Origin of the sequence: Streptomyces sp. NPDC048441 (assembly GCF_043200235.1) — a bacterium.
In the GTDB taxonomy this organism is placed as follows: domain Bacteria; phylum Actinomycetota; class Actinomycetes; order Streptomycetales; family Streptomycetaceae; genus Streptomyces.
In genome coordinates this window covers 1-55512 of record NZ_JBICXM010000007.1, presented here as the reverse complement: position 1 = coordinate 55512, position 55512 = coordinate 1, and the positions used below count along the sequence as shown (strand labels likewise).

The following is a 55512-nucleotide window of genomic DNA, read 5'->3' as shown; positions in this document are numbered from 1 at the left end:
CCATCGCGGCGGTCAGCAGCGTCGGGCTGGTGTCGGCGGTGATGAGGACGACGCCGACCGCCGGGAAGCGCAGGACGAGGTCCCGGATCAGGTCGAGGGCGGGGACGGGGCCGATGCGTTCATGGATGAGGACGACCTCGGGCAGCTCGTCCAGTGACTCGGCGGCGAGCCTCGCCAGGGTGTCGAGCAGCACGGTCGAGTCTGCGACCGGCAGCGCGGGCTCCGCGTCCGGCACCTGCCCGATCAGCGTCGAGAGCGCGCGGGCGGCGTCCATGTCCCCTACGGCGGGGAGGATGCGGGTCGTCATACCTGGCACCGCCGGGTAATCGGGTGGGTGGATGGGAGACATCCGCCGCGAAGCGGCGGTTCAGAGGTGCAGCACATCCGCAGGCCCCCTACTTGTCCTCGTCGAGTGTGTACGTCCGGTCGCCCCGCGGGATCGAACTCTCGCCGCCCTGCCCGACCAGGGCCAGCCGCACATGCGTGGCGAACGACTCCGCGTACGCCACGCGTTGCGCGTCGGCCGTGTCCAGGGCGAACGTGATCGGCACCGCTTCCGTCTCCGTACGGCGGCTGCGTGCTCGGTCGTCCTGGTCGGGGTCGAGTGCTGTCAGCTTGCCCACGTCGATCACCTTCGCGGACTCGACGATGACCTTCGACTGGTCCTTGGCGTTGTCGGTCTCGGCCTTGAAGGTGGCGTAGATGTTGACCGTGGAGCCCGGGGTGATCTTGCCCGCGACGCCCGTCGCCGCGTCGATCATGATGGCGATCTCCTGCTGGCCCGGATCGAGTTCGGGACGCTTGACGATCATGTCCGTCTGGAGGAGCGAGCCCTTCCGCAGCTGCGTCACCGCGATCTTGCCGCGCACCTGGCGGAGATCGGTGACCGCGTTGTCCGAGAGCCACCGCTCCGGCATCTCGACCTTCTCGAACTGGTCCGCGCTCAGTTCCTTGTAGGGGGCGACGTCCCCCTTGAGTTTGTACGCCGCGACCTCAGGACCCACCTTCGAGTTCACGTCCCGGATCACCGAGAGGACGCCCGCGAACGCGCCGAACGCGGCCAGGACCGAAAGGACCAGCAGGATGACGCCGCGGCGCTGGCGTGAGTTCATGGACCGGGCTACCTCGATCGGGTGCGGATGGCTACGGACAGTGAGCGGTGTGGTGCGCGGTCGACGGTCGTTCATTCGGTTGCGTATGCAGTGCACGGCAGGCAGGGCAGGCAGGGAGGCAGGAAGTGACAGACCCGGCCTTATGTGCCGCCCCGCGGCAGCGCGCGTACCGCACGCACCGCGGGTGCGGGTGAGGGCGGCGGGCGTTCAGGCGGCGGCTGCAACGGCGCGGCGCAGAAGCCGCAGCGGTCGCCGATGAGTTCGAGGCCGCACCAGTGGCAGTCGTCCCGTCTGACGGACGCCACCAGTTGGTAGAGCACGGAGATGTCGGGGATCGCCGCGGCGAACTCGACGAGCTTGCCCGTCGCCCACCAGCGTGCGGACTCCCCCGGAAGCCGCGCCTCCGTCACCTCCTGGGACCGCCACGCGGGAGCGAGTGTTCCGGTGACCCAGTCGGACGCCAGTTGCCCCGTGGCGTACAGCATCCTCGTACTGAATCCGGGGCCGGAGAGCGACGCGTCCCCCGCCACCTTGATCAGCTCCGGGCGCGGCGTGGCGAGGACGGCGAACTGGGCGCCCGGCACCCATGACTTGGCGTGGGACTGGAGCGTGACCGGGACCCGGTCGAGCTTCGCCACCGAGCCGAGCAGCGCGCCCGCGTAGATGTAGTGGGAGAGGAGCCGGGCCGCCGATGCGAGCACTCCGGGGCTGAAGTCGCAGATGGAGAGCTGGCGGAGCTGGAGGGCGAGTACGGCGAGGCCCAGTGGCGGCAGGTCGGGGCGCAGGATCGCGATGCGGTCGCTCTCCAGGACGGAGCGGACCGCGTGCAGGCGGTGCACGACGGCGGGCGGCGCGGATGCGGGGCAGAGGGCGATCACATAGCCGTGGTGCTCGACGAGCATGTGCATCTCGGTGAGCGACTGGTCCAGGGAGTACGTCCGCGGTGACTGGACGGCGCTCTGCAGGACGGCCGCCGACGGAGTGTGCCGGTCGGGCGAGGGCAGCACCAGGTCGGGCCCGGTGACGGCTATGGCGGTCGGCATACGTACACCCCCGGTCTCTGTGCACTTCGGCGCGCTTCGGCCCGGTCTCCGTACACTTCCGCACTTCTGCCTCAGCACCATATCCAGGTCAGCGCCACCTCAACACCCAACTTCCCACTGTTCACATTGAGGTTGGCCGGTCTCACGGGGTCACGGTGGCGTCAGAGGTCTTGACAACTCAATTGGTCTGGACCAGCTTGTACGACCACTGGACCAGGTCGCACGACCCATCGAGAGCGCTCTCCGATTGCCCCCCCATGCCCCAACTCCCCCCACCGGAGGCAGAAGTGGACCACGCACGCGGCAGGACACGCAGGAAGGCAGGGTCCGTCATCGGTCTGGCAACGGCACTCGCCCTCGCACTCACCGGCCTGCTCACCGGCGGCGCCGACCACGCCGACGCCGAGACCCGCGCGGTGCCCGAGCACGCGGTGACCGGCTACTGGCAGAACTTCAACAACGGCGCCACCGTCCAGAAGCTGAGCGACGTACAGGACGAATACGACATCATCGCGGTCTCGTTCGCGGACGCGACCAGCACACCGGGCGAGCTCGCCTTCAATCTCGACTCGGCCGGGCTCGGCGGCTACACCGTCGACCAGTTCAAGGCCGACATCAAGGCCAAGCAGGCAGCCGGAAAGTCCGTGATCCTCTCGGTCGGCGGGGAGAAGGGCGCGGTGTCCGTCAGCGACGGCGCATCCGCGACCGCGTTCGCCGACTCGGCGTACAAACTCATGCAGGAGTACGGCTTCGACGGCGTCGACATCGACCTGGAGAACGGGCTCAACGCGACCTATATGTCGCAGGCACTGAAGTCCCTTTCCGGCAAGGCCGGTTCGGGATTCGTGCTGACCATGGCGCCGCAGACGATCGACATGCAGTCGACGTCGACCGAGTACTTCAAGACGGCGCTCGCCGTGAAGGACATCCTCACGATCGTCAACATGCAGTACTACAACAGCGGTTCGATGCTGGGCTGCGACGGCAAGGTCTACAGCCAGGGCTCGGTCGACTTCCTCACCGCGCTCGCCTGCATCCAGCTGGAGGGCGGCCTCGCCCCGTCACAGGTCGGCATAGGCGTCCCGGCGTCGGCCAAGGCGGCGGGCAGCGGCTATGTCTCGCCGTCCGTCGTGAACCAGGCCCTCGACTGCCTGGCGAAGGGCACGAGCTGCGGTTCGTTCAAGCCGTCCAAGACGTACCCGGACATCCGTGGGGCCATGACCTGGTCGACGAACTGGGACGCGGCGGACGGCAGTTCCTGGTCCAAGGCGGTCGGCCCGCACGTCCACGGTCTGCCGTAACCGGCGGACACCCCTCACACCCGCAGCGCCGCCGCTCCCCCGGCGGCGCTGCGGCATGCACGGACGAGCAGACAGAGGCGCAGCTAGAAGAAGCTGCCCCAGTCCTGGTCCGTGATCTGCTTGATGCACAGGACCAGGAACAGCAGGCCCGCGATCGCCAACATGCTGTTGCTGAGCCAGCCGTTGCGCCACTCGCCCGGTGTACGCGAGGAGTTGAGGAGCCAGACCAGGGTGAGCGCGAGGAACGGCATGAACGCCGCGCCGAGTACGCCGTAGAGGATGATCAGGCGGAACGGCTGCCCCTGGAAGAGCAGGATCATCGGCGGGAAGGTCAGCCACAGCAGGTACGCGCGGAACGGCACCGACTTCTCGCGGGCTCCGGACGCCACCTCCTCGCCGGTCAGGACCTTCTCGCCGGCGCCCGCCCGCTGCTTGCGGTAGCGCTCCACGAAGTCGGCGAACATCAGGCTCACGCCGTGCCAGACGCCGATCAGCGAGGTGAAGGACGTGGCGAAGAAACCGATCAGGAACAGCTTGGCGGTGGCGTCGCCGTACTCCTTCTCCAGGATGCCGGAGAGCTGGACGAGGCCTGTGTCGCCGCTGGCGATCGCGACGTTCGCGGAGTGCAGGAGTTCGGCGCCGACGAAGAGCATCGCGACGACGAAGATGCCGGTGGTGATGTACGCGACGCGGTTGTCGAGCCGCATCACCTTCATCCAGCCCGCGTTGGTCCAGCCCTTGGCGTTGACCCAGTAGCCGTACGCGGCAAGGGTGATGGTGCCGCCGACGCCGCCGATCAGGCCGAGCGTGTTGAGGATGGAGTCCTTCTCGTCGGGCAGTACCGGCAGCAGACCCGCGAAGGCGTCGCCGAGGTGCGGCGTGACGCGGATGGCGAGATAGACGGTGACGACGAACATGATGCCGACGAGCACCGTCATGACCTTCTCGAAGACGGCGTACTTGTTGAACCAGACGAAGACAAGGCCGACGATGCCGGTGAGGATGCCCCACCACTTGAGCTCCATGACGTCCGGGAAGAGCGCCTGGAGCGGGAGTCCCGAGGACGACATGGCCGCGGCCCCGTAGACGTACCCCCAGATCACCACGTAGACGACGAAGAACCACGTCGTCCAGCGGCCGAGGCTCGCCCAGCCGTCGAAGAGGGTTCGGCCGGTCGCCAGGTGCCAGCGCCCGGCCGCCTCGGCGAGCGAGATCTTCACGACGCAGCCTATGACGGCCGCCCAGAGCAGGGTGTAGCCGAAGTTGCTGCCCGCGATGAGGGTCGCGACGAGGTCGCCCGCGCCGACGCCCGTCGCAGCGACGACGATGCCGGGGCCGATGTATTTCCAGCTGGACTTGCGCGGCTGGGGAGCCGCATCTCCCGTGGCAGTGCCACTGCCTGTCGTTTCAGCCATGCCGATCAAGAAACCGCATGGCGGCGCGCGGCACAAGGGGTTGGCCGAAGACAGCGTTGACCGGAACATGCCAGGCCTCCACGATGGGCCCGCGCGATCCGCACGACCCGCACGACCCAGCACGACCCGCACAACCCAGCACGACCCGCACAACCCAGCACGACCCGCACAACCCAGCACGACCCGCGCGACCCAGCGCAACCCGCACAGCACGCGTCGCAGTGAACCACCCCCCACCCCTCAGGAGACTTCATGCGACTTCGCATACGCGGCAGAAGATCCGCCTCCCTCGCGGTCCTTCTCGCCCTCGCCGTGGCGGCGCCCATCACCGCCAACGCCTCACCGGATTCCGCCGACCGGACCTCACGGAGCACGGCGGCGGACGACAACGAAACGCGCCAGTACGAGATCCCCCTGAGCGACGACCGCGCCGCACGTACCGCGCTCGCACGCACCGGCGTCGCCATCGACGAGGTCGACGCCCGCGCGGTGGTCGTCTCGGCCGACGGTCGCGAGGCGGCGAAACTCCGGGAAGCGGGCTACGAGCTCAAGGCCCTGGCCGCACCCCCGAAACGTACGAACGGCCTGCCGGTGGAGGCCAAGGACTTCCCGCCCGCCGACTCCAAGTACCACAACTACGCGGAGATGAACGCGGAGATCAATCAGCGCATCGCCGCTCACCCGGACATCATGACCAAGAAAGTCATCGGCAAGTCCTACCAGGGCCGCGACATCATCGCCGTCAAGATCAGCGACAACGCCGCCACGGACGAGGCCGAGCCCGAGGTCCTCTTCACCCACCACCAGCACGCGCGCGAGCACCTCACGGTGGAGATGGCGCTGTACCTGCTGCGCGAGTTCGGCGACGACTACGCCACGGACCCGCGCGTGAAGAAGCTCGTCGACAGCCGCGAGATCTGGATCGTCCCCGACGTGAACCCGGACGGCGGCGAGTACGACATCGCGACCGGCTCCTACCGCAGCTGGCGCAAGAACCGTCAGCCCAACACCGGCTCGTCGAACGTCGGCACCGACCTGAACCGCAACTGGAACTACAAGTGGGGCTGCTGCGGCGGCTCATCGGGCTCCACAGGATCGGAGACCTACCGGGGCAAGGCCGGGGAATCCGCCCCCGAGGTGAAGGTCGTCGCCGACTTCGTACGCAGCCGGATCGTCGGCGGCAAACAGCAGATCAAGGCGGGCATCGACTTCCACACGTACAGCGAACTGGTCATGTGGCCCTACGGCTACACCTACAACGACACGGGCCCAGGCCTGACCCAGGACGATCGCGACGCGCACGCGGCGGTCGGCGAGAAGATGGCCGCGAGCAACGGCTACACCCCCGAGCAGTCCAGTGAGCTCTACATAACCGACGGCACGATCGACGACTGGCTCTGGGGCAACCAGAAGATCTTCAGCTACACCTTCGAGATGTACCCGTCGTCGGGCGGCGGCGGCTTCTATCCGCCCGACGAGGTGATCGAGCGCGAGACGGACCGGAACAGGGACGCGGTGCTCCAGCTCCTGGAGAACGCGGACTGCATGTACCGGTCGATCGGGAAGGAGCAGCAGTACTGCGCGAGTTGAGCGCGGTGAGCGGGGGCCGCCGCCACCGGCGGCCCCCGCAGCCGATCCACGCGGTGCGTGTGGCCAGGGTTGTCGGGGTTGCCGGGTTGCCGTCCAACCGAGCGAACGCTTTAATGAATGAACGGGCATTTATTAATGGATGGGAGCCGTGGTGGCGGGACGTCCCCGAGGGGTCGCGGATGCGGTGATCTTGCGTGCGGCGGCCGATGTGATCGGCCGGGTGGGTCCTGTGGGGCTCACCCTGGCTCTCGTGGCGCGTGAGGTGGGATTGGTACCCGGCACGCTCGTGCAGCGGTTCGGGTCCAAGCGCGGGCTGCTTCTGGCACTCGCCGAGCAGTCCGCGAAAAACGCCGACACGCTGTCCGGGCGAGTACGGGAAGAGCACGAATCGCCACTTGAGGCCCTCGCGGCGCTGATCGTGGAGCCGATGGCTTCGATGGCCACGCCCGAGACCTTCGCCAACCATCTGGCGTTCTTGTGCATAGATCTCACGGATCCGCAGTTCCGCCACCATGCATTGACCATCCATCAGGCCCAGGGCCGAGCCGTCGAGGCACTGCTCGCAGAGTCCCTGATCGCGGGTGAGCTCCGCACTGGGACGGACATTGCCGCCCTGGCCAGGTCCGTGCAGGCGATCATCTCCGGTGCGGGCCTGATATGGGCCCTCGACCGCCAAGGCACCCTCGTACAGCGGCTCCGGCAAGAGCTCGACAGCGTGTTGTCCCCTCACTTCCCGCCTCACCGCGGCGACGACCTGGAGGAATCATGACGAACGACGCACGGCCGTTAGCCGGGAAGGTGGCCCTGGTCGCCGGTGGCACCCGAGGCGGCGGGCGGGGCATTGCCGTCGAGCTCGGGGCCACCGGCGCGACGGTGTACGTCACCGGCCGCAGCAGCACCGCCGGGCGCTCCGACCTGGACCGCCCGGAAACCATCGAGGAGACCGCTGAGAAGATCACCGCCGCCGGCGGCCTCGGCATCCCCGTCCGCACCGACCACAGCCGCCCGGACGAAGTCCGTGTCCTGGTCGACCGGATCGCGGCTGAACAGGACGGGCGGCTCGACATCCTGGTCAACTCCGTATGGGGTGGAGATCCGCTGACCGACTGGGAGCATCCGCTGTGGGAGCAGGACCTTGATACCGGCCTTCGGCTGATACGGCAGGCGGTGGAGACCCATGTGATCACCAGCCGGTTCGCGCTTCCGCTGATGGTCGCCCGCGGCAGCGGTCTGGTCGTGGAGGTAACCGACGGCAACACCGCCCGCTATCGAGGCTCCTTCTTCTACGACCTCGCCAAGTCGGCGGTGATCCGTCTCGCCGTCGGCCAGGCCGCCGAGCTGAAGGCGCACGGCATCGCAGCCGTGGCGATCACGCCCGGCTTCCTGCGCTCGGAGGCCATGCTGGAGGGCTTCGGCGTCACCGAGGCCAACTGGCGGGACGGCGCGGCCAAGGACCCGAACTTCGCCAGCTCCGAAACGCCGGCCTACCTGGGACGGGCGGTCGCCGCGCTGGCCGCCGACCCCGAGATCATGACCAAGACCGGGCAGGCATTGGCCACCTGGGGCCTGTACAAGGAGTACGGGTTCACCGACGCCGACGGCACACAACCGGACTGGCCAGCCCATTGGGCCGATGCCCTGGAAGAGGAGTACGGGCCGCTCGGAGACCCGCTGTGACACCACGGGGTCACGCGTCCGGGCCCCGTGCCGCGTAACGGCACAGGGCCCGGACGAGAAGGCCGGAATCCTCGGACTTCAGCCCGAGGAGCAGGTCAAACGAACAGACTCACCACGGCAGCCACCGCGAACCCGGCCACCGACAGCACCGACTCAAGCACCGTCCACGTCTTCAACGTGTCCCGCTCCGAGATCCCGAAGTACTTCGCGACCATCCAGAAGCCGCCGTCATTGACGTGCGAGGCGAAGATCGAGCCCGCCGAGATGGCCATGATGACCAGGGCGACGAAGGCCTGGGAGTGGTCGCCCTCGGCGAGCAGCGGGGCCACGATGCCCGCCGTCGTCACGATCGCCACCGTCGCCGAACCCTGGGCGACACGCAGGACCAGGGAGAGCAGGTAGGCGAGGACGATGATGGGCAGGCCCACGTCCTGGAACGTGTCGGAGAGGGCCTTGGCCACGCCGCTCGCCTTGAGGACCGCGCCGAAGATGCCGCCCGCGCCGACCACGAGCAGGATGTTGCCGACCGGCTTGAGGGATGAAGTCGACACCGTCTCAAGGGACTTGCGCGACCAGCCGCGGCGGATACCGAGCAGGTAGTACGCCATGAGCAGGGCGATCGTCAGGGCCACGAACGGGCTGCCGAAGAACTCGATGACGCTGCGGAGCGATTGGGGTATCCCCTGCTCGGAGCCTGTCGAAGAGCTTGGGGAAGGGTCGAAGGCGATCGACGAGAAGGTCGCGAGGAGGATCAGGAACAGCGGCGTACCGATGATCGCGAAGACGATGCCGAGCGGCACCGGCTTCTCACGGGGCTCCACGCCCGCCGCACGCTGCTCGGCCACGACCGCGGCCTTCGCCTCGTCGGCGGCCTCGACCATGTCCTGCGGTACGGGTACGAAGATGCGCTTGCCGATCCACGCCGCGTAGCCCCAGGCCGCGATGACGGCCGGGATGCCGCAGACGATGCCCATCAGGATGACCCAGCCGAGGTCCACGTGCAGCAGCCCTGCCGCGGCCACCGGGCCGGGGTGCGGGGGCAGGAACGCGTGGGTCATCGACAGGCCCGCGAGCAGGGGCAGGCAGTAGATCAGGATCGACTTGCCGCTGCGCTTGGCGGCGGCGTACACGATCGGCGCGAGGACGAAGATGCCGACGTCGAAGAAGACCGGGATGCCGAAGATCAGGCCGGTGAGGCCCATCGCCAGTGGGGCGCGCTTCTCACCGAAGAGGCCGAGCAGGCGGGACGCCAACACCTCTGCGCCGCCCGACACTTCGAGTATCGCGCCGAGCATCGTACCGAGGCCGATGATGATCGCCACATGGCCGAGGATGCCGCCCATGCCGGACTCGATGACGGAGACCGCGTCGGACTTCTGGACCGTGCCGAAGAGTTCGGTGACGGAGAGACCGGCCGAGAGGCCGACGACTATGGAGACCGCGAGCAGCGCCACGAAGGGCTGGAGCCTGATCTTGATGATCAGGAAGAGGAGGAGCACGATGCCGAGCGCGGCGACGGTCAGCAGGCCTGCCGTGCCGTCGATCAGGGTGAGGATTCCGCCCGTGTGGGGTGGCTCCTCGGCGGGGGCGGCGGCCGCGAGCGCGGCGAAGGGGGACGGAGACGGGGACATCTTTGACCTCGTAAGTGCATGGGGCTTTCAGGGCAGGGAGGATCGCGGCGCGGCGCCCGAAGGGGGGAGATGGACGCCGCGCCGTGACGACGTACGGCTTGCGGGAGGTTGTTCAGTTCAGCGGGTGCGCTGCGTCAGCTCAGGACGGCGAGCGCGTCGATCTCGATGAGCAGGCCCGCCGGGAGGCCGACGTAGACCGTGGTGCGGGCCGAGGCGGGGGCCTTGAGGCCCTGCTCCTCGAAGTACGCGTTGTAGATCTCGTTCATCTCGGCGAAGTGGTCGACGTCCGTGAGGTAGACGCGCATCATCATCACGTCGTCCCAGGTCGCGCCGCCCTCTTCGAGGATGGCCTTGACGTTGGCGAACGTCTGGAGGGTCTGCTCGCGCAGGGTCGGGCCCGCGGGGGTGGGGGCCTTGCCCTCCTGTGCCGGAAGGAAGCCGACCTGACCGGCGACCTGAAGGATGTTGCCCTTCTTCACGCCGTGGGAGAACTTCGCGGGCGGGGTGGTGTGCGTGGCCGGGGTGAGGCCGGTCTTCTCGGTGGTCATGGCGTGCTCAGGCTTCCTTGAGGGGTGACTTGCCGGAGTACTCCCGGCTGATGGCGTCCGCCGTACGGCGCACCAGCGGGAGCAGCGTGAGGAGTTCCTCGGCGGTGACGACGACATTCGGCGCGGAGACCGACATGGCGGCGACGACCCGTCCGTCCGCACCGCGGATGGGGGCCCCGGCGCAGTTGATGGACTCCTCGTGACCACCGAGGTCGGTGGCCCAGCCCTGTTCGCGTACGGCGCTGAGCTCCTTGAGGAACGCGGCGGCGTTGGGTGTCGAACGGGACGTGTACGTGGGGTAGTCGAGCTTCTCCGCGATGGCGCGGCGCTCGGCTTCGGGAAGGTCGGAGAGCAGCAGCTTGGCGACGGCGGCGACCGTGATCGCCACCGGCTTCCCGATGCGCGAGTACATCCGCACCGGGTAGCGGCTCTCGACCTTGTCGATGTAGAGGACTTCCTGCTCCTCGTAGACCGCGAGATGGACCGTGTGCCCGCACTTCTCGTTGAGCGCGAGGAGGTGGGGGTGCGCGATCTCGCGTACGTCGAGGTTCTCGACGGCCTCCTGGGCGAGCGCGAAGAGGCGGGCGCCGAGGCGGTAGCGCTGGTCGGACTGGCGGTAGACCAGGCCGTGTTCGTGGAGCGTGCGCAGGAGCCGCAGGGCGGTGGACTTGTGCACTTCGAGGCGCTCGGCGACCTGACCGAGGTCGGCGGGGCCTTCGGCGAGCAGCGGCAGGATGGACAGGGCGCGGTCGACGGTCTGGCTCATGACGTAAGTACCTCCTGCGCGGCCTCGTCCCCTGCTGCTGTCCAGCCGGGGACGAGGTGCAGTCTCCCCCAGGCGGACGCGTCGAGGGCTGCGAGGCGGTCGGCGTGGCCCCGGGAAGGGGGCGTGGCGAGGTCGCCGGGGACGGTGAGGGCGGCGGCGGCCATGAGGTGGCCGTGGCGTAGGCGCTGCCCCACGGGGAGCCCCCGCAGGGTCGCGGACAGGAACCCGGCGGCGAAGGCGTCACCGGCGCCGACAGCCGCGACGACGTCGACGCGGGGTGCGGGCTCCTCGTACCGCGTGCCCCTGCTGCCGTAGGCGACGGCGCTGTCCGCACCCCGCTTGACGACGAGGAGCTGCGGCTCGGGCAGGGCGGCGCGGATCGCGTCGGGGCCGCCGGTGATGCCCCAGGCTTCGGCGGCCTCGTCCTCGCCGACGAAGACGAGGTCGGCGCCGCGGGCGAGGTCGAGGAGGACGGCCGGGCCTTCGCCCGTCGCTCCGCTCCAGAGACCGGGGCGGTGGTTGACGTCGAACGACACAAGGGGGCGGCCGGGGCGGGGTGCGGTCAGCTCGCGCAGGAGCGCGAGGCAGTCCGCGGAGAGGGCGGCGGTGATGCCGGAAAGGTGCAGGATGCGGCCGGCGTCCAGGGCCTCTCGGTCCACGCTGCGCGGCGCCATCGCGGAGGCGGCGGAGCCCGCGCGGTAGTAGAGGACCTCGTGGGCGTCGGTGTCGCGGTCGTCGGCGGTGCGGAAGTAGATGCCGGTGGGGCGGTGCGGGTCGCGTCCGACGGCCGTCGTGTCCACTCCGTAGCGGGCGATCGCCTCCACGAGGTGGTCCCCGAAGCCGTCGGCGCCGACGCGGCTGACCCAGCGGGTGCGGTGCCCGGCCGCCGCGAGGGCGCAGGCGACGTTGGACTCGGCGCCGCCGATTCCGCGATCGAAGGAGGGCACGTCGGCGAGGCGCCCGGCGCGGGAGGGCAGGAACGTGACCATGGACTCGCCGAGCGCCACGACGTCCACTGCGGCCGGCGCGGTCTGCACGGCTGGCGCGGCCTGCACGGCATCCGCTGCCTGCACGCCCTGCACGGCCTCTGCGGTCACGATCTTTCCTGCCCCTCAACCGACTGTCCGGATCCGTTGACCCGGCGTTGGCTCGGATGTTAGACAGCAGTAAGCGACATACGCAATGACCGTTGCATACTCTGCAACGCACCTTTTCGAGGAGGCGCTCATGGCCGCCGACGACGCCGTCGACACCGCCGCCGACCGACTTGCCCGGGAGCTCGACCAGCTCACCGAAGAGCGGGTCGACCACCGTTTCAAGGGCCTGCCGCCGGACGCGGAGGGCCTGACGGTCGGCGAGCTCGCGGCCCAGCGCCGGAACCTCTTCACGGACGGTTTCACCACCCCCGTCCTCGCGCTCTCCGCCGAGCGCCTGGAGCACAACCTCGCGCTGATGGAGACGTACTCCGAGCGGCACGGCCTCGCCTTCGCCCCGCACGGCAAGACGTCCATGGCACCCCAGCTCTTCGCGCGCCAGCTGGAGCGCGGCGCCTGGGGCATCACGCTCGCGGTGCCGCACCAGGTGCGGGTGGCGCGGGCCTACGGCATCGAGCGGATCTTCCTCGCCAATGAACTGGTGGACGCGGCGGCGCTGCGGTGGCTCGCGGCCGAGCTGGACTCCGATCCCGCCTTCCGCTTCATCTGCTACGTCGATTCCGTACCCGGTGTCGCCCTGATGGACGCGGCTCTGCGCGGGGCGGGCGCGACGCGTCCTGTCGATGTCGTGGTGGAGCTCGGCGCGGGCGAGGGGGCGCGCACCGGGGTACGTACGGAAGACGAGTGCGTCGAGATCGCGAACGCGGTCGCCGCGGCGGACACGCTGCGACTCGTGGGGGTCGCCGGGTACGAGGGCGAGGTGCCGGACGCGACGCCGGAGCGCGTGCGTGCCTGGCTCGGGCGGCTGACCGCGCTCGCTGTCGAGTTCGACAAGGCGAACCGGTTCGCGGACCTGGACGAGATCGTCGTCAGCGCGGGCGGCAGCGCGTGGTTCGACGCGGTGGCGGACGTCTTCGCGGAGATCCCCGAACTCTCCGTCCCCGTACTGAAGTTGCTGCGTTCGGGTGCGTACGTCTCGCACGACGACGGTCACTATCGTCACCTCACGCCGTTCAACCGCGTCCCGGAGGAGGGTGCGCTGCACCCCGCCTTCCGCCTCTGGACGCAGGTGGTTTCCCGGCCCACGTCGGAACAGGCGTTCACGAACGCGGGCAAGCGGGACGCGGCGTACGACATCGACCTTCCGGAAGCGCAGGTCGTCCACCGGGACGGGGTGGACCGGCCCGCCACCGGGGTCACGGTCACCGGGCTCTCCGACCAGCACGGGTGGGTCCGGACGACCCCGGAGGCGGATCTCGCCGTCGGCGACTGGATCGGCCTCGGCCTCTCGCACCCGTGCACCTCCTTCGACAAGTGGCAGCTGATTCCTCTGGTCGAGGCGGACGGCACGGTCACGGATTACATCCGCACCTATTTCTGACCGGCCAGACCAAAGCCGCCGCTTCGCGGCGAATCTCTCCCACCCACCCGCCCGATTGCCCCGCGGTGAAGGGGGGGGAGGGAGGGACCGAGGCGGACTACCCCACAAGTGACGGTCACCGACGGCGGCTCGCCCCTACGGGCGCCACCCCACAAGTGACGGTCGCCGACGGCGGCTCGCCCCCCACACACACAAGGGCCACCCGCACCCGGCGACGAAAGCCGCACGGGTGGTGCGGGTGGGAACAACATCCCGGCCGGAGGCCGGGTGCACCACACATAACGCGCAGCCAAGCGAAGAGAGAGGCACCCCCATGGACTTGGTGATCCGAGACGCACGCGTCATAGACGGCACCGGAGGTGCCTCTTACCGAGCCGACATCGGCGTACACGAAGGGCGGATCACCGAGATCCGCAAGGAGGGCGAAGGCCCCCGGCTGGCCGGGGCCAAGACAGTGGACGCCCAAGGCCTAGCGCTAGCGCCCGGTTTCATCGACATGCATGCCCACAGCGACCTCGCCCTCCTCCGCGACCCGGACCACAGCGCGAAGGCCGCGCAAGGCGTGACCCTGGAGGTCATCGGCCAGGACGGGCTCAGCTACGCCCCCGTCGACGACCGCACCCTCGCCCAGGTCCGCCAGGCCATCACCGGCTGGAACGGCGACGGCAGTGACATCGACTTCGACTGGCGCACGGTCGGCGAGTACCTGGACCGCCTCGACCGCTCCCACGGCGGCCAGGGCATCGCCGTGAACGCCGCCTACCTCGTCCCCCAGGGCACCGTCCGCATGTACGCGCTCGGCTGGGACGACCGCCCCGCGACCCCCGCCGAGGTCGACCGCATGAAGCAGCTCGTCGCCGAAGGCATGGAGCAGGGCGCGGTCGGCATGTCATCGGGCCTCACCTACACCCCCGGCATGTACGCCGACGACTCCGAACTCACCGAGCTCTGCAAGGTGGTGGCCCAGTACAACGGCTACTACTGCCCCCACCACCGCAGTTACGGCGCCGGCGCCCTCCAGGCGTACGAGGAGATGGTGGACCTCACGCGCACCGCGAACTGTCCGCTCCACCTCGCGCACGCCACCATGAATTTCGGCGTGAACAAGGGCAAGGCGCCCGACCTCCTGGCGCTCCTCGACGACGCGCTCGCCCGCGGCGCGGACATCACCCTCGACACGTACCCCTACACCCCCGGCTGCACGACCCTCGTCGCCATGCTGCCCAGTTGGGCGAGCGAGGGCGGCCCCGACGCGATTCTCACCCGGCTCCAGGACGACGAGACCGCCGAGAAGATCCGCCACCACATGGAGGTCATCGGCGCCGACGGCTGTCACGGCGTACCGATGGAGTGGGACTGGATCGAGATCTCCGGCGTCTCGGACCCCGCTCTCGCCTCCTTCGTGGGCAAAACCGTCGCCGAGTCGGCCCGGCAGCGCGGCGAAGAGCCTTGGGTCACCGCCCGCCGCCTCCTCATCGACGACAAGCTGGGGTCCACGATCCTCCAGCACGTCGGCCACGAGGAGAACGTCCAGGCGATCATGCGCCACCCCGTGCACACGGGCGGCAGCGACGGAATCCTCCAGGGCTTGAAGCCGCACCCGCGCGCGTACGGCACGTTCCCGCAGTACCTCGGCCGTTACGCACGGGACCTCGGCGTCCTCACCCTCGAAGAGTGCGTCGCCCACCTCACCGGGCGCCCGGCGGCCCGCCTCCGCCTCCCCGACCGGGGCATCGTCCGCGAGGGCTACCGCGCCGACCTGGTCCTCTTCGACCCGGAGACGGTCGCGGCGGGCTCGACCTTCGACACCCCCCGCACCCTTCCCACCGGCATCCCGCACGTCCTGATCGACGGCAAGTTCGTGATGGAGGACGGACGGCGCACGGACGTCCTGGCGGGGCGGTCGGTGCGCCGGGCTCGCTAGGTGGCGGGGGCTCGCTAGGTGGCGGGGCCTCGGCAGCTGCCGCAGGCGCCCGCTACCTCCGGGCGGCGGCCGGTCGCGGCAGCTTGCAGCCCTTCCGGCCGAGGTCGATCTTGCTGTTGTCTCCGACGCACGGCACGATCCCGTACGTCTCCTGGGCGTAGTTGATGCCCTTGCGGACCGTCACCTTGCCGTTCCGGTCCACCTCACAGGGGTTGTTGAGGGTGCAGCGCTCGCCGTCCTCGTTCCCCGTGTTGTTGACGGCGGTGACCTTGCCGGTCGTGTGGTCGATCACCGGTGAGCCCGAAGTGCCGCCGATCGTCTGGCACTCGGGGGTGTAGCGGACCGAGTCCTTCCAGGTCCACTCGCCCTCCTTGAGGCGGTACACGAACCCGTCGATCTTGCAGGTGTACGTCTTCTTCCAGTACCCGGAGACGACCGTGATGTCCCGCCCCTTGACCGGATGGGCGTCATCGATCTCCAGCGCCTTGATGCCGTACTTCTTCTGGATCGCGCCGTAGCTGGTGGTGAGTTGGTACAGCGAGATGTCGGTGTCGGTCATCGTCGCGTACGAGACCTTGCTCGCCTTGAGCGTCGCCTTCGCGGCACCGGCCGCGTCGAGGAGCTTGAAGGTGCGGGTGGACGGCTGGTCGACGATGACTTCGCCCGCTGTCGGGAAACCGGTCTCCAGACAGTGGCCGTTGGAGAGGACGAGCGCGGGATCGTCCGCCTTCGACTGCGGCATACGGACGACGGAGCCCGAGCAGTTGCTGAGCGCGACGGTGCCCGCGAAGTCGACGCTCTTCTTCGCGACCGCCTTGTCCGCCTTGTCTGCCTTGTCTGCGGCTTGCGCCGCCGGTGCGCTGTCCGGTGCCGCGATCGCCGGTGCGGAGCCGAACCCTACGAGGGTGAGGGCGAGTAACCCGCCCGCGAGAGCCTTCTTCATCTGTGGAGCCCCCCTTGTAGCTGTGCGTAGCTGTGCCCTGTGTGGTTGTCATGGGCATTCTTCGGGGGCCCACGGATAAGGGACAAGGGGCGAGAACCCTTGCATTTCGCCGGGTTCGCATGACACGGCGGGGGCGACCCCCAGAGGGCCGCCCCCGCCGCGGTCGCAAGGCTTACGGCTTCGGCAGCTCGCAGCCCTCGCGGCTCAGGTCGATCTTGCTGCCCGCCCCGACACACGGCACGATTCCGTACGTCTCCTGGGCGTAGTTGATGCCCTTGCGGACCGTCACCTTGCCGTTCTCATCGACCTCGCACGGGTTGTTGTCCGTGCACTCCTGGCCGTCCTCGTTACCGGTGTTGTTGACGGCGACGACCTTGCCGGTCTCGTCATCGATCACCGGTGAGCCTGAAGTGCCGCCGATCGTCTGGCAGTCGGAGGTGTAGCGGACCGAGTCCTTCCAGGTCCAGTTCCCCTCCTTGAGGCGGTACGCGAAGCCGTCGATGCTGCACTTGTACAGCTTCTTCCAGTAGCCGGAGGCGACGGTGATGGCCCGCCCCTTCTCGGGGTGCGCCGCGTTCAGCTCAAGGGCCTTGATGCCGAACTTGCTCTCGATCTCGCTGTAGGTGCTGGTGAGTTCGTAGAGCGATACGTCGGTGTCCGTCATCGTCCCGTAGGCGACCTTGCTCGCCTTGACCGTTCCGGCGTCGCCACCGCTGGCGTCCAGGAGTGTGAAGCTCCGCGACGACGGCTTGTCGATGACGACCTCACCGGGCCCCGGGAAGCCGCTCTCCAGGCAGTGGCCGTTGGACATCACGAGCGCGGGGTCTTCGGGCTTCGAGTCCGGCACGCGGACGACGGAGCCGGAGCAGTTGCTCAGCGCCACCGTCCCGGCGAAGTCAACTGCCTTGTGCTTCCCGGACTTTGCGGGCTTCTGCGTGGTCTGCTGCGTTTGCTGCGTCTGCTTCGCGGGCGCCTGGGCGCCCGTACTCACAGCCGTCGCGGGAGCCGCCGTCGCGCCGAGAAGCGCTGCGGCGAATATCGCGCCGACGAGAGGCTTGTTCATGTGGGGGGTCCCCTCTGGTGACTATGTGACCGAAGTTGCTTCGGTTTTGTCATGCGCATTGTTGAGGTAGTCGGCCGCGAGGACAAGACCACAAACGGACACAACTGACCGCTGACAGGACACCCTCCGGGCATTCCCCAGAACTCCAGGGACATTTCCGGGACATTCCCGACTCAGCAGCGCGTCGACGTGCCCGTCTGGTTGGTGAGGTTGTCGTTGGACATCCAGCCCGATGTGTTCGTGCCCTCCACCCGGACGTAAGTCCAGTTGTTCCCATACGCGTTGACGATCGAGCAGTGGTACCAGAGCTTCGTGCCGTTCTTGGCCAGCTTGACGGCCGAGCAGGTCTGATAGGGCCCGCTCACGATGTAGTAGCTCCCCGACATGTAGCCGTACGTCCCCGGGTTCGGATCCGAGTGGGCTCTGCCCTGAAAGACATAAGATTGAAGTGCTCTCCCTCGTGAACGGGGGAGATTCCTGTCTACCTTGCGGTGGCGGGCTTGACGCCACGGGGACGCCTGACGACTGCCCTTCCGGCAGCCGGGATGAGCGCGTGGCCCATCCGGTACAGGTGCAAGACGTTGCGGCCTGCGTTGTGGTCGGCGTTGCCGGACCAGCCGCAGTGGGGGTTCTTGCACACGAACGTGGCCTGGTCCTGACGGCTGCCCGGTGTGGTGAACCCACAGGCCGAGCAGCGTTGGGAGGTGCCGGGGGCGGGGACCTTGTGCAGGGTGCCGCCATGACGGGCGGTCTTGTACGTCAGCATCGTCACGGTGCGGCCCCATGCCTCTTGGCTGATGGAGCGGTTCAGGCCGGACTTCTGGGCGACGTTCTTCCCTGGTTTCTCGATGGTGCCCTTGGCGGACTTGACCATGTTCGTGATGGTGAGTGCTTCGACCACGACGGTGCCGTACTGCTGGGCGATGGTGGTGGTGGTCTTGTGCTGCCAGTCAACGGCGCGGCGCGTGGCTCTTGCGCGCAGCTGCTTGATCTGGTCGTAGGTGTGCTGCAAGCGGCGGGAGGCCTTCTCGCCGTGCTTGCGGTGCTGCTTACGCTGGGCGGCACGCCGCTCCAGGCCCAGCAGTTTGGCCTTCTCGTGTGGGTTCAGCCACTTGTCCCGGTCGGCCTTCCCATCGGGGAGACGGGGCGGCCGGCCGTGGTTGTGGTGGTTGCCGTCGGAGAGGGCCAGGGGCAGGTTCACCCCGGCATCGATGCCGACCTCCGGGCCGGTGTGTGGCTCCGGCGTGGCCTCAAGGGTCTGGACGCGGAAGGCGATGTGCCAGCCGAGTGCGTCCTTGACCAGCCGCGCCCCAGTGATCCGGTTGCTGGTGTCGGCCCGCTTGCCGACGGGCAGGTTCTTGGTCCAGCGGAAGCGGACACGTCCGATCTTGGGAATGTTGGCCATGCCCCAACGGCGGTGCACACGGGTGATGTTCAGGTCCCGGCCCTGCGGGATGTCCACCGACATCACCGTGCGGCAGCGGGCCTTGAAGTTCGGTGCGTGGGCGCGGCCGTCCCAGCAGTTCTTCCACGCCTGGAAGTACGTCTTGAGCACGGCCTGCGCGGCCTGAGCGGGCAGTGCGCGAAGCCAGTCGATCTCCTTGCGGGCCTGACGGATCGCCACGTCGGCCGCGGCCAGGTTCCGCTTCTCCTTGGGGAGCATCGTCCACCAGTCGTGCAGACAGTTCCACACAGTGCGGGCCGCGTGCGCCTGGTCGTCCATGAGCCGGATCTGCGCGGGCGTCAGCGCCAGTCGGGCGCGATGCCCGAAGTGCCGCTTCTCCTGAACACGTTCCGTACTCACGCGGTCACCATATCTTTTGGTTCATGTCACCACGATGGAATCCAAATCCCGATGTCCGCACTGGCCGTCACGTTGTGCACAACCTCCCCCGCGAACAGGCGAGTACTACGCAAGATCAACGGTAGGGGTACGAACACTCAGTGCGAGGCCTATGGCCAAGGGTTGGGGCGGGCTGTGCGCCGGGCGCCCCGGTCCCGCGGCGCAGACCCCCGCGCAGACCCCCGCGGCCGGACGTGGCCCGACGTGGCGGAAAACACGAGGCGGGTCCCGTTACGCGCCCGTAAGCTCGCGGACATGCAGGTCATCCAGTCGACGAAGCTCGCCAACGTCTGTTACGAGATCCGGGGCCCGGTGCTCGAGGAGGCGATGAGGCTGGAGGCAGCGGGACACCGCATCCTCAAGCTCAACACCGGCAATCCCGCCGCCTTCGGGTTCGAGTGCCCGCCCGAGATCCTTGAGGACATCCTCCGCAACGTCGGCGACGCGCACGGCTACGGAGACGCGAAGGGGCTGCTCGCCGCCCGCCGCGCGGTGGTCATGCACAACCAGACCCTCGGCATCGAGACCGACGTCGAGCACGTCTTCATCGGCAACGGAGTCTCCGAGCTCATCGTCATGGCCATGCAGGGCCTGCTCGACGACGGCGACGAGGTCCTCGTACCGGCGCCGGACTATCCCCTCTGGACGGCGGCGGTCTCGCTCTCCGGCGGCACGGCCGTGCACTACCGCTGCGACGAGCAGGCGGACTGGATGCCGGACCTCGCCGACATCGAGCGCAAGGTGACCGACCGCACCAAGGCGCTCGTGATCATCAACCCGAACAACCCGACCGGCGCCGTGTACAGCGAGGAGATGCTGCGCGGGCTCACCGACATCGCCCGGCGCCACAATCTCCTGGTCTGCTCGGACGAGATCTACGACAAGATCCTCTACGACGACGCGGTCCACACCCCGACCGCCTCCGTCGCCCCCGACCTCCTCACCCTCACCTTCAACGGCATGTCGAAGGCGTACCGGGTGGCCGGATACCGCGTCGGCTGGGTGGCGATCTCAGGCCCGAAGGCGCACGCGTCCTCGTACATCGAGGGTCTGACGATCCTCGCCAACATGCGCCTGTGCGCGAACATGCCCGGCCAGCACGGCGTGGTCGCCGCGCTCAGCGGGCGGCAGACGATCAACGATCTCGTCCTGCCGGGCGGCCGGCTCGTGGAGCAGCGCGACACGGCGTACGACCTCCTCACGCAGATCCCCGGCGTGAGCTGCGTGAAGCCGAAGGGGTCGCTCTACCTCTTCCCGCGGCTCGACCCGAAGGTCTTCAAGATCAAGGACGATCGCCAGATGGTGCTCGACCTGCTGCGCGCCGAGAAGATCATGGTCGTCCACGGCACCGGCTTCAACTGGCCGGAGCCCGATCACTTCCGGGTCGTCACACTGCCCACGGCGACGGACCTGACCGAGGCCGTGACCCGGATCGGGAACTTCCTGGACGGCTACAGCCAGCACTAGGACCTCTCGACGTCCAGGAGCAGCTCGGCTCAACTTTAGACAGAATCTAATGTAGGATGGCTTTCAAGCTACCCGCCAGGAGGCCATCCCATGTACGAGCCGATCCGCACCAAGTCGGTCCATGCCATGGCCGACCCCGGCGACTTCCCGCACCGCTCGCGCGGTGAGGAGCTGGACATCCAGCTCGCCGCACACCTGGCCGCACTGCTCGCCGTCACGGACGAGCTGCGCGCCCTCGCGCCCGCCACCGACCTCGACGCCGCCGCGGAGCAGCTGGCGTCCGAAGTGGCCCGGCTGCGCGGCGGCCTTCCGCCCGTCCGCTCGGCCGTGGTCACCGCGATCCTCCCCCACAGCTCAACACGTGGGAGGTACCCCCAGCCGCACCTCACCGCCCTCCACCAGCGCGCCCACGCCCTCGCGGGCCGCGCCCTGGTGGTGGCCGCATCCCGCGCGGACACGGCGGCGGCGATCCTCGCGGCTCAGCGCATGGACGCGCACGAAGGCGCGGACCGGCTGGTCAGCACCCACTGAGCTGCCGCGAGGGCTGCTCGCTCGGCTGCGGGTGCGTCGTGGCTGGGCGCGCAGTTCCCCGCGCCCCTTCGGGGCGCGGCCCATGAACGGCCCCGGTCCGAACGCCTCGAGGCCTTCGGACCGGGAGCCACCTACCCGTTCACACCGCTCAACCCGTTCATGCCGCTGAGCACGCGGAAGGGCCCCGCACGCCATTGTGCGGGGCCCTTCCGGCGTACGCGGGATCTGTCCCAGCCGTCTAGCCGAGACGCTGCACCAGGGCGCGGTACTCGTCCCACAGTTCCTTGGGCGTGTGGTCGCCGAAGGTGTTCAGGTGCTCGGGGACCAGCGAGGCCTCGTCGCGCCAGACCTCCTTGTCGACCGTGAGCAGGAACTCCAGGTCGTCCTTGGCCAGGTCGAGGCCCTCGGTGTCCAGCGAGTCGACCGTCGGCAGGATACCGATGGGGGTCTCGACGCCCTCGGCCTTGCCGTCGAGGCGCTCCACGATCCACTTCAGGACGCGGCTGTTCTCACCGAAGCCGGGCCATACGAACTTGCCGTCCGCGTTCTTGCGGAACCAGTTCACGTAGTAGATCTTCGGGAGCTTCGACTGGTCGGGCTTGTCCGCGCCGACCTTGACCCAGTGGGCCATGTAGTCGCCCATGTTGTAGCCGCAGAAGGGCAGCATCGCGAACGGGTCGCGGCGCAGCTCGCCGACCTTGCCCTCGGCGGCAGCGGTCTTTTCGCTCGCCACGTTCGCCCCGAGGAAGACGCCGTGCTGCCAGTTGAAGGACTCGGTCACCAGCGGCACGGCCGAGGCACGACGGCCGCCGAAGAGGATCGCCGAGATCGGCACGCCCTTGGGGTCCTCCCACTCGGGCGCGATGATCGGGCACTGCGATGCGGGCGTGGTGAAGCGGGCGTTCGGGTGGGCCGCCGGACGGTATCCATTTGCTTCGCGGGCGGACTCGGGGGTCCAGTCGTTGCCCTTCCAGTCGGTGAGGTGGGCCGGAGTCTCCTCCGTCATGCCCTCCCACCAGACGTCGCCGTCGTCCGTCAGCGCGACGTTCGTGAAGACCGAGTTGCCCCACAGGGTCTTCATGGCGTTGGCGTTGGTGTGCTCGCCGGTGCCGGGCGCGACGCCGAAGAAGCCGGCCTCGGGGTTGATCGCGTACAGCTGGCCGTCCTCGCCGAAGCGCATCCAGGCGATGTCGTCACCGATGGTCTCGACCGTCCAGCCGCGGACCGTCGGCTCCAGCATGGCGAGGTTGGTCTTGCCACAGGCGGAGGGGAAGGCGGCAGCGACGTACTTCGACTCACCCTGCGGGGGCGTGAGCTTGAGGATGAGCATGTGCTCGGCCAGCCAGCCCTCGTCGCGGGCCATGACGGAGGCGATGCGCAGGGCGTAGCACTTCTTGCCGAGCAGGGCGTTGCCGCCGTAGCCCGAGCCGTACGACCAGATCTCGCGGTCCTCGGGGAAGTGCGAGATGTACTTCGTGGAGTTGCAGGGCCACGGCACGTCGGCCTCGCCCGCCTCCAGCGGCGCGCCGAGCGTGTGGACGGCCTTCACGAAGAAGCCGTCCTCGCCGAGCTCGTCCAGGACGGCCTGGCCCATGCGGGTCATGGTGCGCATGGAGACCGCGACGTACGCGGAGTCGGTGATCTCGACGCCGATCGCGGAGAGCGGCGAGCCGACCGGGCCCATGCAGAAGGGCACGACGTACATGGTGCGCCCGCGCATGGAGCCGCGGAAGACACCGCCCTTGCCGTCGGAGCCGGAGCCGGAACCCTGGAAGATCTCCCGCATCTCGGCGGGGGCTTTCCAGTGGTTGGTCGGGCCCGCGTCCTCTTCCTTCTCGGAACAGATGAAGGTGCGGTCCTCGACACGCGCGACGTCGGTCGGGTCGGAGGCCGCGTAGTACGAATTCGGGCGCTTGATCGGGTCGAGCTTCTTGAAGGTGCCCTTGGCCACGAGCTCCTCGCACAGGCGCTCGTACTCGGCCTCGGATCCGTCGCACCAGACCACGCTGTCCGGCTGCGTCAGTTCGACGATCTCGCTCACCCAGGACACGAGGTCCTGGTGATTGGTGGGAACGGTGCCCAGGGACTCGGAGAGAAGGGACTCAGAGAGAAGGGGAGCCGCGATGTCGCGCGCCACGATTGCTCCTATACGAGGGGTTTATAGGTTTGTTGCCCCGTGGGGGCTGCGACCCGGACGCTTCACGTGTTCCCTCTGGCGCTCATCCGGTGCCGACCGCACTCATTTGATCATCCGACGTATCCGCGCATATGTCCAGAGGGCCTCACACCTGAGCGGCGTGAGCATCGCCACTCGCAGACGTCGGCTTCCGTACGCGAATCCGTCACTTGTACGCTCAGGTATCACCGTGAGCATCGCCACTTATGGACAGGTGCCACGCCAGGACTGATACCTAACTTACGGTTGCGTAGGTACGATGCCGATATGACCGTCCCCGCCCCTGACGCGATCACGAACACCCCGGCCACAAGCCCCGATTCGTCCGCGCTCGCCGCCGCTCTGCCACTCGACGAAGTGAAGCCGAAGATGCGGGGCTGGCTGCACGCGGGCATGTTCCCGGCGGTGCTCGTCTCCGGCCTGGTGCTCACCGCGCTCACGGAATCCACCCGCGGCCGGATCGCCGTCGGCATCTACGTCCTGAGTGCCTGCCTGCTCTTCGGAGTGAGCGCGATCTACCACCGGGGCACGTGGGGCCCGCGCGCGGACGGCGTGCTGCGCAGGCTCGACCACGCCAACATCTTCCTGATCATCGCGGGCACGTACACCCCGCTGACGATGCTGCTGCTGCCCGACTCCAAGGGGCAGTGGCTGCTCTGGGGCGTATGGGGCGCGGCGGTGGCAGGCATCCTCTTCCGGGTCTTCTGGGTCGGCGCCCCGCGCTGGCTCTACACCCCTTGCTACATCGCGATGGGCTGGGCGGCGGTCTTCTTCCTGCCCGACTTCCTGCGTGCGGGCGGCATCGCCGTCCTGGTCCTTGTGATCGTGGGCGGACTGCTCTACAGCGCGGGCGGCGTGATCTACGGAATCAAGCGCCCCAACCCGTCCCCGCGCTTCTTCGGCTTCCACGAGGTCTTCCACTCGCTGACGCTGGCCGCGTTCGCGGTGCATTACGTGGGGATCTCGCTGGTGGCGTACCAGCACGGGTAGCCCTCCACCCCTCCCTCCTCTCTCCTTATGGCCGCGGCTTTCGAGCCGCGGCCATTTGCGTACGCGGACAGACTCAGGATCATCGAGGCACCCGTACGCGGCTGGGGCGACCCCCTGGTCCTGGGCATGTTCGGCGGCGCGGCCGTGCTGATCGCCGCGCTCGTCCTGCGGGAACGGAACATGCCGCGCCCGATGCTCGACATGTCGCTGCTCCGCAACCGCGGCTTCGTCCTGAACATGCTCGCGGCGACGCTCGTCCTGTTCGTCCTGTCGGGGCTGATGTTCGTGCTCCCGCAGTATCTACAGGCGGTCCTCGGCTATGACGCCTTCGGCACCGGTGTGCGGATGCTGCCGATGATGGGCGGTCTCCTTGTCGCCGCGAAGGGCGCGGAGCCTGTTGTGCGCCGCTTCGGACCGCGCGCGGTGATCAGCGGCGGGCTCGTCGTCCTCGCCTTCGCGGCGATCCTCGGCAGCCGTACGACGATCGACTCCGGCTACGGCTTCACCGCCCTGTGGCTCTCCATCGCCGGGCTCGGCTTCGGTTTCGCCGTCGTACCGTCCATGGACTCGGCCCTCGGGGCGCTCCCCGTCGACCGCGCGGGATCGGGCACAGGGCTCCTGATGACGGTGCGGCAGGTGGGCAGCGCCATCGGGATCGCGCTGCTCGGCTCACTCCTCGCCGGGGTGTACGTCGACCGCCTCGACACCGCGGCCCTTCCGGCCGGGGCCGCGGACGCGGCGGGCGATTCGGTGGTGGCCGCCCACGCGGTCGCCGCCCGGCTCGGGTCCTCGCGGCTCACCGACTCCGCCGACGCGGCGTACATCGACGGCATGGTGACGGTCCTGCTGGTGAGCGGTATCGCGGCCCTTGTCACGGCGCTCCTTGTCGCGCTGCTGCTGCCGAAGGCGGAGGATGCCCGACAATGAGAGCCATGACGGCCGCACATACGACCCAGCTGGGACAGCTCGGGCTTCGCGAACGGAAGAAGCTCAAGACCCGCATCGCGATCCGTGAGGCCACCTACCGGCTGATCGAGGAACAGGGGTACGACGCGACGACGGTCGAGCAGATCGCGGAGGCGGCCGAAGTCTCCCCGTCCACGGTCTTCCGCTACTTCCCGACCAAGGAGGACATCGTCCTCACGGACGAGTACGACCCGCTGCTCGAGGCCGAGCTGCGGGCGCGCCCCGCGGACGAGCCGATCGTGGAGTCCCTGCGGCACGTACTGCGCAAGGCGGTGGGCCTCACCTTCACCGAGGAGCCGGAGGTGTCACGCCTCCGTACCCGCCTGATGGTGGAGGTCCCCGCCGTGCGCTCCCGGATGCTGGAGAGCATGTCGGTCACCGGCAGGATGCTCTGCCGAGTCATCGCGGAACGCACCGGCCGCGACGCGGGGGATCTTGAGGTCAGGGTGTTCTCGATGGGCCTGATCGGCGCGCTCACGGAGGCGACGGCGTACTGGGCGGAGCATGGTCATGAGGATGACTTGGGAGGGTTGGTGGACCGCACGATGGATGCGTTGGCGGCGGGCTTCGGGACCTGAGAAATCACCGGCTTCGCCGAGTTCGTCGTCGTTCGTCGTCGTTCGTCGTCGTTCGTCCTCAACCGCCGGACGGGCTGAGAGGCGGAGCCCCTCAGCCCGACAACTTCGCCGCCAACTCCCCCGCATCAGTAGTAGGCGCATCACACACGAACCGTCGGCAGACATAAGCCGCAGGCAGCCCCTCCACAAGCCCCCTCCCCGCGAGCAGCGGAAGCTCATCGCCCCCCGCAGCGCCTACCGCGACCACAGCCCCGGGCGCGGCCCCCAGCAGCGCGGTGCGATGCAACTCCCCGCCCACCGGGCCGACGACGGCCACCTCGCGAGGACCGTCCAGCGCCGCCTCCGCAACAGCGAGCCCATGCCCGATGAAGCGAGGCACCCGAGGCCCGAGCCCCTTCACCACCCCCAACGCCCTCTCCGCCGCGAGGCGATGCGGCTCAGCACCGGTCTGTGCCGCGTACGAAAGCAGCGCCCCCGCAGCCGCCGTCCACCCGGACGGCACCGCGTTGTCCGTAGGATCTTGCGGCCGCCGGATCAACCGCTCCGCGTCCGCCGCCGTGTCGTACAGGGACCCGGACTCCTCATCCACGAACTGACCGAGCACATGATCGAGCAGGAACCCGGCGAACTCGAGCCACACGCCCTCCCCCGTCACGGAGGCCAGCGCGAGGAAGCCCTCGGCTACATCGGCGTAGTCCTCCAACACGCCCGCGTTCGAGCCGACTTGACCGTCCTTGGACGTACGGGAGAGCCGCGCACGGTCGTCCATGTGCACCCGTACGAGAAGGTCCCCGGCGCACACCGCCGCCGCCACCAGATCGGGCCGGTCGAAGTACGCTCCCACCTCCGCGAGTGCGGCGATGGCGAGGCCGTTCCAGGCGGCGACGATCTTGTCGTCACGGCCGGGCGCGGGCCGCTCCCCGCGCGCCGCGAGCAACCGCTCCCGGATCGACGCAAGGCGAGAGGCGTCCGCCACCGCATCCCCGCCATCCGGCCCGCCCTCCGGGAGTTGAAGAACCGAAGCCCCCTCCTCGAACGTCCCCTCCTCCGTCACCCCGAAGCACGCGGCGGCGACCGCCGCATCCGCCTCGCCGAGGACGTCCCGCAGCTGCTCCGGCGTCCATACGTAGTACGCGCCCTCGACATGCGCGCCACTCACCGCGTCCTCGCTGTCCGCGTCGAGCGCCGAAGCGAACCCGCCCTCGTTCGTGCGCAGCTCCCGCACCAGGAAGTCCGCCGTCTCCAGGGCGACGCGCCGCGCGAGGTCCGAACCCGTGGCCCGCCACAGGTGGGCGTAGACCCGGCAAAGGAGCGCATTGTCGTACAGCATCTTCTCGAAGTGGGGCACCACCCACTCCCGGTCCACGGAGTAGCGCGCGAAACCGCCCGCCAGCTGGTCGTAGATGCCGCCGCGTGCCATCCGCTCGCAGGTGCCCGCCGCCATCTGGAGTGCGCCCTCCGAACCGGTGCGGGCGTAGTGCCGGAGGAGGAACTCGACGACCATGGACGGCGGGAACTTGGGCGCGCCGCCGAAGCCGCCGTGCGTCTCGTCGTAGTCCCGCGTCAGACCGAGCAGCGCCTGCGCGAGCTCGTCCTCGCCCGGCAGTTCGTCGGCGCCGAACGCCAGCTGGCGCTCCGCGAGGTCCCGCACGATCTTCCCCGCGACCTCGGCGACCTCGTCGCGCCGGTCCCCCCAGGCACGCCGGACCCCGTCGGCCACCTGCTGGAAGGAGGGCATCCCGTGCCGCGGCTCGGGCGGGAAGTACGTACCGAAGTAGAAGGGCTCGGCGTCGGGCGTCAGGAAGACCGTCATGGGCCAGCCGCCCTGTCCCGTCGCCGCCTGTACGGCCTCCATGTAGACGGCGTCGATGTCGGGCCGCTCCTCGCGGTCGACCTTGACGTTGACGAAGTGCTCGTTCAGGAAGGCGGCCGTGCCCGCGTCCTCGAAGGACTCGTGCGCCATGACGTGGCACCAGTGGCAGCTGCTGTACCCCACGCTGAGCAGCACAGGGACGCCTCGTTCCCGCGCCTGCGCGAAGGCCTCCGCCGACCAGGGCCACCAGTCGACGGGGTTGTCGGCGTGCTGAAGAAGGTAGGGGGACGTCTCATGGGCCAGTCGGTTCGGCATACCCCCCATCCTCGCTCACCCGGCCCGCCGATCCGGGGACTGTCCCACGTGATCCGGGGACTGTCCCACGTGATCCGCGGACTCCCTCGCGCCGGAGCGCCGTACGCAGGACACTTGTGACCGCAGGCCACTATTGCTTTCGGATGCTTTCGGAGGGGGACCCATATGCGGGACAGCCATCGGGCCGAAGCCGAGGGGCTGTTGGTGCGGGCGGTGGAGGAAGAGGTGCGCCGTTCCGGCGGGCGGATCGACGGGGGCGTCCTGCTCTCGCGGGCCCGGGGGGCGCTCGACGCCATGGGGCAGACCGCCGACGAGGAGTACGCCGCCTATACGCGGGCCGTGGACGAAGCGGCTGCCGGGCAGATCTCCTTCGGGCAGCGGTATGCCAAGGAGGGGGCGGGAACTCCCCTTCTGGTGGCTGTCGTTGCCGCAGTGGGGGCCTGCGTGGCCGACCTCTCGCTGGGGACCGGGGCCTCGACCGCCGTCGGTGCCGGTGCCGCCGTCGCCGTCGTCGGCGCGGCCACCACGGTCGTGAAGGTCACCGCATCCCATCTGCCCGCGGCCAGCCGCCGCGCCGGCGCCCTCAACCAGCCGGGCGGGCCCGAGCAGCTGCGCCTGGAGTGGCTGACAGCCCTTGAGGTGCGGGGCATCCGGCCCTTCATCGACCAGCAGCGGGTGCTTCAGGCCTCCGCGGGCACCTCGGCCGCGAAGAAGGCGGCGCCCCGACTGCGGGGCACGGACAAGAGCGCGGCGGCCCGCAGGCGTACGGTCCTGGAGCAGTCCTTCACTCAACTTCCCGAGCTGGAAGGGGCGTTCGTCGGCCGCCGCCCCGAGCTCGCCCGCGTCGCCCAGTGGGTGCACGCCGCGCGGGCCAGCACCGAGACCCGGCCCACCGTGGTCGTACTGCACGGCGCGCCGGGCTCCGGGCGCTCCTCGCTCGCCGTCCGTGCCGCGCACGATCTGCGGGACCAGTTCCGGGGCGCCTGCGTGGTGGACCTGCGGGGCGAGAGCTCCAAGACGCTGTCCACGCGGGACGCGCTCCTGCATCTGCTGAATCGATTGGGCGCCCCGCGCGAGCAGCTCCTGTTCCGGGAGCGTTCCTCGCAGGAGCAGCAGGTGAAGCGGCTCAGCGAGCTCTACCACCAGTATCTGACCGGCCTCGCGGTGACCGTCGTACTCGATGACGCGAGCGACCCGGAGCAGGTGTGCACCCTCGTGCCCGAGCGCTCCGACAGCCTCGTCATCGTCACCGCCCGCAAGCCCCTCGAACTCCCCGCCGACCTCCCCGCCTGGGTGCACCAGCTGCCGGTGGAGCCGCTGGACGCGGCGGGCGCCGAGGAGCTCCTGAGGGAGGCCGCGGAAGACTCCTCCGGGCCGTACGACGCCGAATCCGACGACGCCGTAAGGGAGTTGTGCGGCGGCCTGCCGCTCGCCCTGCGCGTCGCCGGGTCCTCGATCGGCGCACGCACACCGCGTCAGCTCGCCGCCGATCTCGCCGCCTACGGCCCTGTGGAGCCCGTCGAGCGCGTCCTGTGGCTGCGCTACACCGACCAGGCGGAGTCCGCGCGCCGCCTCCTGCGCAGGCTCGCCCTCGCCGGGCGCGCCTCCCTGGGCGCGGCAGCCGCCGCGGCGCTGCTCGGCGCCGACGAACAGGAAGCGGCCCGGCAGCTCTCCGCGCTCTCCCGCGCCGGCCTCATCGACCATGTGCGCGGCAGCCGCTACCGCCTGCACGATCTCGTACGTTCCTTCGCGCTCGCCCGCCTCATCGACGAGGAGGAGCCCACCGAACGCACGGCCGCGCAGGAACGGTTGATCGTCAGCTACGGCGAGCTCGCCAGTTCGGTGATCCGCCTGGTCGACGGCAAGATGTCGACGCGCGCGGGCCAGTTCGACGGGCACGGCTTCTCCTCGCTCGACGCGGCCCTGCGCTGGCTCGACGACGAGTCGAGCTTCATCACGGCGGCCCTGCGGCACGCGGAGGGCGTGAACCAGGAGGCGGTGCTCAGCCTCCTGGGCGCGCTGTGCGACTACTGCCTGCTGCGCGGCGATCTCTACCGCCTGGGCGAGATCAGCGAGCTGACGCAGGCCGTCGACCAGGGTCTGCTCACCCGGAACGTGCAGTGGCGCACAGGCATCGCGTCCCGGCAGCTCGGCGAGCTCGACCAGGCGCGGACGACCCTTTCGTCGGTCGTGGACCTGTACTTCGAGGCGCACCAGGACGCGGGCGCCGCCCTCGCCCTGTGCTCGCTCGGCATCACCCTGCACCACCAGGGCAATCTGACGGAGGCCGCGGCCCGCTTCGGTGAGGCACTCGACCTACAGAGCGCCGATGAGCTCGCGGGCGACCGCGCGTGGACGATGCACGCCCTCGCCGCGGTCGAGCGCGACCGCGCCCGGCTCGCCGAAGCTCTCCAGCTCTTGGAGTCCTCTCTCACCCTGCACCGCGAGAACGACTCCCTGCACGGCGAGGCGTGGGCGCACTTCCAGCTCGGCCAGCTGTGCCTGCGCATGGGCGACGTACCGCGCGCGGAGGAGCAACTGCGCGCCGCGCTCGACCTGTACGGGCGCACACGCGACGGACGCGGCGAGGCCTGGGCCCTTACGCAGCTGGCGCGGGCCCGCCTGGTGGACGGCGACGGGTCGGCCGCGGTGGACGGGCTCCGGCAGGCGGTCTCGCGGCACCGCGACAACGAGGACGCGCGCGGCGAGGCGTGGAGCGTCTACTACCTGGGCCAGGCCCTGGAGGAGGCGGGCAGTCTCGACCAGGCGGTGCGCGAGCTCGAGCGCTCGCGGACGATGTTCTCGCGGATGCGGGACGTGTACGGCCTGGCCTGCGCGCGGCACCATTCGGCGCGCGTGACCCGCGACCAGCGCGCCGCCCAGACGGGGTCGCTGCGCAACTCCGGCTTCGCCCGCCAGCTCCTGGTGGACGCCCGCGCCGACTTCCAGCGCATCGGCGTCGCGCACGGCGAGGCCTGGACGTGCCTGGAGCTCGCGGTCGTCGACGCGGGGAACACCCGCGCCCAGCAGGCGCTCGCCCTGTGCGACGAGGCCGCCGCGCTCTTCGCCTCGTACGGGGACCGCCGTGGCGAGGACTGGGCGCGCTTCCTGCGCTGCACCCTGCTGCCGTACGCGTCACCCGGCGGCTGGGAGATCGGCACCGCCGTCGCCCAGGAGGAGCTCAGCCAGCTGGCCCGCGCCCATCACCCGACGCGCGACGGCAAGCTGGCCGACTACATGGAGGCGTACGGCCTCCACCTGGAGCGCGGCGCCGACCTGGAGTCCGGCTGGCAGGCCTGGCGCCTGGGCATGGTGCCGAACCGTCACTCCCGAGAGGTGATGGGAGTGACGGTGGCGACAGCGGGCTAGCCCTTGCGGGGCCCGGCCCCGGAGGGCTTGCCCTCACCGGAGCCGGCCTCCGCGGGTTCCTTGAAGTCGACCTTCCGCATGTGCTTGCTCATCGACTTCATAAGCCCCCAGACGGCGAGAGCCATCACCGCGAAGACGATGAAGCCGAGAACACCCGGGGTCACCTTGTCATCGTCGACCTCTTTGGCGAGAGGGACGAGATGCGTCATTGCCAGATGTACGTTCACGCTAGGCATTGTCGCGGATGCCCGCAAAGAGGTCGTCCTCGGGGAGGGATGTATCGACGAGCGACTTCGCGAGCTCGTACTCCTCCGTGGGCCAGACCTCCTTCTGGAGCTCCATCGGCACCCGGAACCAGCCGCCCTCGGGGTCGATCTGCGTGGCGTGCGCGATCAGCGCCCTGTCCCGGACCTCGTAGAAGTCGGCGCAGGGAACATGCGTGGTCAGCGTGCGCTCGACCCGCTCGAACTCGTCCCACCGCTTGAGCCAGTCCTCGTACGGCGACTCCATGCCCCTGTCGAGCATCGCGTGGTGCAGGGCCTCGGTGCGCGGCCGGTTGAAGCCCTGGTTGTAGTAGAGCTTCTGCGGCTGGTGGACGGGCCCGAACTCGCTCTCCGGGTACTTCTCGCCGTCCGCGGCTCCGTCGAAGGCCACCATGGAGATCTTGTGGGTCATGATGTGGTCGGGGTGCGGATACCCGCCGTTCTCGTCGTACGTCGTGATGACCTGCGGACGGAAGGAGCGGATCTGCCGGACCAGCTCCCCGGCGGCCTTGTCGACGTCCTCGAGGGCGAAGCAGCCATCGGGCAGCGGCGGCAGCGGGTCGCCCTCGGGCAGACCCGAGTCGACGAAGCCGAGCCAGTCCTGCTTGACGCCGAGGATCTCGCGCGCCTCGTCCATCTCCTTCTTGCGCACCTCGTGGATGTGCTCCTGGATGTAGGTGTCCCCCTGGAGCTTGGGGTTGAGGATGTCTCCGCGCTCCCCACCCGTGCAGGTCACGACGTGCACGTCCACCCCCTCGGACACGTACTTGGCCATGGTGGCCGCGCCCTTCGACGACTCGTCGTCGGGGTGGGCGTGGACGGCCATCAGTCGCAGCTGCTCAGTCAAGACTCGATCCTCAGTGATCTGGCGCCCTCGGTCATCCGGCGCAATGTGCGGCTTCTATAGTGACGGAACCGGGGGACGGAAAATTCCGGCAGTCCCATTTCCTGGAGGACGATCATGACGGCCGTGAGCGACAAGCTCCCCGAGGGTCGATACGGCCACTCACGCCCGGCCGATGAGCGCTCGGCCGACGAGCGCGCCGACCGCAAGCTCAAGATCGTGGGCGCGGTCCTCGGTGCGGTCCTCCTGGTGATCGTCGGCTGGTTCGGCTACGACTACGTCTCCGGTACGAAGGTCAGCGGCGAAGTGATCAAGTTCGACGTCGTGTCGGACAGCGCGGTCGAGGTGCACCTCGAGGTGCGCAAGGACGCGGACGCGAACGGCTACTGCACCCTGCGCTCGCAGGCCGAGGACGGTGCCGAGGTGGGCCGCGCGGACTTCCGCTTCGACCAGGACACGGGCCGGATCGACAAGGTCGTGACGCTGCGCACGAAGGCGCGTGGCACGAGCGCCGAGCTGCTCGGCTGCCACAACGACTGACGCAACGGCTGGCACAGGCGTCACGTCAGGTGGTCGACGCCCCGGTCGCACCGGCCCTCACCTGCGTTGACGTATCTCTGATGGCTTATGTCCTCCCCCTCGCGCGCCGAAATTGTTAGGCTCGTGGTTTCGCCCACCCGTAAGGGAACATCCTTCTGGGTAGGGCGATGCTTTGTATTCCCAGTACCTACGAGGAGCACCTGTGACCCAGACCAGCGACAACGTCACCTGGCTGACCCAGGAGGCGTACAGCCAGCTCAAGGCCGAGCTGGAGTACCTGTCTGGTCCCGCGCGCACCGAGATCGCTACGAAGATCGCGGCTGCACGCGAGGAGGGCGACCTGCGCGAAAACGGCGGGTACCACGCGGCCAAGGAGGAGCAGGGCAAGCAGGAGCTCCGCGTCCGCCAGCTGACCCAGCTCCTGGAGCAGGCGAAGGTCGGTGAGGCACCGGCCGCGGACGGCGTGGTCGCGCCCGGCATGGTCGTGACGATTGCTTTTGACGGCGACGAGGACGACACCGTGACGTTCCTGCTCGCCTCGCGCGAGTACGCGAGCGCCGATATCGAGACGTATTCGCCGCAGTCCCCGCTGGGCAGCGGCGTGAACGGCAAGAAGATCGGCGAGGACGCGCAGTACGAGCTGCCGAACGGCAAGCTCGCCGCGGTGAAGATCCTTGAGGCGAAGCCCTACCAGGCCTGAGGCCCGCATCGGCGATACAGAAGGCCCCCCGCGCGAGCCGTGCGGGGGGCCTTTCGCGCGCCTGGCCCAGAGGGCCGGGACGCGGCGAGGAGACGTGATCAGCTACTTGCCCGGCGGTACTTGCGGACCGCGAGCGTGCGGAACGCCACGATGATGAGCACAGACCAAATCAGCGAAGCCCAGACGGGGTGCTCCATCGGCCAAGCTCCGGTGACTGACTTCGGGACACCCTCGATCGTGTTTCCGAACAGCTCTCGCGCTGCCGCGACCGTGGCACTGAAGGGGTTCCACTCGGCGACGTACTGAAGGAACCTCGGCATCCCGTTGACCGGAACGAAGGCGTTCGAGATGAACGTCAGCGGAAACAGCCAGATCAGCCCTCCCGAGGTCGCCGCCTCGGGGGTCCGCACGGACAGGCCGATCAGTGCGCCGATCCAGGTGAACGCGTAGCCGAGCAGCAGGAGCAGGCCGAAGCCCGCAAGGACCTTGCCCATGTTCTCGTGTGTGCGCCAGCCGACGATCAGTGCCACCACCGCAAGCACAGCCAAGGTCACGGCCGTCTGCACCAGATCCGCGAGGGTACGACCGGTCAGAACGGCGCCACGCGCCATCGGCAGCGACCGGAAGCGGTCGATCAGGCCCTTGTGCATGTCGTCGGCGATGCCCGCACCGGCGCCCGCCGTGGCGAACGTGACGGTCTGCGCGAAGATGCCCGCCATCAGGAATTCCTTGTAGGCACTCGCGCTGCCGGCGGGCGCACCTGGAATGTTGATGGAACCACCGAAGACGTACGTGAACAGCACCACGAACATCACCGGCTGGATGACCCCGAAAAGGATCATCTCGGGAATCCTGGTCATGCGAATCAGGTTCCTGCGGGCGACGACCAGGGAGTCCCTGACGGACTGGCCGATGCCGCCCGCGGGCCTGGGGCCCGCCGTGGGCTTGGTCACGATGCCGGTCGCGGTGCTCACTTGTCGGCCTCCTTCTCGGGCTTGCCCTCGGCGTCCGCCGTCTCGCCGTTCCTCTCGTCCTTCACCTCGGCGACATGGCCCGTCAGCGAGATGAACACGTCGTCCAGGGTCGGGCGGCGCAGGCCGATGTCGTCGATCTCGATCCCGCGGGCGTCCAGCTCGCGGATGACCTCGGCGAGCAGCTTGGCGCCGCCGGTGACCGGGACCGTGAGCTTGCGGGTGTGGTTCTCGACGGCGACCTCGCCCTTGCCGAAGCCGCGCAGGACCTCCGTGGCCGAGGTGATGTGCTCGCGCTCGTGCACCACGACCTCGACGCGCTCGCCGCCCGTCTGCGCCTTGAGCTGGTCGGAGGTGCCGCGGGCGATGACCCGGCCGTGGTCGATGACGCAGATGTCGTGCGCCAGGTGGTCGGCCTCTTCGAGGTACTGGGTGGTGAGCAGCAGGGTCGTGCCGCCGGACACGAGCTCCTGGATGACCTCCCAGAGCTGCTGCCGGTTGCGGGGGTCGAGGCCCGTCGTCGGCTCGTCCATGAACATCACCGGGGGCGACACGACGAGCGCGGCCGCGAGGTCGAGGCGGCGGCGCATCCCTCCCGAATACGTCTTGGAGGGGCGGTCCGCGGCGTCGGCGAGATGGAACCGGTCGAGCAGCTCCCCCGCCCTGACCTTCGCCTCCTTGGCCTTCATCTGGTAGAGCTGGCCGACCATCTGGAGGTTCTCGCGGCCGGTCAGATACTCGTCGACGGCGGCGAACTGGCCGGAGAGGCCGATCGAGCGCCGCACTTCGTTCGGATGCTTCAGTACGTCGATGCCCGCGACGACCGCCTTGCCGCTGTCCGGCGTGAGGAGCGTCGTCAGGCAGCGCACGGCCGTGGTCTTGCCCGCGCCGTTGGGCCCGAGAAGGCCGAGCACGGTGCCTTCCGGGACATCCAGATCGACGCCGTCCAGAGCCTTTACGTCGCCGAAGGTCTTCACTAGACCTTCGGCGTAGATGGCGCCTGGCATGTGGGTTCCCCCAGTGGTTTGGGTGACTTCCTACGGAAAAGCTTAGATTTGCCGGGTGTCTAGCGCCCGGCGACCAGTGACGTGAGACACAGCATAACGCGATACATCGCGTCACCTCAACCAGTTCGGCAAAGCCTGTGGATAACGCAAAATAGCGGGGAACGCCGTTGCGCGTGCAGGAATTTCACACTGCCCGCCCGGCCGGTCCCCCACCGGGGAGGCAACGGTCAGTCGATGATCGTGTAGCCCGCGTCGTGCAGCGCCGTCCCGACCTCGGAACAGTGCGCGGGACCCTTCGTCTCCAGCTGCAACTCCACCTCCACCTCCGTGAGTCCGAGCCGCGGATCGGTCCGCACATGGCTCACGTCGATGACGTTGGCGTCAAGCTCCGACAGCACCCCGAGGAGCGTCGCGAGCGCCCCCGGCCGGTCCGTCAGGCGCAGCCGCAGCGACAGATAGCGGCCGGCCGCCGCCATGCCGTGGCGCAGGATCCGCTGCATCAGGAGCGGGTCCACATTGCCGCCCGACAGGAGCGCGACCACCGGGCCCTCGAAGTCGCGCGGGCGGCTCAGGAGCGCCGCGACGGGGCTCGCGCCCGCGGGCTCGACGACCATCTTGGCCCGCTCGAGGCAGAGCAGCAGCGCGCTGGACAGCTCGTCCTCGGAGACCGTGACGATGCCGTCGAGCAGCTCGTCGATGATCTGGAACGGCACGTCACCGGGACGTCCGACCTTGATCCCGTCGGCCATCGTCGACGGGTTCCCGATCGACACCGGGTGCCCGGCCGCGAGCGAGGGCGGATACGCCGCCGAGCCCGCCGCCTGCACGCCGATCACCTTGACGTCGGGGCGCAGCGCCTTGACCGCCACCGCGATGCCCGCCGCGAGCCCGCCACCGCCCACGCCGACGACCAGGGTGCGCAGCTCAGGGCACTGCTCCAGGATCTCGAGGCCCACTGTGCCCTGGCCCGCGATGATGTCCGGGTGGTCGAAGGGGTGGATGAAGACGGCGCCCGTCTCGCGCGCGTACTCCTGCGCCGCGGCCAGGGTCTCGTCGACCACCTGTCCGTGCATCCGCACCTCGGCGCCGTAGTCACGGGTCGCGGCGACCTTGGGCAGCGGGGCGCCCACCGGCATGAAAACCGTGGACCGCACGCCGAGCAGCGAGGACGCCAGGGCCACGCCCTGCGCGTGATTGCCCGCACTGGCGGCCACCACACCTGCCGCGCGCTCCTCGGGGAGCAGGCCCGCGATCCGTACGTACGCCCCGCGCAGCTTGAAAGAACCCGTCCGCTGGAGGTTCTCGCACTTGAAATGGACCGGCGAGCCGACCAGCTGCGACAGGTGCCTGCTGCCTTCCATCGCCGTCATCCGCGACACACCGGAGAGCATCTTCTGGGCGCCGCGCACGTCGTCGAGAGTGACCTTCGGCAAGGAGTCAGGTGTGCGGTAGCTCATGACGGCCAGTCTCCCAGTTCACACCAGGGTCCTCCTGTGGTGACCACAGGCCGAGACTGGTTTGCGCAGCGCTGGTACGCCTCGCCTCCGGGCCGCGTACCCTGTCCCCCAACCCATCGCCCTCGCATGAAGTGAGCCCCCGGCCATGCCCACAACTCCGGACATGACGACCGCCAGCGATCCCGGCCTCCTCGACACGCTGCAGCACCAGGTGGCCGTGTTCGCCCGCCGTGCGGAGCAGACGCGCCTAGGCGGCGTAGGACAGGTCCGCAACTCCATGGACCGCGCCGCGTATCTGCTGCTCAACCGCCTGGACAAAGAAGGCCCGATGGGCGTCAAGGCGCTCGCGGCGAGCATGGGGATCGACTCCTCGACGGTCACCCGACAGGTCGCCCCGCTGGTCGACACGGGACTCGTCAAGCGCACCTCGCACCCTGAGGACGGCCGCGCCGTGGTGCTTCAGCTGTCGCCGCGCGGCGAAGCGCGCCTCAACGAAGTGCGCTCCTCTCGGCGTGACCTCATGGCAGAACTGACCGATGACTGGTCCCCGGAGGAGCGCGAAAGCTTCTGCACGCTCCTCACGCGCTTCAATTCCGCGCTCTCCGCCCGCCAGACCTCGCAGTCACCTCCGGACGCCCCGGCTTCCTGAACCCGGCGGCTCCGGACGCCCCGGCTTCCTGAACCCGGCGGCTCCGGACGCGCCCGCCTCTTGACCCCGGGCCCGTGCCTGGCCTCATATGAGACCGGGAGCCCGTTCCCTTCAGGCGGGAGGAGCGGTGCGCGAACGGCAGGCGTTCTTGAACGCCCGCCGCGCCCGGGAGTTCGAGGCATTCGTCGCGGGCGCGGCAGGGCGGCTGCTGCACGCCGCGACACTGCTCACCACCGAGCCACCGGACGCCAACCCACGCGCGCGTGCCCTGCTCACGGCGTCCCTGGCGCATTCGTACGCGACCTGGGACCGGATGCGCGGCGAGGACCCCTACGACCGCACCCGTCAACAGCTGGCCATCCGCTTCGCGCGCGGGGCCTGGCGGCGGCACCGCAGCCACGGCGGCATCCTGGCCCGGCTCACGCCCCAGGAGCGGCTCATCCTCGTACTGCGCCTGTACGAGGGTGTCGCCGAGGAACAGACCGCCGCGCTGCTCGGCCTGCCCGCCGACCGGGTGGGGGCGATCTGTGCCCGTGCCATGGCGACGGTCCTGCACCCGCCACGCGGGCCCGCCCCCACGCGCCCCCTGGGGAAGGCTGCCGCCTCATGAGCCAGTACGACCGCAAGGAGAACGCGATCCGCCAGCTCCTGGACAGCGGCGTGCCACCCTCGGTCCCGACCGAGCTCTACGAGGAGGCACTCCGCCGCGGCGGCCGCAAGCTGCGCCGCAGGAGGGCGCTGCGCCGTCTTCTGTGGCTCCTGCTCCTCGTGGCGGTGGCCGCTTTCGTGGTGTGGGCGTCGGTCGCGCAGCCGTGGGTGGAGCCGCCGTCGAAGACGACCCCACCGCTGACGAACTGGTGACCGACGGCCGGGTGGTGGCCTAGCCCAGAGCCTGCTGCAGGTCCGCGAGGAGATCGTCCGCGGCCTCGATGCCCACCGAGAGCCGCACCAGGTCCCCCGGGACCTCGAGCGCGGAGCCCACCACCGACGCGTGGGTCATCCGCCCCGGGTGCTCGATCAGGGACTCCACGCCGCCGAGGGACTCTCCCAGAGTGAAGAGCTTCGCGCGGTCGCATACGGCGACCGCGGCCTCCTCGCCGCCGTCGACCCGGAAGGAGACCATCCCGCCGAACGCCTTCATCTGCTTGGCCGCGATCTCGTGCCCGGGGTGGTCCGGAAGTCCGGGGTAGAGAACGCGGGTCACGCGCGCGTGCCGCGTCAGCATCTCGGCGATCTTCGTCGCGTTCTCGCTGTGCCGGTCCATGCGGACGGCCAGCGTCTTGATGCCGCGAAGCACCAGCCAGGCGTCGAAGGGACCGGCGACGGCACCCATCGCGTTCTGGTGGTACGCCAACTCCTCGCCGAGCTCGGCATCGTTGACGACAAGGGCGCCACCGACCACGTCCGAGTGACCGCCCATGTACTTCGTCAGCGAGTGCACGACGACGTCCGCGCCGAGCGCCAGCGGCTGCTGGAGATAGGGGCTCGCGAAGGTGTTGTCGACGACGAGGCGGGCCCCCGCGTCCTTGGCCACCTGGGCGACGGCGGCGATGTCGGTGATGCCGAGCAGCGGGTTGGAGGGGGTCTCCACCCAGATCGCCTTCGTACGGTCGGTCAGCGCGGCCCGTACCGCCGCGGGATCGGAGGTGTCGGCGACCGACCACTCGACGCCCCACCGCGAGACGACCTTCGCGAAGAGCCGGAACGTGCCGCCATACGCGTCATCGGGGATGACCACGTGGTCTCCGGGGGCCAGCAGCGTACGCAGCAGGCAGTCCTCGGCGGCGAGGCCCGACGCGAAGGCGAGCCCGCGGCTGCCGCCCTCGAGGGCGGCCAGATTCTCTTCAAGGGCGGTACGGGTGGGGTTCGCGCTGCGGCTGTACTCATAGCCGCCGCGCAGCCCGCCGACGCCGTCCTGCTTGTATGTCGACACCTGGTAGATCGGCGGGACGACGGCGCCGGTGAGCGGGTCGGCGGTGTTGCCCGCGTGGATCGCGACGGTCTCGAAACTCTGGCTGCTGAACGTGTCACTCATGCGTCCAGAGCCTAGTCGGGGGCGGGGGAAGGGCCGACAGGTTCGAGACTGGTTCGCCAAGTGTCAGACCCGTCTGGTTCGCTTGTGTCATGGAGATTCTCTGGGCGCTGATGGCAGTGATCATGATCGGGGCGGTCCTCGGACCGTTCCTGCTGCGCAGGCGCGGCGGAATCCGGCAGGTCGCCCCCGGTTCACCGGACGCCGCGGACCCCGCGAACTACGGATTCGCGCGCCAGGAGGAGCTGGACATCCGGATGCCGGGCCCCGACCACGACCTCCTCGACGTCCTCGACGTGGTCCAGGGGTCGCAGAGCTGGAAAGCGGCCTCGCAGCTGCTCGCGGGCACGGAGGTGCACGGGGAGGTGCGCTGGCAGCGTGTCCAGGCGTTCGCGGGCGCGGCATCCCTGGAGCTGCGGCAGCGGCCCGGTGGGGTCAGCGACAACCCCGGCGGGCAGTGGCTGCGGGTGTGGCGGGCCGAGGCGCCCAAGGACGCGGGCGGCGCGGCGGTGCACGCGGAGTTCCTGGTCCAGCAGGCCTGGCGGTCATCGGCGTCCGGCACCGACGAGTTCCGGATCATCCTGGAGGAGGCGCGGGAAGCCTGCGCCCAGGCAGCACTCCTCTCCCCCGGGGACCCGATCCCGTACATCATCGAGCTCTCCATCGCCCGCGGCCTTGCGTACCCGCGCGAGGAGTTCGAGCAGCTGTGGCTGAAGATCCTGGACCGCGCGCCCGCGCACATGGGGGCGCACCTGGCGGCCCTGCACTACTGGTGCGAGAAGTGGCACGGCTCGCGTGACCTGGCGTACAGCTTCGCGGAGGCGGCGGCGGCCCGCGCCCCCAAGGGCTCGCTCCTCTCCGCGCTCCCGCTGTTCGCGGTGTACGAACACCTGCCCGAGGTGAATCTCGTCCGCGGTTTCTACGAGAGCGAGGTCGTCACCAAGGCGGTGGAGGGCGCGCTCTACGCAGTGCACTCGGCCCGCCCTGACGACCCGATGCTGGCGCACGTGCGGCACCTCCTGACCTTCTTCCTGGTCCGCAGCGAGCGCTGGTCGGAGGCGATGAACCAGCTGGTCCATGTGGACGGCCACGTAGGCGCGCTGCCCTGGACCGTCTCGTCCGACCCGGCCGCGGACTACGCGGTGTACCGCGCGCTCGCGGTCGCGGGCTACGAGGCGAACGGCGGCAGCCCGGCGACGCTGTCGCACTGAGGCGTCCGCGCCCGCGCCCGCGGGCTGAGGGAGGAATGCGGCTCCCCCCGCACACGTTGACGTAAGGGCCGCACGCCCCACTGCACACCGGCCCACTGCACACCGCCCCACCCCGCACCGCCCGTTCCACCCCGCTCCAGGAGGACAGCCCGATGCTCTTCGGCCGCACGCCCGAGCTCCCCACCCCCGAGCAGGCCCTGAAGGGCCGCGCGACCCCCGAATTCGAGGTCCCCTCCCGCCACACGGTCCTCGGCAACGCACTCCTGGGCCCGTACCCCGACGGCCTGGAGATCGCGGACTTCGCGCTGGGCTGCTTCTGGGGAGCGGAGCGCAAGTTCTGGCAGACGGAGGGCGTCTGGACGACGTACGTCGGCTACCAGGGCGGCTCCACGGAGAACCCTTCCTACGAGGAGGTCTGCTCGGGCCTGACGGGCCACACGGAAGCGGTCCGTGTGGTCTTCGACCCGACCCGCGTCTCGTACGCCGCTCTCCTGAAGCTCTTCTGGGAGTCCCACAACCCCACGCAGGGCTTCCGCCAGGGCAACGACGTAGGCACGCAGTACCGCTCGGCGATCTACACGCACTCCTCCGAGCAGGAGGCGGGGGCGGTGGCGTCGCGCGACGCGTACCAGCAGGTGCTCACCTCGGCGACCCACGGCGAGATCACGACGACCATCCTCCCGGCAGCCCCCCGCCCGTTCTGGCCTGCCGAGGGATATCACCAGCAGTACTTGGACAAGAACCCCGACGGCTACTGCGGAATCGGCGGCACGGGCCTGCGGCTGGACAGCCCCTCGGAGACGAACTGGGGCCGGGCTTGCCCGACGGGGATCGCACCTGCCGGGGACTGAGCGAGCCCTTCGGAGGGCTCAGCCGCTCGTTCCTCCTCCAGGTACCGAGTGCTCTCGTCCGTGCGCGCGCTCGGTACCAGTCGGCGGGAGCGGGCGGCTCCTCAGGGCCTCAGGGAGTGATCGTTGCGACAGTGTCGCTGACAAGGGCAGAGAGCCCCGCGGGAACTGAAGCTGCGCGATCGACCACTTGCAGCGCATCCCGCAAGAGGAGACGGTTCCGGCCCGAACTGATGGTGTCCAGAAGAGGCAAGATCTTGTGGATCTCTTCCTCAACCTCTTTCCACGCTTTCCCTTGCGCGTAGCTACGCACAAGCTCAATGCGGTAGAGCATGGCACCCCTCGGCGTGGCACGTTCGAGCGCCTCGTGAAAGGTGGGGATAGCCGAACCCAGATCGCTGAGACTCAAGAAGGCATGCCCCGAATGCCCTTTGACCTCTTGCTGGTTCACCCACCATGTCCACTCTGGATCTCGCGGATCTAGGGAATCCTCAAGCCCTCCACGTGCCGCGTTCAGGTCGACCAAGGCGCGCTGGCGTTCCCCTATCTGCGCAAGTGCCCTACCACGCCTGACCCGTGCGAGCAGTGCCACGCGTGGAGGAACTCGGCGCTGCGACAAGACCTCGTCAGCAATGCGGAGAACTCCCCCTGGACGATCTCGCTCCGTGTCGAGCATGGCGAGCATGTCCAGGGCAAACCACTCAAGAGCCCGCTCACCCGCGTGACGGGCCAGCATGTGCGATTCGAGGAACGCATTGCGGGCGGCGTCGTGCTCCCCAGCATCGAAGAGAAGCCATCCAGCGACTTCGGCGGCTTCCGACACGACGGCCAGGTAGCGTCGCTGCGCCGCGTCCGGGATTTCTCCGGCATCAAGCTTGCGTTGGGCAGAGCGCCAAACTTGAACTGCGACGGGTGCCACAAAATCTCCGCCGTGCTGGTCGGCGTGCCGAAGAGTGAATGTCGCACTCTCTTTTATGTGCGAGATATCCGAATCCGGACCACTGAACTCAACTGCCGAGGCTGCGTTTCTTGGCGTGGCCAATTGCACCAATTCCCCGCCAGCCTGAAGGAAATCATCCAGCATCTCTGCCAATTGGATGGAGGGGCGCTGACGGCCATTGGAGACACGAGACAGATAGGCCACGTTGTAGTTGAGCGCACGAGCAGTGCCGCGCAGGCTCATCCCTCTGTCCGTGAGGAGTGCGCGGAGCTTGAACCCGAAGTCGGCGCTCATGTGCTTCCCCTGGTGTTGACCGTGTTCTCCAGCGTAGCTGTCAACGGCTGTCAACTCCCGCTGGTGCACCCCCGATGGCAAGGATGGCGAGACAGACCCCGGCGACCGTGCGACCGGCCCCGGGGCATGGCCAACGCTGACAAGGAGCGTCAACATGCCGGACTGTCTCGCCCGGGTCGCCAAGCCGTCGTTAAGGCCTCCGCCGCCCCCTTCGGGGTGCCACCCGGCCCCCGAGTTGGCCTCAGTTGCCCCACTCCTGAAGGCCACCCGCCCCCTCCTGATCTATGGGGTGGAGGTGACGACATGAAGAATCAGACGCGGGTGCTGCCGTGGTCGACGCTGGAGGGCAATCCCTGCATCCTGGTGGGTCCGGGTACGGGCTTCATGTCGCGGATGGCCGACAACATCGAGAGTGTTCAACTGGGCATGGCCGGTGATCTCCTCGGGCACGCGGCGGACACGATCGCCGACCCCAAGGCCACGCCTGAGGAACTCCGCTTCGTGGCAGCCCGGTTGACCGAGTCGCTCCGGGAGGTCCACCGGATCGCAGAGAGCCGGGGAGATCGCTTGTCCTCATTCGATCAACCCGACGTGGACGACGGCGACGACGAGGACGACGGGGATGACGGGGATGACGAGGGGCCGCAGCTTCCGGCGGAGGCGACCGGATGAGCGAAGGCGGCGTTGCGCGAGGCCGCTACGTGCCGCTCGAATGGACGCTGGCGGCCATGCCCGCGGTGGGCGTGCGGCATGTCGGCACGTGTCTCGTCTGTAGTGGGCACTCGGTGGACACCGTCGATCCGGATGAAGCGCAGCTGTGGTGCCTCAAGCACGCGGGCATGACCCGCCATACCGGCTATGAGCTGACCGCGTTTCAGTTCTTCAGCGCCACGATCACTGATCCTGCGGTGAGTGAGGCGAGTCCGCCGACGTAGAGCAGGGCGGGGCTGGCCTGGCCTCAGGCCTCAGCTCTCAGGCCTCAGGCCTCAGGCCTCCCTCCGTCAGTTCCGCCCCTTCAGCTCCCCCTGCCCGGTGGCGCCTCTGCCGTCAGCAGATCTGCTGCGGGCCGAGAAACCTGACGCGGCACGGGTGTCCGGCCGAAGGTGGTGGGACAGGACAGCGGCCGCCGGGCACTACACCGTGCAAGCCCCGTGCGAACCACCGTGCGCGCCGCCCCCACCGTCAGGAGGTCGAAACGATGCCATCACTCGTCAACGGCTGGGACTCCGCCCTCGCGCCCCGCGGCGCCGAGGGTGAGACGCCCGCCTCCCGGTTCGACGATCATCTGGCCGCGCAGTTGCTGACCCAGCGGATCGTCTTCCTCGGCACGCAGGTCGACGAGGTCTCCGCGAACCGGGTCTGCGCGCAGATGCTGCTGCTGTCGGCCGAGGACCCCCGGACCGACATCAGCCTCTACATCAACAGCCCCGGCGGCTCCGTCACCGCCGGACTCGCCATCTACGACACCATGCAGCTCATCCCGAACGACGTGTCGACCCTTGCCATGGGATTCGCCGCGAGCATGGGGCAGTTCCTGCTGACCGTCGGGACCGCGGGGAAGCGGTACGCCCTGCCCAACGCGCGGATCATGATGCACCAGCCGTCCGCGGGCATCGGCGGTACCACCGCCGACATCGCTATCCAGGCCGAGAACCTGGAGTTCACGAAGAAGGCCGTCGAGCGGATCACCGCCGAGCACACGGGGCAGAGCGAGGAGAGCATCTCCCGTGACGGCGACCGCGACCGGTGGTTCACCGCCGAGCAGGCCAAGGAGTACGGGATGGTCGATCGGGTGCTTGATTCGCTGGACGACGTACGGCCGTCCACTACCAAGCCGCGCATCGGACTGGGGGTCTGACATGAGCCAGTACACGATTCCGACCGTCGTCGAGCGCACTCCGCAGGGCGAGCGCGCGTACGACATCTACAGTCGGCTGCTCTCGGAGCGGATCATCTTCCTGGGTACGGAGATCGATGACGGCGTCGCCAATGTCGTCATCGCCCAGCTGCTCCATCTGGAGTCGTCGAACCCCGAGCGCGAAGTCGCCATCTACATCAACTCCCCCGGCGGCTCCTTCACTTCGCTCATGGCCATCTACGACACCATGAGCTTCATCAGCGCGCCGATCTCCACGTTCTGCGTGGGGCAAGCCGCGTCCACCGCCGCCGTGCTCCTCGCCGGGGGCGACCCCGGGCGGCGCTTCGTGCTAGAGCACTCGCGCGTGCTGCTCGGCCAGCCCGCGAGCAGCGGTCAGCAGGGCACGGTCTCCGACCTCGCCCTCCAGGCCAAGGAGATGGTGCGGATCCGCTCGCAGGTGGAGGAGGTCCTCGCGCGCCACTCGCGGCACGAAGTCGCCACCCTGCGCGCGGACATGGACCGCGACAAGGTGTTCACCGCGGAGGAGGCGGTGGCTTACGGGCTGGCCGACGAGGTGCTCAACCGGCGGATGCTGGCCGCGGCATAGATCCGGGGAGCGCTCACGCCGCCAGTCGGATCTCTCCCTGACGCGGCCGCGTCGACTGCGCGTGACGGGTCAACTCGGTCTGGGCCAGGGAGAGCAGGTCCGACAGGCTCAGACCCAGCGCACGGGCGCCGGCCGCGAGGACCTCGGAGGAGGCCTCCTTGCGGCCGCGCTCCAGCTCGGAGAGGTACGGCATCGAGATGCGCGCGGCGTCGGCGACATCCTTGAGCGTGCGCTCCTGAGCGAGGCGCTCGCGGCGCAGTACGTCCCCGACCACGTCCCGCCACAGGGGCTCTTTCGCCTTTGGCGGTACGGGAGTTGTGCGCACCGGGGCGACGGGCGGCGCCGTCCTCGCCGCGCGGGGGCGCAACGGGATGACGCGGGCCTGCTCCCGGGGCTCGGCCCGCTGCTCGGGCTCCGCCTGCTCCGGCTCGTGGTTCCGCTCGTGGCTGCTCACCCTCTCAGGGTAGGAGCCGCGCGGCCCGCCGGAAGGGATCAGCGTTCCGCCCCCGGCGAAATCGGGCTGCGCGAGGCTGCGCGAAGCTACGCGAGCGCCTCCGCCAGGCCGTCCGCGGCCGAGATCCGCCACTGCGGGTCGCCGTGCAGCCGCCCCCAGTACGCCATGGTGACCGCTCGGGCCTGCGTCCACCTGCGAGCCCGTGCCGGGTCGACCTCGGCCGCTTCCGAGAAGACGGCGAGGCGGCGCAGGACGGTCGCCTTCGCGTCAGAGGCGGTGAACAGTTCCTCGAAGCGGTGGTGGAGCAGCGTGATCGAGTCGTACGCCGGGTCGCCCACGTACCCCTTGGGGTCGATGGCGAGCCAGGGTTCGCGTTCGCCCCGCAGGACGTTGCCGACGTGCAGGTCGCCGTGGATGAGGGTGTCCGGCTGGTCGGGCCCCAGCTCCCGCAGGGTGCCGATCGCGGCATCGAGCAGACGGGAGGCCAAGGGAGACCCCAACTCCTTGTCTCCGTCCGTCAGTTCGCGCTCCCACTCGCCGCAGAGCGCGCTCATCCGGGGCAGTTCCGCGGGCGCCGGTACGGCGAGCCGCCGGGCGAGCCGTCCCGCGACAGTCAGCGCGGCCTCGGCGTCCGGCAGGTCGGCGAGGGAACCCGCCCCCGTTCCCGCCCGGCCTCCGGCCCGATCTCCCGCCCACTCCAGCAGCATCGCGAACCGCGCGTCGTCCCGCTCGAACAGGCGGACCGCGCCCCGGCCCGACCACACCGCGAAGGCATCGGGCTCGTGCACATTGCCGGGGTGCGGGAAGGAAATCTTCAGGACGGCGGGCGACTCGTCGTACCGCCGTCGCACCGGAATGACGATGCCGACCTGCCCATGCGTCGCGGGTGCCACCGGCTCACAGTCCCAGCGCCGGAGCAACTCCTCGGCCAGCTCCGGCAGGGTCGCGAGCCAGGCGCGACCCGGCTCGCCCTCCCGCTGGATCGTACTCAGGGCGAAGCCCTCTGGTACCTCGACGGGTGTCCCGATCATCCTGGCACCCTAGGGCCTGTCCGGCCTGGGCAGCTGCCTAGCTCCCGCTGCCGTACGGCTTCGTGATGATCTCCAGGATGTGGCCGTTCGGGTCGTCCCAATAGACGCCCCGGCCGCCGTCGTGCGTGTTGATCTCGTTGACGATCTTGTGGTGCGGATCGGCCCAGTAGGTGAGCCCCGCGTCCTTGATGCGGCCGAAGATGGTGCCGAACTCGTCCTCGGAGACCAGGAAGGCGTAGTGCTGGGGCGCGATCGGCTCGCCGCCCGCCTCGACATAGTCGAGCGTCACCCCGTTGGGGATCTCGACGGGGAAGAACGGGCCGTACTGGGGCCCGACTTCGAGTCCGAGGATGTCGGCGAGGAACTGCGCGGACGCCTTGTTGTCCTTTGCGGCGACGATAGTGTGGTTGAGCGCGATGGACATCGTGTGACCTCTTCCTGCACCTGTGGAGTGCCCGTTTCCCGCACCTGTGGAGTGCCCGTGTCGATGTCCACCACACTAGGCGCGGGCCGTGCGCCCAGTATCGGTCGCACGGCCCTTCACCTGGTGCTCAATGCGGCCTAGGACCGCGGGCCGAGGCGTTTTCCGGCCACACCCGATGCCCCGAGTGCCTCAGATCGTGGCCGTGTCGATCACGAAGCGGTAGCGCACATCGCTGGCGAGGACGCGCTCGTACGCCTCGTTGATCCGGTCGGCGTCGATCAGCTCGATCTCCGAGCCCAGGCCGTGCTCGGCGCAGAAGTCCAGCATCTCCTGGGTCTCCTGGATGCCGCCGATCATGGAGCCCGCGAGGGTCTTGCCGCCGGCGATCACGGAGAAGAGGTTGAGGGAGACCGGCTCCTCGGGCGCGCCGACGTTCACGAAGGCACCTTCCGAGCGGAGCAGGCCCAGGTACTTGTCCAGGGGCAGCGGCGCGGAGACCGTCGACAGGATCAGGTCGAAGGAGCCCGCGAGCTGCTCGAAGGTGGCGTCGTCGCTGGTCGCGTAGTAGTGGTCGGCGCCCATCTTCAGGCCGTCGTCCTTCTTGCGCAGGGACTGCGAGAGCACGGTCACCTCGGCGCCCATGGCGTGCGCGATCTTGACGGCCATGTGGCCGAGACCGCCGAGGCCGACGACGGCGACCTTCTTGCCGGGGCCCGCCTGCCAGCGGTGGAGCGGGGAGTACGTGGTGATGCCCGCGCACAGGAGCGGCGCGGCGACGTCGAGGGAGAGGCCGTCGGGGATGCGGACGGTGAATGCCTCGTCCACGACGACGTGCGTGGAGTAGCCGCCGTAAGTGGGCTCGCCGTCCTTGCCGAGACCGTTGTACGTCGGGACGTTGCCCTTGACGCAGTACTGCTCCAGGCCCGCCTTGCAGTTGTCGCACTCGCGGCAGGAGTCGACCATGCAGCCGACGCCGACGCGGTCACCGACGGCGAACTTGGTGACGGCGGAGCCGACCTCGGTGACGACACCGGCGATCTCGTGGCCCGGAACCATCGGGAAGATGCCCTCGCCCCAGCCGTCGCGGGCCTGGTGGATGTCCGAGTGGCAGATGCCGGCGTACTTGATGTCGATCAGTACGTCGGACTCGCCCACCGGGCGGCGCGGGATGGTGGTCCGCTCCAGCGGGGCCTTGGCGGACGGGGCGGCGTAAGCGGTGACGGTGGTAGCGGTGGCGGTGGTGCTTGTCTGTGCGGTCATGTCGTCAACCGTGCCAGGCTCGCAGGCATCTACCCAGGTCACAGCTCTGCCTACGTCCATTGGTCCTACTACTGACGGGGACAGGCTCGGATGCGTACGACCCCTGATACTGGAATACATGAACGCCGACGCCGATCAGGTCACGCACTCGCCCGCCGCCCCGGAGCCCCTCGACGGCCGCGCCGAGCTCAGCGAGTTCCTGCGCACCCGAAGGGCCCGGCTCCAGCCGGAGGACGTCGGCCTGCCGAACTTCGGGCGCCACCGGCGGGTGCCTGGACTCCGCCGCGAGGAGCTGGCGCAGCTCGCGGGGGTCTCGGTGGCGTACTACACCCGCCTCGAGCAGGGCAACGGCCGCAATGTCTCCGGCGAGGTCCTGGACGCGATCGCCCGCGCCCTGCGCCTCACGGACGCCGAGCACGCCCACCTGACGCACCTGGCCAAGCCCAAGCAGCACAAGAAGAAGCGCGCGGCCCGCCCCCAGCACGTACGGCCCGCGCTGCTCCAGCTCATGGACGTGATGGACGGCGTCCCCGCCTATGTGGTCGGCCGCCGTACGGACATCCTCGGCTGGAACCGCATGGCCGCCGCGCTCTTCGGCGACTGGGGAGCGCTGGCGCCCGAGGAGCGGAACTGGGCGCGGATCTGTTTCCTGCGCCCCGAGTCGCGGGCGCTGTTCCGTGACTGGGAGAAGAAGGCGTCGGACATCGTGAGCTTCCTGCGGATGGACGCGGGCTGCTATCCGAACGACCCGCAGCTTTCGGCCCTCGTCGGCGAACTCTCGGTGAAGAGCGAGGAGTTCCGCAGCCTGTGGGCCACGCATGACGTGCGCGAGAAGAGCCACGGCGTCAAGCGCTTCCACCACTCCCTGGTGGGCGACATGACCCTGTCGTTCGAGACGCTGCGGCTGCCCGACGACCACGATCAGTCACTGGTCACCTACCACGCGGAGCCGGATTCGGCGTCGGCCGACGCCCTGCGGCTCCTCGCCAGCTGGGGAGCGGACGCGACGCGCGCCGGGACGGCGGGCACCCAGCGGTAGGCCGGGGCCCCGCCCCCCACTCGTCACGGCTGGTACGGCGGCGCCGCCCCCCAGTTCCACAGCGGCACGGGCTGGTCGGTGGGCCGGGTGGCGTCCGGGCCCGAGAAGTAGACCGCGAGCCGCGTGCCCCACTCGACGTAGGCGAGGAAGGCGGACCGGAACTCGGCGTCCGTCGGAAGACCGGCGTCGTCCGCCGCATCCTGCATCAGGTTGACCCAGCGGCGGCGCTGCGGCTCTGTGATGCCCTTGCCGAGGTGCTTGCCGACCATCTGGGTATGGCCGCCGTGCTCCTGCGAGTAGGCGGCAGGGCCACCGAACACCTCGCCGAGCCACTGGGCGACGTGCTGGGCGTGCTCGGCGGGCAGGCCCTCGAAGAGCGGGACCAGGAGATCGTCCTTGAGGACCTTCTCGTAGAAGATCTCCGTGAGGCGCTCGAAACGCTCCTCGCCGCCCGCCCATGTGTACAGGGTCGGCGTCGACGCGCCCGTGCCGCGCACCGCGGTGGGTGTGTAGTGGCGCATCTCCTCGATGTTCTCCACGTACGGACGGATCTCCGCGAAGAAGTCCCGGAAGAGCTCCGAGCCCCGGAAGCCCTCCAGGTGGTCCTTGGCCGACGTCCAGGTGATGCGGAGGATGAAGTGCTCGAAGTCCTCCTCGCAGCGGGTCAGTTCATAGTCGACGCACTGCGGCGCCGCGGCCAGCGGGACGGCGGCGCGGGTGTACGCGGAGAGGAACTCCGCGGAGCGCTCGGACGGGATGCGGTAGCGGATGTACTCGACGGTGTGGGCGGTCATGTGGCGTCGGCTTCCTCTGCGGTGGGTGCTTCCTCTGCGGCGGGCGCTTCCTCTGCGGTGGATGGTGCGGGCACGCGCTCTCCCCAGTCCCACAACGCCTGTAGGACCGGGCCGAGTTCTCTTCCGTGGGGGGTGAGTTCGTAGGTGACCGTGGGTGGCCAGCCGGGTGTCCGGGTGCGCAGGACGACGCCTGCGGCGACCAGGTGCGCGAGCCGCTCTGTCAGTACCTTGTCCGACAACTCCGGGAGAATGGCGGCAAGTTCGCTGTACGCGTAGGAACCGGATCGCAGCAGTTCGCGGACGATCAGTGTGGTCCAACGGCCACGCAGGGCGGTGAGTGTGATCTCGACGGGACAGGCGGGGCTGGGTGCCGCGACCCGCGCCCTGGGGTCGTCCGGGAGCCCCCGGCCCTCCCCCTGGCTCCCCTGGCTTACCGTTCGGTGAGTCACGAAGACGCCTCCTACTGTGGCCCGCGACCGAGCCTCACCAGGAGGGTTACATGCCGCACTTGCCCCTGCCCACCCGCGCCGAAGACGTCCCCGCGGCCTTCGCCGAGCGGTTCAACAGCGGCGATCCTGACGCGGTGCGTGAGCTCTACGAGGAACATGCCGCGTTCGTCCCGGAGTCGGGGACGCCGGTCCACGGGATCGAGGCGATCGCCGAGGCGAACAGGCCCTTCCTCGCGATCGGCCTGCCCATCTCCCTACGCCCCCGCCAGGTGCACGTCTGCGGCGACATCGCGCTGCTGGTCGTCGACTGGGAGATCGAGGGCGTGGTCAAGTCCACCGCCACGGACGTGGCGAGGCGCGGCACCGACGGACACTGGCGATACGTGATCGACAGCCCTTTCGGCGCCGCGCCGGCTGCGCCCGCAGGAGGCGGCTAAAAGGTCTTGCCGCGATCCTGCGGGTGCGTCGTGGCTGGTCGCGCCCACGCGGCGGAGCCGCACATGTCGGAGCCCCGCGCCCCTTCGGGGCCCTGCCGAACCGCGCGGCCTGTCAGGCTATTTGCCGTAGTACGCGTTGTAGATCGACAGCGTCGACTTGTTCCCCTTCTTGTCCGCGATCTTCGCGTGGAAGGAGATCCCCTTGCCCGCGGCCGGGTTCTTGACCTTGATCTTGCCGCCGGTCACGGTGACCTTCTTCCAGGTCTGGCCATAGTCGTACGACACATACACCGCGAGGGACTTCAGGTTCGAGCCCGCGGCAGCGCCCTGCACCGTCACCGGCACGGACTGGGTCTCGCCCGCCTTGGCCCTGCTGCTCAGGTCGACCGCCGGGGCGAACCGCGCCGTGGAGACCGGCAGCTTCGCGTTGTCGGCCTTCTTGGAGCGGAACGTCCAGCTCGCGTCGATGCGCGTGGAGGCCGCGGCCACCTTGACGCTGCGCTTCACGGACGTCGACAGCTTGTACTCGGCATCGGCTGCCGGGACCTTGAACGAAGCGCCGCCGACCAGCGGGTCATCGTTCTCGCCGATCTTGGTGGCGCCCTTGTAGAGGGTCGTCTTCACCGAGGAGTAGAGCGAGGAGCCCACGTGCGTCTTGCCGTCGGCGAACAGCGGCAGATAGCCGCTGATCTCGTCGCCCTTGCGGGAGACCCCGAACTCGCCGCCGATACGCGGACCGAAGACGGCCGTGTTGAACGTCTTCTCGTAGCTCTTGCCGCCCGTGAACTTCTGTGCGGCGCCCAGCGAGTAGACCGCGTCGACGATCGGCCAGCCGTCCGGGTCGAGCCCGGCCTGCTGCTCGAAGTCCAGGCTCCACTTCACGTCGTCGGCCGTGGACAGGTGCAGGGTCCGGGTGCTCGGCAGCGACTGAGGGATGCTGATCGAGGAGCCGCCCGAGCTGCCCGGGAGGTAGCCAAGGGCGCTGAACGTGCCCTTCTTGCCCGACGCCGAAGCCCCCAGGCCCGCCTTCACCGTGGCGAGATCGGACGCCTTGTAGTGCTTGGTGTAGCCGGTCGCGACCTGCTTGACCTTGCCTCCGGACACGGTGTCGTACTCGGCGTCGTCACCCTTGGTCCAGTGCCCGTCCCACTGCTGGTGCAGCGAGCCGTCGGTGACCTGCGGGCCCAGGTGCGCGGTCCGGAAGTCGGTGTACGCGTCGAGCCACCAGCCGAAGGAGTAGCCCGCGTTCGGCGTGTCGACCGTGTAGTCGGGGGACGCGAAGAACGACTTGGCGTCCGCCGAAGGGACGGTGATGTCCACCGGCTTCGTCGTCCGCGCGTCCAGCGTCACCGTCGTGTCCTTGGTGATGCTCAGCTTCGGCTGGGCGATCCAGTCGGCGCCCTTGGTGAAGTCGTCCGGGTCGGCGTACATGCCGGTGTTGAGCACGTAACCGCCCTTGGGGACACGGAGCTTGACCGTGCCGGACGCGTCGTACGGGTCGAAGGACTTCTCGGTGGCGAGCCCGGAGATGCCCTCCAGGTCGCTGTCGTAGTACTTCGGAGCCTGGCCGTCGCGCCCGATGTGCTTCAGGGTCAGCTCGTACGACTCGACCTCACGCTCGACCGCGGCCCCCGTGCGCACGGACTGGCCGCCGCCGGTCGCCACGACGTACGCGGAGTACGCGCCGTCGACCGTCCCACCCGGCTTGGTGTCGGTGGTCAGATCGACCGAGGCGGTGCCGCCCGCGGGGACCTTCACCGTCTTCGCGCCGAGCTTGAAGAAGCCCGCGGGAGCCGGGGCGCCCTTGGGGTTCGTGCCCGTCACGGCGAGGTCGAGGGTGACGTCGTCCTTGCCGAGGTTCTTGTACGTCACCTTCTTGGTGACCGGCTTGTCGTCGGTGTGCGGCCACTGCTGGGTGTCGAAGCCGACGGAGACCGGCTCGGCGATCACCGACTGCTTGATGGCTTTGTCGACGGCGATACGGCCCGAACCCTGCTCGAACGGCGTGTACTTGCCGCCCTTCGTGGAAGCGGTCAGCGCGCCCTTGAGCTCGGCGTACTTCCACTCCGGGTGCTGCTGCTTGAGCAGCGCGGCGGCGCCTGCGACGTGCGGGGTCGCCATCGACGTACCGGAGATCGTCAGATAGCCCTCGGGCTTCTGGCCGACCTCCTTCTCGATGACGCTGCCGGGGGCCGCGGCGGCCGTGATGTCGACGCCGGGCGCCGTCACGTCGGGCTTGATGGCGCCGTCGCCGACGCGCGGGCCCTGACTGGAGAACTCGGCGAGCTTGTCGTCGTCATCGACCGCGCCGACGGTGAGGGCCGCGTCCGCGCTGCCCGGAGAGCCGACGGAACCGGGGGCTCCGTCGTTGCCCGCAGCGATGGCGAAGAGGATGCCCTTGTCCGCGGAGAGCTTGTTGACCTCGGCTTCGAGCGGGTCGACACCGGGGGTGTCGCCGCCGCCGAGGCTGAGGTTCACGATGTCGGCGCCCTGCTCGGCCGCCCACTCCATGCCCGCGATGATCCCGGAGTCGTCACCGGAGCCGGTGTCGTCGAGGACCTTGCCGTTCAGGAGCTCGGCGCCGGGCGCCACGCCCTTGAGCTTGCCGCCCGACTTGGCGCCGGTGCCGGCCGCGATGGAGGCGACGTGCGTGCCGTGGCCGTAGCGGTCCTTGGCATCCGCCGATGTGGAGAAGTTCTTCTCGCCGACGACCTGGTCCTTCAGGTCTACGTGCGTGGCGTCGATGCCGGTGTCCAGGACGGCGACCTTGACGCCCTTGCCGTCGAACCCGGCGGCCCACGCCTTGGGGGCGCCGATCTGCGGCACGCTCTTGTCGAGGCTCGCTTTTCGGACGCCGTCGAGCCAGACGCGGCCGACACCGGCGGCGGTGGCGCGGCCCTGCTCGGCGGTGAGCGCCTTCCACAGGTCGGGGGCGTCCTGGCGTGGGGTGGTGATGGCGTCGGCGTTCAGGGACTTCAGGGTCCTGCGGACCGTGGTGTCACCCGCGGCACGCACATCGGACTTGGCCCCGGCCGCGGGGCCCTGGTAGCCGACGATCAGCTTCAGGCCCTTCCGCTGGGCCTTCCGGTTGTCCTTCTTGCTCAACTCGGTGATGTCGAACAGGCGTTGGTCGATCTTGCCGGTGGCTATCAGACGCTGCGCGTCGGCGGGTATCACCAGCAGGTGACCGCCGATCCGCTTCGTCTGTACGGGGATCCGCTCCCGCCCCTTCGCCCGGTCGAAGGCGATGGGGCGGCCCTTGGAGTCGACGGTGACGCGGTCGCCGGTGATGAGCGTGATCCGGTGCACGGCCTGTCCCGCCGCCTGTGTGGCTGCCGGGAGCGTGTCGGGCTCCTGCTTGGCCGCCGATGCCGGGCTGGTCATGCCCGCGGCGAGGGCCACGGCCGCCGCTGTGGCGATCGTGGCCCCATAGGCTCTCTTCACTTTTCTGCGCAAGTCTCCCCCTGGAGGTCTAGGGGCCCTCGCCCCTGGGCGAGGAGTATTACCCAGAGTCGAACATCTGCTCAATAGTGCGTCAGAAGTGATGAGTTGGGAGAGATGAGACGCTGCCGACACTCCCGGCGGGGTACAGCACCAACGGCGGGGGGGGGGGGGGGGCGCCCCCGCGCGGGGGGGGGGCGGGGCCGGGGGGGGGGGGGGGGGGGGGGGGGGGGGGGGGCCCCCCCCCCCCCCCCCCCCCCGGCCGGGGGGGGGGGGCGGGGCGCGGGGGGGGGGGGGGGGGGGGGGGGGGGGGGGGAGCACCGCCGCCTTGAGGCCCGCGCCGGTCATCACGGCCGCGGTGTCGCG

General features: G+C 69.3%; 52 protein-coding genes and 1 pseudogene (1 of these 53 only partly in view). 25 read left to right on the top strand and 28 right to left on the bottom strand.

The genetic code is table 11. The features are described 5' to 3' along the window. The 3 genes from ACGFSB_RS19005 to ACGFSB_RS18995 form a co-directional block, all read right to left on the bottom strand. Positions 1 to 307, bottom strand: partial view of a CpaE family protein gene (locus tag ACGFSB_RS19005; RefSeq protein WP_393400329.1) — the 5' portion only. The gene continues 1310 nt to the left of window position 1, outside the view; only the first 307 of its 1617 coding nucleotides appear in the window; its start codon is at positions 305 to 307; its stop codon lies beyond the left edge, outside the window. An 88-nt stretch (positions 308 to 395) separates the two neighbouring features. Further along, positions 396 to 1112, bottom strand: coding sequence for a Flp pilus assembly protein CpaB (gene cpaB / locus ACGFSB_RS19000; protein WP_393400326.1), 717 nt, complete (start codon positions 1110 to 1112; stop codon positions 396 to 398). Positions 1113 to 1252: 140 nt separating this feature from the next. Next, on the bottom strand, positions 1253 to 2155 hold the full coding sequence (locus tag ACGFSB_RS18995) for a hypothetical protein (protein ID WP_393400324.1): 903 nt from the start codon (positions 2153 to 2155) through the stop codon (positions 1253 to 1255). Between the two features lie 287 nt (positions 2156 to 2442). Here ACGFSB_RS18995 and ACGFSB_RS18990 point away from each other — a divergent pair, with 287 nt between their 5' ends. After that, positions 2443 to 3456: a chitinase gene (locus tag ACGFSB_RS18990; RefSeq protein ID WP_393400321.1), complete on the top strand. Its 1014-nt coding sequence runs from the start codon at positions 2443 to 2445 to the stop codon at positions 3454 to 3456. An 83-nt stretch (positions 3457 to 3539) separates the two neighbouring features. On the opposite strand, the gene ACGFSB_RS18985 is transcribed toward ACGFSB_RS18990, so the two are convergent. Next, the gene (locus tag ACGFSB_RS18985) at positions 3540 to 4871 is read right to left on the bottom strand and encodes an Nramp family divalent metal transporter (RefSeq protein ID WP_393400319.1); all 1332 of its coding nucleotides are present in this window, start codon (positions 4869 to 4871) and stop codon (positions 3540 to 3542) included. 252 nt (positions 4872 to 5123) lie between these two features. Here ACGFSB_RS18985 and ACGFSB_RS18980 point away from each other — a divergent pair, with 252 nt between their 5' ends. The 3 genes from ACGFSB_RS18980 to ACGFSB_RS18970 all read left to right on the top strand — a co-directional run bounded on the left by ACGFSB_RS18980 (position 5124) and on the right by ACGFSB_RS18970 (position 8138). Further along, positions 5124 to 6461 (top strand): M14 family metallopeptidase, encoded by a 1338-nt coding sequence (locus tag ACGFSB_RS18980; RefSeq protein WP_393400317.1) that lies wholly within the window; start codon positions 5124 to 5126, stop codon positions 6459 to 6461. 151 nt (positions 6462 to 6612) lie between these two features. Beyond that, a complete protein-coding gene (locus tag ACGFSB_RS18975; protein ID WP_393400315.1) occupies positions 6613 to 7230 on the top strand; it encodes a TetR/AcrR family transcriptional regulator in 618 nt (205 codons plus the stop codon). Beyond that, positions 7227 to 8138, top strand: a complete 912-nt coding sequence (locus tag ACGFSB_RS18970) for an SDR family oxidoreductase (RefSeq protein WP_393400313.1) — start codon at positions 7227 to 7229, stop codon at positions 8136 to 8138. Before ACGFSB_RS18975 ends, ACGFSB_RS18970 begins: the two co-directional genes overlap by 4 nt. A 95-nt stretch (positions 8139 to 8233) precedes the next feature. Here the strand turns inward: ACGFSB_RS18970 and ACGFSB_RS18965 are convergent, their stop codons facing one another. The 4 genes from ACGFSB_RS18965 to ACGFSB_RS18950 form a co-directional block, all read right to left on the bottom strand. Next, on the bottom strand, positions 8234 to 9769 hold the full coding sequence (locus ACGFSB_RS18965) for a GntP family permease (RefSeq protein WP_393400310.1): 1536 nt from the start codon (positions 9767 to 9769) through the stop codon (positions 8234 to 8236). A 134-nt stretch (positions 9770 to 9903) separates the two neighbouring features. Further along, complete coding sequence (locus tag ACGFSB_RS18960; protein WP_393400308.1) at positions 9904 to 10317, bottom strand: RidA family protein; 414 nt, start codon at positions 10315 to 10317, stop codon at positions 9904 to 9906. Positions 10318 to 10324: 7 nt separating this feature from the next. After that, positions 10325 to 11083, bottom strand: a complete 759-nt coding sequence (locus tag ACGFSB_RS18955) for an IclR family transcriptional regulator (RefSeq protein WP_393400306.1) — start codon at positions 11081 to 11083, stop codon at positions 10325 to 10327. Continuing rightward, positions 11080 to 12072, bottom strand: coding sequence for a sugar kinase (locus ACGFSB_RS18950; RefSeq protein WP_393401149.1), 993 nt, complete (start codon positions 12070 to 12072; stop codon positions 11080 to 11082). The genes ACGFSB_RS18955 and ACGFSB_RS18950 overlap by 4 nt, the downstream gene beginning before the upstream one ends. 238 nt (positions 12073 to 12310) lie before the next feature. Here ACGFSB_RS18950 and ACGFSB_RS18945 point away from each other — a divergent pair, with 238 nt between their 5' ends. After that, entirely contained in the window at positions 12311 to 13618 is a 1308-nt protein-coding gene (locus ACGFSB_RS18945) for an amino acid deaminase (protein WP_393400304.1), read from the top strand. 313 nt (positions 13619 to 13931) lie between these two features. After that, on the top strand, positions 13932 to 15542 hold the full coding sequence (locus ACGFSB_RS18940; protein ID WP_393400302.1) for an amidohydrolase family protein: 1611 nt from the start codon (positions 13932 to 13934) through the stop codon (positions 15540 to 15542). 52 nt (positions 15543 to 15594) lie between these two features. Here ACGFSB_RS18940 and ACGFSB_RS18935 read toward each other — a convergent pair whose 3' ends face one another. The 4 genes from ACGFSB_RS18935 to ACGFSB_RS18920 form a co-directional block, all read right to left on the bottom strand. Then, entirely contained in the window at positions 15595 to 16485 is an 891-nt protein-coding gene (locus ACGFSB_RS18935) for a trypsin-like serine peptidase (RefSeq protein ID WP_393400300.1), read from the bottom strand. A gap of 172 nt (positions 16486 to 16657) precedes the next feature. Next, the gene (locus ACGFSB_RS18930; RefSeq protein WP_393400297.1) at positions 16658 to 17548 is read right to left on the bottom strand and encodes a trypsin-like serine peptidase; all 891 of its coding nucleotides are present in this window, start codon (positions 17546 to 17548) and stop codon (positions 16658 to 16660) included. Between the two features lie 173 nt (positions 17549 to 17721). Beyond that, a complete protein-coding gene (locus tag ACGFSB_RS18925; RefSeq protein ID WP_393400294.1) occupies positions 17722 to 17913 on the bottom strand; it encodes a hypothetical protein in 192 nt (63 codons plus the stop codon). 116 nt (positions 17914 to 18029) lie between these two features. Then, on the bottom strand, positions 18030 to 19271 hold the full coding sequence (locus ACGFSB_RS18920) for an RNA-guided endonuclease InsQ/TnpB family protein (RefSeq protein WP_393401147.1): 1242 nt from the start codon (positions 19269 to 19271) through the stop codon (positions 18030 to 18032). 375 nt (positions 19272 to 19646) lie between these two features. Here ACGFSB_RS18920 and ACGFSB_RS18915 point away from each other — a divergent pair, with 375 nt between their 5' ends. Together ACGFSB_RS18915 and ACGFSB_RS18910 are read left to right on the top strand one after the other, a co-directional pair. Then, the gene (locus ACGFSB_RS18915; RefSeq protein WP_393400292.1) at positions 19647 to 20858 is read left to right on the top strand and encodes a pyridoxal phosphate-dependent aminotransferase; all 1212 of its coding nucleotides are present in this window, start codon (positions 19647 to 19649) and stop codon (positions 20856 to 20858) included. Positions 20859 to 20948: 90 nt separating this feature from the next. Then, positions 20949 to 21389 carry a hypothetical protein gene (locus tag ACGFSB_RS18910; protein ID WP_393400289.1) on the top strand — a complete coding sequence of 147 codons (441 nt, stop codon included), beginning with the start codon at positions 20949 to 20951 and terminating at the stop codon, positions 21387 to 21389. 238 nt (positions 21390 to 21627) lie between these two features. Here ACGFSB_RS18910 and ACGFSB_RS18905 read toward each other — a convergent pair whose 3' ends face one another. Continuing rightward, positions 21628 to 23526 carry a phosphoenolpyruvate carboxykinase (GTP) gene (locus ACGFSB_RS18905; RefSeq protein ID WP_393400286.1) on the bottom strand — a complete coding sequence of 633 codons (1899 nt, stop codon included), beginning with the start codon at positions 23524 to 23526 and terminating at the stop codon, positions 21628 to 21630. 306 nt (positions 23527 to 23832) lie between these two features. Between ACGFSB_RS18905 and ACGFSB_RS18900 the strand changes: the two genes are divergently transcribed. The 3 genes and pseudogenes from ACGFSB_RS18900 to ACGFSB_RS18890 all read left to right on the top strand — a co-directional run bounded on the left by ACGFSB_RS18900 (position 23833) and on the right by ACGFSB_RS18890 (position 26099). Further along, complete coding sequence (locus ACGFSB_RS18900) at positions 23833 to 24555, top strand: hemolysin III family protein (protein ID WP_393400284.1); 723 nt, start codon at positions 23833 to 23835, stop codon at positions 24553 to 24555. A gap of 78 nt (positions 24556 to 24633) precedes the next feature. Then, positions 24634 to 25482, top strand: a pseudogene (locus ACGFSB_RS18895) (MFS transporter); the annotation flags it as partial. Continuing rightward, positions 25479 to 26099: a TetR/AcrR family transcriptional regulator gene (locus tag ACGFSB_RS18890; RefSeq protein ID WP_393400282.1), complete on the top strand. Its 621-nt coding sequence runs from the start codon at positions 25479 to 25481 to the stop codon at positions 26097 to 26099. The pseudogene ACGFSB_RS18895 and the gene ACGFSB_RS18890, both read left to right, overlap by 4 nt. A gap of 91 nt (positions 26100 to 26190) precedes the next feature. Here the strand turns inward: ACGFSB_RS18890 and ACGFSB_RS18885 are convergent, their stop codons facing one another. Beyond that, positions 26191 to 28227, bottom strand: a complete 2037-nt coding sequence (locus ACGFSB_RS18885) for a thioredoxin domain-containing protein (protein ID WP_393400279.1) — start codon at positions 28225 to 28227, stop codon at positions 26191 to 26193. Between the two features lie 165 nt (positions 28228 to 28392). On the opposite strand from ACGFSB_RS18885, the gene ACGFSB_RS18880 reads away from it, so the two are divergent. Next, positions 28393 to 31596, top strand: coding sequence for a tetratricopeptide repeat protein (locus tag ACGFSB_RS18880; RefSeq protein ID WP_393400277.1), 3204 nt, complete (start codon positions 28393 to 28395; stop codon positions 31594 to 31596). Here ACGFSB_RS18880 and ACGFSB_RS18875 read toward each other — a convergent pair. Next, on the bottom strand, positions 31593 to 31805 hold the full coding sequence (locus ACGFSB_RS18875; protein ID WP_393401144.1) for a hypothetical protein: 213 nt from the start codon (positions 31803 to 31805) through the stop codon (positions 31593 to 31595). The genes ACGFSB_RS18880 and ACGFSB_RS18875 overlap by 4 nt on opposite strands. A gap of 19 nt (positions 31806 to 31824) precedes the next feature. Then, positions 31825 to 32685: a mycothiol conjugate amidase Mca gene (gene mca, locus ACGFSB_RS18870; protein WP_393401142.1), complete on the bottom strand. Its 861-nt coding sequence runs from the start codon at positions 32683 to 32685 to the stop codon at positions 31825 to 31827. Between the two features lie 135 nt (positions 32686 to 32820). On the opposite strand from mca, the gene ACGFSB_RS18865 reads away from it, so the two are divergent. Both ACGFSB_RS18865 and greA read left to right on the top strand, forming a co-directional pair. Beyond that, positions 32821 to 33243: a DUF4307 domain-containing protein gene (locus ACGFSB_RS18865; RefSeq protein WP_393400274.1), complete on the top strand. Its 423-nt coding sequence runs from the start codon at positions 32821 to 32823 to the stop codon at positions 33241 to 33243. A gap of 202 nt (positions 33244 to 33445) precedes the next feature. After that, positions 33446 to 33943, top strand: a complete 498-nt coding sequence (gene greA, locus ACGFSB_RS18860; protein WP_393400271.1) for a transcription elongation factor GreA — start codon at positions 33446 to 33448, stop codon at positions 33941 to 33943. A gap of 98 nt (positions 33944 to 34041) precedes the next feature. Here the strand turns inward: greA and ACGFSB_RS18855 are convergent, their stop codons facing one another. From ACGFSB_RS18855 to ilvA, 3 genes are all read right to left on the bottom strand, one after another. After that, positions 34042 to 34917: an ABC transporter permease gene (locus ACGFSB_RS18855; RefSeq protein ID WP_393400269.1), complete on the bottom strand. Its 876-nt coding sequence runs from the start codon at positions 34915 to 34917 to the stop codon at positions 34042 to 34044. Next, complete coding sequence (locus ACGFSB_RS18850; RefSeq protein ID WP_393400266.1) at positions 34914 to 35921, bottom strand: ATP-binding cassette domain-containing protein; 1008 nt, start codon at positions 35919 to 35921, stop codon at positions 34914 to 34916. The genes ACGFSB_RS18855 and ACGFSB_RS18850 overlap by 4 nt, the downstream gene beginning before the upstream one ends. A gap of 227 nt (positions 35922 to 36148) precedes the next feature. Next, positions 36149 to 37378: a threonine ammonia-lyase gene (gene ilvA, locus ACGFSB_RS18845; RefSeq protein WP_393400264.1), complete on the bottom strand. Its 1230-nt coding sequence runs from the start codon at positions 37376 to 37378 to the stop codon at positions 36149 to 36151. 145 nt (positions 37379 to 37523) lie between these two features. On the opposite strand from ilvA, the gene ACGFSB_RS18840 reads away from it, so the two are divergent. The 3 genes from ACGFSB_RS18840 to ACGFSB_RS18830 all read left to right on the top strand — a co-directional run bounded on the left by ACGFSB_RS18840 (position 37524) and on the right by ACGFSB_RS18830 (position 38888). Then, positions 37524 to 38027, top strand: a complete 504-nt coding sequence (locus ACGFSB_RS18840) for a MarR family winged helix-turn-helix transcriptional regulator (protein ID WP_393400262.1) — start codon at positions 37524 to 37526, stop codon at positions 38025 to 38027. A 127-nt stretch (positions 38028 to 38154) separates the two neighbouring features. Then, positions 38155 to 38637, top strand: coding sequence for a sigma factor-like helix-turn-helix DNA-binding protein (locus tag ACGFSB_RS18835; RefSeq protein ID WP_393400259.1), 483 nt, complete (start codon positions 38155 to 38157; stop codon positions 38635 to 38637). After that, positions 38634 to 38888, top strand: coding sequence for a hypothetical protein (locus ACGFSB_RS18830; protein WP_393400257.1), 255 nt, complete (start codon positions 38634 to 38636; stop codon positions 38886 to 38888). Before ACGFSB_RS18835 ends, ACGFSB_RS18830 begins: the two co-directional genes overlap by 4 nt. A 19-nt stretch (positions 38889 to 38907) precedes the next feature. Here the strand turns inward: ACGFSB_RS18830 and ACGFSB_RS18825 are convergent, their stop codons facing one another. After that, the gene (locus ACGFSB_RS18825) at positions 38908 to 40062 is read right to left on the bottom strand and encodes a cystathionine gamma-synthase (RefSeq protein ID WP_393400254.1); all 1155 of its coding nucleotides are present in this window, start codon (positions 40060 to 40062) and stop codon (positions 38908 to 38910) included. Between the two features lie 89 nt (positions 40063 to 40151). Here ACGFSB_RS18825 and ACGFSB_RS18820 point away from each other — a divergent pair, with 89 nt between their 5' ends. Next, positions 40152 to 41270 (top strand): hypothetical protein, encoded by a 1119-nt coding sequence (locus tag ACGFSB_RS18820; RefSeq protein ID WP_393400252.1) that lies wholly within the window; start codon positions 40152 to 40154, stop codon positions 41268 to 41270. A 152-nt stretch (positions 41271 to 41422) separates the two neighbouring features. Then, complete coding sequence (msrA, locus tag ACGFSB_RS18815; protein ID WP_393400249.1) at positions 41423 to 42121, top strand: peptide-methionine (S)-S-oxide reductase MsrA; 699 nt, start codon at positions 41423 to 41425, stop codon at positions 42119 to 42121. 109 nt (positions 42122 to 42230) lie between these two features. Here the strand turns inward: msrA and ACGFSB_RS18810 are convergent, their stop codons facing one another. After that, positions 42231 to 43352 (bottom strand): multiprotein-bridging factor 1 family protein, encoded by a 1122-nt coding sequence (locus ACGFSB_RS18810; RefSeq protein WP_393400246.1) that lies wholly within the window; start codon positions 43350 to 43352, stop codon positions 42231 to 42233. A 303-nt stretch (positions 43353 to 43655) separates the two neighbouring features. Between ACGFSB_RS18810 and ACGFSB_RS18805 the strand changes: the two genes are divergently transcribed. From ACGFSB_RS18805 to ACGFSB_RS18790, 4 genes are all read left to right on the top strand, one after another. Then, entirely contained in the window at positions 43656 to 44024 is a 369-nt protein-coding gene (locus tag ACGFSB_RS18805) for a hypothetical protein (RefSeq protein WP_393400244.1), read from the top strand. Continuing rightward, complete coding sequence (locus ACGFSB_RS18800) at positions 44021 to 44287, top strand: hypothetical protein (RefSeq protein ID WP_393400241.1); 267 nt, start codon at positions 44021 to 44023, stop codon at positions 44285 to 44287. The genes ACGFSB_RS18805 and ACGFSB_RS18800 overlap by 4 nt, the downstream gene beginning before the upstream one ends. Positions 44288 to 44550: 263 nt before the next feature. Further along, positions 44551 to 45210 (top strand): ATP-dependent Clp protease proteolytic subunit, encoded by a 660-nt coding sequence (locus ACGFSB_RS18795; RefSeq protein ID WP_393400238.1) that lies wholly within the window; start codon positions 44551 to 44553, stop codon positions 45208 to 45210. A gap of 1 nt (position 45211) precedes the next feature. Next, complete coding sequence (locus tag ACGFSB_RS18790) at positions 45212 to 45817, top strand: ClpP family protease (RefSeq protein ID WP_393400235.1); 606 nt, start codon at positions 45212 to 45214, stop codon at positions 45815 to 45817. 13 nt (positions 45818 to 45830) lie between these two features. Here ACGFSB_RS18790 and ACGFSB_RS18785 read toward each other — a convergent pair whose 3' ends face one another. From ACGFSB_RS18785 to ACGFSB_RS18770, 4 genes are all read right to left on the bottom strand, one after another. Further along, the gene (locus tag ACGFSB_RS18785; protein ID WP_393401140.1) at positions 45831 to 46190 is read right to left on the bottom strand and encodes a helix-turn-helix domain-containing protein; all 360 of its coding nucleotides are present in this window, start codon (positions 46188 to 46190) and stop codon (positions 45831 to 45833) included. A 167-nt stretch (positions 46191 to 46357) separates the two neighbouring features. Then, the gene (locus ACGFSB_RS18780; RefSeq protein ID WP_393400232.1) at positions 46358 to 47302 is read right to left on the bottom strand and encodes an aminoglycoside phosphotransferase family protein; all 945 of its coding nucleotides are present in this window, start codon (positions 47300 to 47302) and stop codon (positions 46358 to 46360) included. Positions 47303 to 47339: 37 nt separating this feature from the next. Beyond that, positions 47340 to 47726 (bottom strand): VOC family protein, encoded by a 387-nt coding sequence (locus tag ACGFSB_RS18775; protein WP_393400229.1) that lies wholly within the window; start codon positions 47724 to 47726, stop codon positions 47340 to 47342. A 189-nt stretch (positions 47727 to 47915) separates the two neighbouring features. Further along, positions 47916 to 48986 (bottom strand): NAD(P)-dependent alcohol dehydrogenase, encoded by a 1071-nt coding sequence (locus tag ACGFSB_RS18770; protein WP_393400227.1) that lies wholly within the window; start codon positions 48984 to 48986, stop codon positions 47916 to 47918. A gap of 118 nt (positions 48987 to 49104) precedes the next feature. Here ACGFSB_RS18770 and ACGFSB_RS18765 point away from each other — a divergent pair, with 118 nt between their 5' ends. Beyond that, positions 49105 to 50025: a helix-turn-helix domain-containing protein gene (locus tag ACGFSB_RS18765; RefSeq protein WP_393400224.1), complete on the top strand. Its 921-nt coding sequence runs from the start codon at positions 49105 to 49107 to the stop codon at positions 50023 to 50025. A 23-nt stretch (positions 50026 to 50048) separates the two neighbouring features. On the opposite strand, the gene ACGFSB_RS18760 is transcribed toward ACGFSB_RS18765, so the two are convergent. Together ACGFSB_RS18760 and ACGFSB_RS18755 are read right to left on the bottom strand one after the other, a co-directional pair. After that, entirely contained in the window at positions 50049 to 50819 is a 771-nt protein-coding gene (locus ACGFSB_RS18760; RefSeq protein ID WP_393400222.1) for a group II truncated hemoglobin, read from the bottom strand. Continuing rightward, positions 50816 to 51268, bottom strand: a complete 453-nt coding sequence (locus ACGFSB_RS18755; protein ID WP_393400220.1) for a winged helix-turn-helix transcriptional regulator — start codon at positions 51266 to 51268, stop codon at positions 50816 to 50818. Before ACGFSB_RS18755 ends, ACGFSB_RS18760 begins: the two co-directional genes overlap by 4 nt. A gap of 50 nt (positions 51269 to 51318) precedes the next feature. Here ACGFSB_RS18755 and ACGFSB_RS18750 point away from each other — a divergent pair, with 50 nt between their 5' ends. After that, positions 51319 to 51705: a YybH family protein gene (locus tag ACGFSB_RS18750; protein WP_393400217.1), complete on the top strand. Its 387-nt coding sequence runs from the start codon at positions 51319 to 51321 to the stop codon at positions 51703 to 51705. Between the two features lie 117 nt (positions 51706 to 51822). Here ACGFSB_RS18750 and ACGFSB_RS18745 read toward each other — a convergent pair whose 3' ends face one another. Further along, positions 51823 to 55149: a S8 family serine peptidase gene (locus ACGFSB_RS18745; RefSeq protein ID WP_393400215.1), complete on the bottom strand. Its 3327-nt coding sequence runs from the start codon at positions 55147 to 55149 to the stop codon at positions 51823 to 51825. Between the last annotated feature and the right edge of the window lie 363 nt (positions 55150 to 55512).

Excerpts from the sequence above, each read along its gene's own strand:
- ACGFSB_RS18885 (WP_393400279.1), bottom strand. The coding sequence starts at position 28,227 with ATGCCGAACCGACTGGCCCATGAGACGTCCCCCTACCTTCTTCAGCAC.
- ACGFSB_RS18810 (WP_393400246.1), bottom strand. The coding sequence starts at position 43,352 with ATGAGCGCCGACTTCGGGTTCAAGCTCCGCGCACTCCTCACGGACAGA.
- ACGFSB_RS18775 (WP_393400229.1), bottom strand. The coding sequence starts at position 47,726 with ATGTCCATCGCGCTCAACCACACTATCGTCGCCGCAAAGGACAACAAG.
- ACGFSB_RS18865 (WP_393400274.1), top strand. The coding sequence starts at position 32,821 with ATGACGGCCGTGAGCGACAAGCTCCCCGAGGGTCGATACGGCCACTCA.
- cpaB (WP_393400326.1), bottom strand. The coding sequence starts at position 1,112 with ATGAACTCACGCCAGCGCCGCGGCGTCATCCTGCTGGTCCTTTCGGTC.
- ACGFSB_RS18950 (WP_393401149.1), bottom strand. The coding sequence starts at position 12,072 with ATGGTCACGTTCCTGCCCTCCCGCGCCGGGCGCCTCGCCGACGTGCCC.
- ACGFSB_RS18965 (WP_393400310.1), bottom strand. The coding sequence starts at position 9,769 with ATGTCCCCGTCTCCGTCCCCCTTCGCCGCGCTCGCGGCCGCCGCCCCC.
- ACGFSB_RS18945 (WP_393400304.1), top strand. The coding sequence starts at position 12,311 with ATGGCCGCCGACGACGCCGTCGACACCGCCGCCGACCGACTTGCCCGG.
- ACGFSB_RS18970 (WP_393400313.1), top strand. The coding sequence starts at position 7,227 with ATGACGAACGACGCACGGCCGTTAGCCGGGAAGGTGGCCCTGGTCGCC.
- ACGFSB_RS18805 (WP_393400244.1), top strand. The coding sequence starts at position 43,656 with ATGAAGAATCAGACGCGGGTGCTGCCGTGGTCGACGCTGGAGGGCAAT.
- ACGFSB_RS18850 (WP_393400266.1), bottom strand. The coding sequence starts at position 35,921 with ATGCCAGGCGCCATCTACGCCGAAGGTCTAGTGAAGACCTTCGGCGAC.
- ACGFSB_RS18985 (WP_393400319.1), bottom strand. The coding sequence starts at position 4,871 with ATGGCTGAAACGACAGGCAGTGGCACTGCCACGGGAGATGCGGCTCCC.
- ACGFSB_RS18820 (WP_393400252.1), top strand. The coding sequence starts at position 40,152 with ATGGAGATTCTCTGGGCGCTGATGGCAGTGATCATGATCGGGGCGGTC.
- ACGFSB_RS18790 (WP_393400235.1), top strand. The coding sequence starts at position 45,212 with ATGAGCCAGTACACGATTCCGACCGTCGTCGAGCGCACTCCGCAGGGC.
- ACGFSB_RS18955 (WP_393400306.1), bottom strand. The coding sequence starts at position 11,083 with ATGAGCCAGACCGTCGACCGCGCCCTGTCCATCCTGCCGCTGCTCGCC.
- ACGFSB_RS18890 (WP_393400282.1), top strand. The coding sequence starts at position 25,479 with ATGAGAGCCATGACGGCCGCACATACGACCCAGCTGGGACAGCTCGGG.
- ACGFSB_RS18750 (WP_393400217.1), top strand. The coding sequence starts at position 51,319 with ATGCCGCACTTGCCCCTGCCCACCCGCGCCGAAGACGTCCCCGCGGCC.
- ACGFSB_RS18930 (WP_393400297.1), bottom strand. The coding sequence starts at position 17,548 with ATGAACAAGCCTCTCGTCGGCGCGATATTCGCCGCAGCGCTTCTCGGC.
- ACGFSB_RS18760 (WP_393400222.1), bottom strand. The coding sequence starts at position 50,819 with ATGACCGCCCACACCGTCGAGTACATCCGCTACCGCATCCCGTCCGAG.
- ACGFSB_RS18780 (WP_393400232.1), bottom strand. The coding sequence starts at position 47,302 with ATGATCGGGACACCCGTCGAGGTACCAGAGGGCTTCGCCCTGAGTACG.
- msrA (WP_393400249.1), top strand. The coding sequence starts at position 41,423 with ATGCTCTTCGGCCGCACGCCCGAGCTCCCCACCCCCGAGCAGGCCCTG.
- mca (WP_393401142.1), bottom strand. The coding sequence starts at position 32,685 with ATGGCCGTCCACGCCCACCCCGACGACGAGTCGTCGAAGGGCGCGGCC.
- ACGFSB_RS18840 (WP_393400262.1), top strand. The coding sequence starts at position 37,524 with ATGCCCACAACTCCGGACATGACGACCGCCAGCGATCCCGGCCTCCTC.
- ACGFSB_RS18995 (WP_393400324.1), bottom strand. The coding sequence starts at position 2,155 with ATGCCGACCGCCATAGCCGTCACCGGGCCCGACCTGGTGCTGCCCTCG.
- ACGFSB_RS18980 (WP_393400317.1), top strand. The coding sequence starts at position 5,124 with ATGCGACTTCGCATACGCGGCAGAAGATCCGCCTCCCTCGCGGTCCTT.
- ACGFSB_RS18880 (WP_393400277.1), top strand. The coding sequence starts at position 28,393 with ATGCGGGACAGCCATCGGGCCGAAGCCGAGGGGCTGTTGGTGCGGGCG.
- ACGFSB_RS18770 (WP_393400227.1), bottom strand. The coding sequence starts at position 48,986 with ATGACCGCACAGACAAGCACCACCGCCACCGCTACCACCGTCACCGCT.
- ACGFSB_RS18935 (WP_393400300.1), bottom strand. The coding sequence starts at position 16,485 with ATGAAGAAGGCTCTCGCGGGCGGGTTACTCGCCCTCACCCTCGTAGGG.
- ACGFSB_RS18765 (WP_393400224.1), top strand. The coding sequence starts at position 49,105 with ATGAACGCCGACGCCGATCAGGTCACGCACTCGCCCGCCGCCCCGGAG.
- ACGFSB_RS18920 (WP_393401147.1), bottom strand. The coding sequence starts at position 19,271 with ATGGACGACCAGGCGCACGCGGCCCGCACTGTGTGGAACTGTCTGCAC.
- ACGFSB_RS18795 (WP_393400238.1), top strand. The coding sequence starts at position 44,551 with ATGCCATCACTCGTCAACGGCTGGGACTCCGCCCTCGCGCCCCGCGGC.
- ACGFSB_RS18830 (WP_393400257.1), top strand. The coding sequence starts at position 38,634 with ATGAGCCAGTACGACCGCAAGGAGAACGCGATCCGCCAGCTCCTGGAC.
- ACGFSB_RS18825 (WP_393400254.1), bottom strand. The coding sequence starts at position 40,062 with ATGAGTGACACGTTCAGCAGCCAGAGTTTCGAGACCGTCGCGATCCAC.
- ACGFSB_RS18960 (WP_393400308.1), bottom strand. The coding sequence starts at position 10,317 with ATGACCACCGAGAAGACCGGCCTCACCCCGGCCACGCACACCACCCCG.
- ACGFSB_RS18915 (WP_393400292.1), top strand. The coding sequence starts at position 19,647 with ATGCAGGTCATCCAGTCGACGAAGCTCGCCAACGTCTGTTACGAGATC.
- ACGFSB_RS18800 (WP_393400241.1), top strand. The coding sequence starts at position 44,021 with ATGAGCGAAGGCGGCGTTGCGCGAGGCCGCTACGTGCCGCTCGAATGG.
- ACGFSB_RS18910 (WP_393400289.1), top strand. The coding sequence starts at position 20,949 with ATGTACGAGCCGATCCGCACCAAGTCGGTCCATGCCATGGCCGACCCC.
- ilvA (WP_393400264.1), bottom strand. The coding sequence starts at position 37,378 with ATGAGCTACCGCACACCTGACTCCTTGCCGAAGGTCACTCTCGACGAC.
- ACGFSB_RS18900 (WP_393400284.1), top strand. The coding sequence starts at position 23,833 with ATGACCGTCCCCGCCCCTGACGCGATCACGAACACCCCGGCCACAAGC.
- ACGFSB_RS18940 (WP_393400302.1), top strand. The coding sequence starts at position 13,932 with ATGGACTTGGTGATCCGAGACGCACGCGTCATAGACGGCACCGGAGGT.
- ACGFSB_RS18875 (WP_393401144.1), bottom strand. The coding sequence starts at position 31,805 with ATGACGCATCTCGTCCCTCTCGCCAAAGAGGTCGACGATGACAAGGTG.